The organism is Deinococcus arboris (genome assembly GCF_009755355.1).
In the GTDB taxonomy this organism is placed as follows: domain Bacteria; phylum Deinococcota; class Deinococci; order Deinococcales; family Deinococcaceae; genus Deinococcus; species Deinococcus betulae.
The window spans coordinates 227229-282622 of the sequence record NZ_WQLB01000003.1; the positions used below are offsets into that span (position 1 = coordinate 227229).

54 protein-coding genes (2 of these 54 cut by a window edge) are annotated in these 55394 nt (G+C 67.2%); 35 read left to right on the plus strand and 19 right to left on the minus strand.

Going from position 1 to position 55394, the window contains the following annotated elements:
- The 6 genes from GO986_RS03860 to GO986_RS23195 all read right to left on the minus strand — a co-directional run.
- Nucleotides 1-1877 carry the 5' portion of a phenylalanine--tRNA ligase subunit beta gene (locus GO986_RS03860; RefSeq protein WP_157457940.1) on the minus strand. It extends 580 nt beyond the left edge of the window, so 1877 of the gene's 2457 nt are visible here — the first part of the coding sequence; the start codon lies at nt 1875-1877; its stop codon lies beyond the left edge, outside the window.
- Nucleotides 1878-1950: 73 nt separating this feature from the next.
- Complete coding sequence (locus tag GO986_RS03865) at nt 1951-2172, minus strand: endonuclease domain-containing protein (RefSeq protein ID WP_232337385.1); 222 nt, start codon at nt 2170-2172, stop codon at nt 1951-1953.
- A 221-nt stretch (nt 2173-2393) separates the two neighbouring features.
- The gene (locus tag GO986_RS03870) at nt 2394-2792 is read right to left on the minus strand and encodes an NUDIX hydrolase (RefSeq protein WP_369409124.1); all 399 of its coding nucleotides are present in this window, start codon (nt 2790-2792) and stop codon (nt 2394-2396) included.
- Complete coding sequence (locus GO986_RS03875; RefSeq protein WP_369409125.1) at nt 2789-3499, minus strand: aspartate/glutamate racemase family protein; 711 nt, start codon at nt 3497-3499, stop codon at nt 2789-2791. The genes GO986_RS03870 and GO986_RS03875 overlap by 4 nt, the downstream gene beginning before the upstream one ends.
- Entirely contained in the window at nt 3496-4515 is a 1020-nt protein-coding gene (pheS, locus tag GO986_RS03880) for a phenylalanine--tRNA ligase subunit alpha (RefSeq protein ID WP_157457942.1), read from the minus strand. The genes GO986_RS03875 and pheS overlap by 4 nt, the downstream gene beginning before the upstream one ends.
- A 73-nt stretch (nt 4516-4588) precedes the next feature.
- Nucleotides 4589-4723, minus strand: coding sequence for a hypothetical protein (locus GO986_RS23195; RefSeq protein ID WP_255449197.1), 135 nt, complete (start codon nt 4721-4723; stop codon nt 4589-4591).
- Between the two features lie 27 nt (nt 4724-4750).
- On the opposite strand from GO986_RS23195, the gene GO986_RS03885 reads away from it, so the two are divergent.
- Nucleotides 4751-6079 carry a motility-associated ABC transporter substrate-binding family protein gene (locus GO986_RS03885; protein ID WP_157457943.1) on the plus strand — a complete coding sequence of 443 codons (1329 nt, stop codon included), beginning with the start codon at nt 4751-4753 and terminating at the stop codon, nt 6077-6079.
- A gap of 126 nt (nt 6080-6205) precedes the next feature.
- Nucleotides 6206-7669 carry a potassium/proton antiporter gene (locus GO986_RS03890; RefSeq protein WP_157457944.1) on the plus strand — a complete coding sequence of 488 codons (1464 nt, stop codon included), beginning with the start codon at nt 6206-6208 and terminating at the stop codon, nt 7667-7669.
- Nucleotides 7670-7831: 162 nt separating this feature from the next.
- On the opposite strand, the gene GO986_RS03895 is transcribed toward GO986_RS03890, so the two are convergent.
- Nucleotides 7832-8269: a DUF6210 family protein gene (locus GO986_RS03895; protein ID WP_369409126.1), complete on the minus strand. Its 438-nt coding sequence runs from the start codon at nt 8267-8269 to the stop codon at nt 7832-7834.
- 111 nt (nt 8270-8380) lie between these two features.
- Between GO986_RS03895 and glyA the strand changes: the two genes are divergently transcribed.
- The 4 genes from glyA to GO986_RS03915 all read left to right on the plus strand — a co-directional run bounded on the left by glyA (nt 8381) and on the right by GO986_RS03915 (nt 13258).
- Entirely contained in the window at nt 8381-9610 is a 1230-nt protein-coding gene (gene glyA / locus GO986_RS03900) for a serine hydroxymethyltransferase (protein WP_198170384.1), read from the plus strand.
- An 87-nt stretch (nt 9611-9697) separates the two neighbouring features.
- A complete protein-coding gene (locus GO986_RS03905) occupies nt 9698-10777 on the plus strand; it encodes an HD domain-containing phosphohydrolase (RefSeq protein ID WP_157457947.1) in 1080 nt (359 codons plus the stop codon).
- Nucleotides 10778-10989: 212 nt separating this feature from the next.
- On the plus strand, nt 10990-11937 hold the full coding sequence (locus tag GO986_RS03910; RefSeq protein WP_157457948.1) for an ABC transporter substrate-binding protein: 948 nt from the start codon (nt 10990-10992) through the stop codon (nt 11935-11937).
- A 436-nt stretch (nt 11938-12373) separates the two neighbouring features.
- Nucleotides 12374-13258: a serine protein kinase RIO gene (locus GO986_RS03915; protein ID WP_157457949.1), complete on the plus strand. Its 885-nt coding sequence runs from the start codon at nt 12374-12376 to the stop codon at nt 13256-13258.
- A gap of 135 nt (nt 13259-13393) precedes the next feature.
- On the opposite strand, the gene GO986_RS03920 is transcribed toward GO986_RS03915, so the two are convergent.
- Nucleotides 13394-14758 (minus strand): glycoside hydrolase family 32 protein, encoded by a 1365-nt coding sequence (locus GO986_RS03920; protein WP_157457950.1) that lies wholly within the window; start codon nt 14756-14758, stop codon nt 13394-13396.
- A 109-nt stretch (nt 14759-14867) separates the two neighbouring features.
- Here GO986_RS03920 and GO986_RS03925 point away from each other — a divergent pair, with 109 nt between their 5' ends.
- Nucleotides 14868-15680 carry an HpcH/HpaI aldolase/citrate lyase family protein gene (locus tag GO986_RS03925; RefSeq protein WP_369409127.1) on the plus strand — a complete coding sequence of 271 codons (813 nt, stop codon included), beginning with the start codon at nt 14868-14870 and terminating at the stop codon, nt 15678-15680.
- Between the two features lie 386 nt (nt 15681-16066).
- Here GO986_RS03925 and GO986_RS03930 read toward each other — a convergent pair whose 3' ends face one another.
- A complete protein-coding gene (locus GO986_RS03930; RefSeq protein ID WP_157457952.1) occupies nt 16067-16435 on the minus strand; it encodes a hypothetical protein in 369 nt (122 codons plus the stop codon).
- A gap of 166 nt (nt 16436-16601) precedes the next feature.
- Here GO986_RS03930 and ilvA point away from each other — a divergent pair, with 166 nt between their 5' ends.
- The 8 genes from ilvA (at nt 16602) to recA (ending at nt 23943) form a co-directional block, all read left to right on the plus strand.
- Entirely contained in the window at nt 16602-18167 is a 1566-nt protein-coding gene (gene ilvA / locus GO986_RS03935) for a threonine ammonia-lyase, biosynthetic (protein WP_157457953.1), read from the plus strand.
- 85 nt (nt 18168-18252) lie between these two features.
- Nucleotides 18253-18591, plus strand: coding sequence for a hypothetical protein (locus tag GO986_RS03940; protein WP_157457954.1), 339 nt, complete (start codon nt 18253-18255; stop codon nt 18589-18591).
- Nucleotides 18592-18628: 37 nt separating this feature from the next.
- Entirely contained in the window at nt 18629-19102 is a 474-nt protein-coding gene (locus GO986_RS03945) for a GNAT family N-acetyltransferase (protein ID WP_232337386.1), read from the plus strand.
- 215 nt (nt 19103-19317) lie between these two features.
- On the plus strand, nt 19318-19653 hold the full coding sequence (locus GO986_RS03950; RefSeq protein WP_157457955.1) for a four-helix bundle copper-binding protein: 336 nt from the start codon (nt 19318-19320) through the stop codon (nt 19651-19653).
- A gap of 41 nt (nt 19654-19694) precedes the next feature.
- The gene (locus GO986_RS03955; RefSeq protein ID WP_157457956.1) at nt 19695-20720 is read left to right on the plus strand and encodes an SRPBCC family protein; all 1026 of its coding nucleotides are present in this window, start codon (nt 19695-19697) and stop codon (nt 20718-20720) included.
- A 234-nt stretch (nt 20721-20954) separates the two neighbouring features.
- Entirely contained in the window at nt 20955-22160 is a 1206-nt protein-coding gene (locus GO986_RS03960; RefSeq protein ID WP_157457957.1) for a CinA family nicotinamide mononucleotide deamidase-related protein, read from the plus strand.
- Nucleotides 22148-22882, plus strand: coding sequence for an RNA 2',3'-cyclic phosphodiesterase (thpR, locus tag GO986_RS03965; protein ID WP_157457958.1), 735 nt, complete (start codon nt 22148-22150; stop codon nt 22880-22882). Before GO986_RS03960 ends, thpR begins: the two co-directional genes overlap by 13 nt.
- Entirely contained in the window at nt 22879-23943 is a 1065-nt protein-coding gene (recA, locus tag GO986_RS03970) for a recombinase RecA (RefSeq protein WP_157457959.1), read from the plus strand. Before thpR ends, recA begins: the two co-directional genes overlap by 4 nt.
- Nucleotides 23944-24013: 70 nt before the next feature.
- Here the strand turns inward: recA and GO986_RS03975 are convergent, their stop codons facing one another.
- The 3 genes from GO986_RS03975 to GO986_RS03985 all read right to left on the minus strand — a co-directional run bounded on the left by GO986_RS03975 (nt 24014) and on the right by GO986_RS03985 (nt 26573).
- A complete protein-coding gene (locus GO986_RS03975) occupies nt 24014-24616 on the minus strand; it encodes a hypothetical protein (RefSeq protein ID WP_157457960.1) in 603 nt (200 codons plus the stop codon).
- 381 nt (nt 24617-24997) lie between these two features.
- Nucleotides 24998-25582 (minus strand): biotin transporter BioY, encoded by a 585-nt coding sequence (locus tag GO986_RS03980; RefSeq protein WP_157457961.1) that lies wholly within the window; start codon nt 25580-25582, stop codon nt 24998-25000.
- Nucleotides 25583-25640: 58 nt separating this feature from the next.
- Nucleotides 25641-26573, minus strand: coding sequence for a biotin--[acetyl-CoA-carboxylase] ligase (locus GO986_RS03985; protein ID WP_157457962.1), 933 nt, complete (start codon nt 26571-26573; stop codon nt 25641-25643).
- 121 nt (nt 26574-26694) lie between these two features.
- Here GO986_RS03985 and GO986_RS03990 point away from each other — a divergent pair, with 121 nt between their 5' ends.
- The 7 genes from GO986_RS03990 to GO986_RS22515 all read left to right on the plus strand — a co-directional run bounded on the left by GO986_RS03990 (nt 26695) and on the right by GO986_RS22515 (nt 34137).
- Nucleotides 26695-27084, plus strand: coding sequence for a Fur family transcriptional regulator (locus tag GO986_RS03990; protein WP_157457963.1), 390 nt, complete (start codon nt 26695-26697; stop codon nt 27082-27084).
- Nucleotides 27085-27280: 196 nt separating this feature from the next.
- The gene (locus tag GO986_RS22510; RefSeq protein WP_198170385.1) at nt 27281-30016 is read left to right on the plus strand and encodes a hypothetical protein; all 2736 of its coding nucleotides are present in this window, start codon (nt 27281-27283) and stop codon (nt 30014-30016) included.
- A 318-nt stretch (nt 30017-30334) separates the two neighbouring features.
- On the plus strand, nt 30335-31045 hold the full coding sequence (locus tag GO986_RS04000) for a lipocalin/fatty acid-binding family protein (protein ID WP_157457964.1): 711 nt from the start codon (nt 30335-30337) through the stop codon (nt 31043-31045).
- 88 nt (nt 31046-31133) lie between these two features.
- Nucleotides 31134-31814 (plus strand): MarC family protein, encoded by a 681-nt coding sequence (locus GO986_RS04005; RefSeq protein ID WP_157457965.1) that lies wholly within the window; start codon nt 31134-31136, stop codon nt 31812-31814.
- A gap of 285 nt (nt 31815-32099) precedes the next feature.
- Nucleotides 32100-32657, plus strand: a complete 558-nt coding sequence (locus GO986_RS04010; RefSeq protein WP_157457966.1) for an HNH endonuclease — start codon at nt 32100-32102, stop codon at nt 32655-32657.
- Between the two features lie 213 nt (nt 32658-32870).
- On the plus strand, nt 32871-33428 hold the full coding sequence (locus GO986_RS04015) for an HD domain-containing protein (protein WP_157457967.1): 558 nt from the start codon (nt 32871-32873) through the stop codon (nt 33426-33428).
- A 118-nt stretch (nt 33429-33546) separates the two neighbouring features.
- Complete coding sequence (locus GO986_RS22515) at nt 33547-34137, plus strand: hypothetical protein (protein ID WP_198170386.1); 591 nt, start codon at nt 33547-33549, stop codon at nt 34135-34137.
- 65 nt (nt 34138-34202) lie between these two features.
- On the opposite strand, the gene GO986_RS22520 is transcribed toward GO986_RS22515, so the two are convergent.
- Nucleotides 34203-35027, minus strand: a complete 825-nt coding sequence (locus GO986_RS22520; RefSeq protein WP_198170387.1) for a peptidylprolyl isomerase — start codon at nt 35025-35027, stop codon at nt 34203-34205.
- A gap of 114 nt (nt 35028-35141) precedes the next feature.
- Here GO986_RS22520 and cmk point away from each other — a divergent pair, with 114 nt between their 5' ends.
- From cmk to GO986_RS04045, 3 genes are all read left to right on the plus strand, one after another.
- The gene (cmk, locus tag GO986_RS04035) at nt 35142-35765 is read left to right on the plus strand and encodes a (d)CMP kinase (RefSeq protein WP_157457968.1); all 624 of its coding nucleotides are present in this window, start codon (nt 35142-35144) and stop codon (nt 35763-35765) included.
- 55 nt (nt 35766-35820) lie between these two features.
- A complete protein-coding gene (locus tag GO986_RS04040; RefSeq protein ID WP_157457969.1) occupies nt 35821-36357 on the plus strand; it encodes a hypothetical protein in 537 nt (178 codons plus the stop codon).
- Nucleotides 36358-36455: 98 nt separating this feature from the next.
- Entirely contained in the window at nt 36456-37421 is a 966-nt protein-coding gene (locus tag GO986_RS04045) for an alpha/beta hydrolase family protein (protein ID WP_157457970.1), read from the plus strand.
- A gap of 45 nt (nt 37422-37466) precedes the next feature.
- On the opposite strand, the gene GO986_RS04050 is transcribed toward GO986_RS04045, so the two are convergent.
- Nucleotides 37467-38243 carry a TatD family hydrolase gene (locus GO986_RS04050; RefSeq protein WP_157457971.1) on the minus strand — a complete coding sequence of 259 codons (777 nt, stop codon included), beginning with the start codon at nt 38241-38243 and terminating at the stop codon, nt 37467-37469.
- Nucleotides 38244-38323: 80 nt separating this feature from the next.
- Between GO986_RS04050 and GO986_RS04055 the strand changes: the two genes are divergently transcribed.
- The 3 genes from GO986_RS04055 to GO986_RS04065 are packed head-to-tail and all read left to right on the plus strand — an operon-like array spanning nt 38324 to nt 40878.
- Nucleotides 38324-38932 carry a hypothetical protein gene (locus GO986_RS04055; RefSeq protein ID WP_369409128.1) on the plus strand — a complete coding sequence of 203 codons (609 nt, stop codon included), beginning with the start codon at nt 38324-38326 and terminating at the stop codon, nt 38930-38932.
- A 17-nt stretch (nt 38933-38949) separates the two neighbouring features.
- Nucleotides 38950-39840 (plus strand): LptA/OstA family protein, encoded by an 891-nt coding sequence (locus GO986_RS04060; protein WP_157457972.1) that lies wholly within the window; start codon nt 38950-38952, stop codon nt 39838-39840.
- 9 nt (nt 39841-39849) lie between these two features.
- Nucleotides 39850-40878, plus strand: coding sequence for an LptA/OstA family protein (locus GO986_RS04065; RefSeq protein ID WP_157457973.1), 1029 nt, complete (start codon nt 39850-39852; stop codon nt 40876-40878).
- Nucleotides 40879-41056: 178 nt separating this feature from the next.
- Here the strand turns inward: GO986_RS04065 and GO986_RS04070 are convergent, their stop codons facing one another.
- Nucleotides 41057-41521: a universal stress protein gene (locus tag GO986_RS04070; RefSeq protein WP_157457974.1), complete on the minus strand. Its 465-nt coding sequence runs from the start codon at nt 41519-41521 to the stop codon at nt 41057-41059.
- A gap of 91 nt (nt 41522-41612) precedes the next feature.
- Between GO986_RS04070 and GO986_RS04075 the strand changes: the two genes are divergently transcribed.
- Together GO986_RS04075 and GO986_RS04080 are read left to right on the plus strand one after the other, a co-directional pair.
- Nucleotides 41613-43076 carry an MBL fold metallo-hydrolase gene (locus tag GO986_RS04075; RefSeq protein ID WP_157457975.1) on the plus strand — a complete coding sequence of 488 codons (1464 nt, stop codon included), beginning with the start codon at nt 41613-41615 and terminating at the stop codon, nt 43074-43076.
- Between the two features lie 190 nt (nt 43077-43266).
- Nucleotides 43267-43767 carry a thioredoxin-like domain-containing protein gene (locus tag GO986_RS04080; RefSeq protein WP_157457976.1) on the plus strand — a complete coding sequence of 167 codons (501 nt, stop codon included), beginning with the start codon at nt 43267-43269 and terminating at the stop codon, nt 43765-43767.
- A 57-nt stretch (nt 43768-43824) separates the two neighbouring features.
- On the opposite strand, the gene lon is transcribed toward GO986_RS04080, so the two are convergent.
- From lon to clpP, 3 genes are all read right to left on the minus strand, one after another.
- On the minus strand, nt 43825-46260 hold the full coding sequence (gene lon / locus GO986_RS04085; RefSeq protein WP_157457977.1) for an endopeptidase La: 2436 nt from the start codon (nt 46258-46260) through the stop codon (nt 43825-43827).
- A 141-nt stretch (nt 46261-46401) separates the two neighbouring features.
- A complete protein-coding gene (gene clpX, locus GO986_RS04090) occupies nt 46402-47610 on the minus strand; it encodes an ATP-dependent Clp protease ATP-binding subunit ClpX (protein WP_157457978.1) in 1209 nt (402 codons plus the stop codon).
- A complete protein-coding gene (clpP, locus tag GO986_RS04095) occupies nt 47607-48218 on the minus strand; it encodes an ATP-dependent Clp protease proteolytic subunit (RefSeq protein ID WP_439648697.1) in 612 nt (203 codons plus the stop codon). Before clpP ends, clpX begins: the two co-directional genes overlap by 4 nt.
- Before the next feature lie 250 nt (nt 48219-48468).
- Here clpP and GO986_RS04100 point away from each other — a divergent pair, with 250 nt between their 5' ends.
- Nucleotides 48469-48885, plus strand: a complete 417-nt coding sequence (locus tag GO986_RS04100) for a hypothetical protein (RefSeq protein WP_157457980.1) — start codon at nt 48469-48471, stop codon at nt 48883-48885.
- 61 nt (nt 48886-48946) lie between these two features.
- Nucleotides 48947-49990 carry an aldo/keto reductase gene (locus GO986_RS04105; protein WP_157457981.1) on the plus strand — a complete coding sequence of 348 codons (1044 nt, stop codon included), beginning with the start codon at nt 48947-48949 and terminating at the stop codon, nt 49988-49990.
- A gap of 97 nt (nt 49991-50087) precedes the next feature.
- Here the strand turns inward: GO986_RS04105 and GO986_RS04110 are convergent, their stop codons facing one another.
- Nucleotides 50088-51761 (minus strand): ribonuclease J, encoded by a 1674-nt coding sequence (locus GO986_RS04110; protein ID WP_157457982.1) that lies wholly within the window; start codon nt 51759-51761, stop codon nt 50088-50090.
- A 295-nt stretch (nt 51762-52056) separates the two neighbouring features.
- Between GO986_RS04110 and GO986_RS04115 the strand changes: the two genes are divergently transcribed.
- The 3 genes in view from GO986_RS04115 to GO986_RS04125 are tightly spaced (at most 12 nt apart) and all read left to right on the plus strand, a layout consistent with a single transcriptional unit that may run on beyond the window.
- Entirely contained in the window at nt 52057-52722 is a 666-nt protein-coding gene (locus GO986_RS04115; protein WP_224572524.1) for a response regulator transcription factor, read from the plus strand.
- 12 nt (nt 52723-52734) lie between these two features.
- Entirely contained in the window at nt 52735-55029 is a 2295-nt protein-coding gene (locus GO986_RS04120) for a PAS domain-containing sensor histidine kinase (RefSeq protein WP_157457983.1), read from the plus strand.
- Nucleotides 55026-55394 carry the 5' portion of a response regulator gene (locus GO986_RS04125; protein ID WP_157457984.1) on the plus strand. Its footprint extends 75 nt past the window's final position, so the window shows 369 of its 444 coding nt (coding positions 1-369); it begins with the start codon at nt 55026-55028; its stop codon lies off the right edge, out of view. Before GO986_RS04120 ends, GO986_RS04125 begins: the two co-directional genes overlap by 4 nt.

Genomic DNA, 55394 nt, shown 5'->3' on the forward strand with positions numbered 1-55394 from the left:
GCCAGCGGGCCGCGCATCAGCAGGCCAAGACGCTCGGTTTCGCCGCTGGCCGGGAAAATGCGGCCGATTTCGAACAGCAGCGTGCGCTCGCCACCGGTCTGCATGGCCGCCGCCTTCAGCAGGCTGGGGTACAGCGCGGTGCGCATGCCGGTGCGGTCAGCGGTCAGGGGGTTGCGCAGGCGCACACCAGGCTGCTCGGCGCGGGCCTTCCCAGCTTCCTCGTCGCTGGTGAAGGTGTAGGTCACGACCTCCTGAAAGCCCAGTCCGGCCAGCGTGCGGCGCAGCCCTGCGCGGGCCACCCCTTCGCGCTCTGCCCCCACATTGCTTTCGTGGACGCGCAGGGTGGGCAGCTGTTCGGGCAGATGGGCGTAGCCGTGCAGCCGCGCCACCTCCTCGGCCAGGTCCTGCCAGATGGCCATGTCAATGCGCCACGACGGCGGCACCACGCTGAGCTGGTCGCCCTCCCCCTCGACCGCGCAGCCCAGGCGAGTCAGGATGTCCCGCATTTCAGCAGTGCTCACATCCATGCCCAGCAGGGCGCGAATCTGGGTGCCCGTGGCCTCAATGCGGCCCGGCACCTCTGGCTGGCCCACCACCGTGGCGCCGGGGTGGACGGTGCCGCCGGCCTCGCCCAGCAGGCCCACCAGGCGCGCGGCGGCGCGGGTCGGCAGCAGGGGGTCCACGCCGCGCTCGTAGCGGTAGACGGCGTCGGTTTTCAGGCTCAGGCGGGTGCTCGTGCGGCGCAGCAGCACCGGGTCAAAGTGAGCGACCTCAACGACGACGTTGGTGGTATCGGCGCGCACGTGGCCGTGATCGCCCCCCATGATGCCCGCGATACCCAGCACGCCCTGACCGGGCTGCGGCTGGCTGGCGTTCTCAAAGGCTTCAGCCACCGTGGAAATGGGCCGTTCCTGGCCGTCCAGAATGAGGAGGTCCTCGGGTCCTACAGTTTGCTCGTGGCCCATCAGGTCGTGCACCGTCTCGCCTTGACGGCGGCCAAACGCCACCAGAATCTGATCGCCTGCCACGTCGCGGCGGTCGTACAGCGCGGTGGGCTGACCCAGTTCCAGCATCACGTAATTGCTGGTGTCCACAATCAGGTCAATCGAGCGCATCCCCGAGAGGGTCACGCGGCGCTGCATCCACAGGGGCGCGGGGCCGTTGCGCAAGCCGCTGACCGTCCGGGCCACGAAATGGTCGCAGCCGAAGCGTAGCTTCTGGGTCGGGTCGCGCTCAATGACGCGGCCTTTGTCGGGCAGCGACACGCGAATCTCGCCTTCACCCTTGGCAGCGGGGCCAGAGGGCGGCTCGTTCAGGTCCAGCTTCAGGAACGCGGCCAGGTCGCGGGCCAGGCCCAGGGCGCTCAGCACATCGGCGCGGTTGGGCGTAACTTCTACGTCCAGCACCTGGTCGGCGGCCCACAGCTCCTGCATAGGGGTACCAGGCTTGGCCGTGCCCGCCGGGAACAGCATGAGGCCCGCGCTGCTTTCGCCCACGCCCAACTCTTTAGCGCTAGCAGCCATGCCCCAGGACTCCACGCCTTGCAGGGCACGCACGCCGTAGGTCATGCCGCCCAGCGTGGTGCCGGGCGACACCAGGGCCACCATCGTGCCGGCGGGCAGTCCTACGGCGTTGGGGGCGCCGCTGGCAATCACGCGCTCGCCGTGGGGGCCAGCGTCCAGGGTGAGCTTGGTCAGCTGAGTGCCTTCTATCTGCTCAGCGGCCGTGACGGTCACCAGCAGCACACCTTCGGGCGGCGCCGGCACGTCTTCGACGCCTTCTAGCGGCAGGCCCAGCTGGGCAAACACAGGTTCCAGTTCAGTCAGGGGCGGCAGGGCGGGAACAAGTTCTTTGAGCCAGGAGTAGGGGATGTTCATAGAGGGGACCTCGGTGGGATTGCCCCCACCCCGGCCCTCCCCCCTGAAGGGGGAGGGAGAAGGGCGGCGGGCCTTAGCTTGGTGTGCGGTCGTTCAGAGCCGTCTGAATTCGTTCCAGTACGCCGGGCAGGTTGGTGCGAACCTCGTTGTTCCAGAAGCGCAGGGGCAGAAAGCCGTGGGCCAGCATGTCGGCATCTCTGGCCTGATCTTCAGGGCTGTTCAGGTGCTGGCTGCCGTCCAGTTCAATCACCAACCGGCGTTCATAGCAGACGAAATCGGCGACGTACCGGCCCATTGGTTCCTACCGACGGAAACTGACGCCTAATGCTTTGCGGCGCAGCTGTTGCCAGAACAAGAGTTCTTCGGGCGTCATCCGTTTACGCAGGGCGCGGGCAATTTCCGTAAAGGGACTGGTACGTTCCCAAGAACCGCCGCCAGATCTTTTGACTCCCTCCCCCTTCAGGGGGGACTCAGAGAGCTGCGCAGCAGAGGGTTGGGGAGGGGGCGCCCGCCGCGTCACCCCGCCAATCCCCGCACCAGCCCCCGCGCCTGTTCGGGTACCAGATTCACGGCGTCCAGCTGCTCCACACTGACCCAGGCAGGTTCATACGAGTTGGCTTCGCTGTGACGTACACCCTCGGGGCCATCGCCCAGGCGCATCTCGCCGCCCTGCCACGTCACCAGAAAGTAGTGTTCGCGGTTGCCCAGATTCTCTAGAACCAGCACTTCGCGCTCCACCTGAACCGTCAGATTCACTTCCTCTAACATCTCGCGGACGCAGGCTTCGGCAGGGGTCTCTTCACCCTCGATGCCGCCGCCGGGCAGGGTGGCGTAGGCGCGGCCTTCTTTGCGGCGAAGCATCAGCAGCACTTGCCCCTGGTCGTTGAAGAGGATGCCCACGGAACGGGGCCTCACGCCGCACCTCCCAGCAGCCACTCCACCGCCGCCTGAGCATGCAGGGCGGTGGTGTCAAAGGTGGGCACAGGTGAGTCTTCTGGGCCCACCAGTAACGGAATCTCGGTGCAGCCCAGGATGATGCCCTGCGCCCCCTGAGCGGCCAGGTCGGCCATCACCGCGCGGTAGCGCTCGCGGGAATCGGCGCGGATGTCGTTGCGGCACAGCTCGTCGAAGATGACGCGGTGAACCTCGGCGCGCTGGGGGGCCTCTGGCACCAGCGTTTCTATGCCGAACCGCTCACGCAAGCGCTCCTTGTAAAAAGGCTGTTCCATCGTGAAGGCCGTCGCCAGCAGCCCCACCCGCTCAATGCCCGCCGCTTTCAGAGCCGCGCCGGTACTGTCCACGATGTGCAGCAGCGGTATCTCCAGCCAGGCCTCCAGTTGCGGCGCCACCAGATGCATGGTGTTCGTGGCAATGAGCAGAGCGCCCGCGCCGGCCGCCTGCAAGCCCTGGGCGGCGTTACCCAGGAGCTCGGCGGCCTCATCCCAGGCGGCGGCCTGTTGCAGGGCCACCACCTGGGCGAAGTCAAAGGAATGAATCAGCAGGGGCGCCGAATGCAGGCCACCCCGGCGCCCGGCATACGCGGCGTTGATCTGGCGGTAATACTCGGCGGTGCTGGTCCAGCTCATGCCGCCCAGGACACCCAAGAGGCGCTCGGCACTCACCCCAATTCCCCCCGGAACTGCCCAATCACCCTCGGGTCGTTGGCATAGAAATACCGAATATCGGGAATCTTGTACTTCAGCATGGCAATGCGCTCGGGGCCCAGGCCAAAGGCGAAGCCGGTCTTGCCCTCGTACACGCGCGGCTTGCCCGCCGCCTCGCGCAGATCATCCACGGCTTTAAACACGTTGGGGTGAACCATGCCGCAGCCGCCCAGTTCCAGCCATTTGCTCTCGCCGCGCGGGTTGTCCCAGTACACGGCAAAGTCGGCGCCCGGCTCCACGAAGGGGTAATAGCTGGGCTGAAAGCGCACTTTGGCGCCCGCGCCGTAGAGGCCGCGCGCCATCTCGGCAATGGTGCCTTTCAGGTCGGCCATGCTGATGTTGTCCCCAACCACCAACCCTTCAAGCTGATGAAACATGCTCTCGTGGGTGGCGTCGGTGGCCTCGTAGCGGTAGACCTTCCCGCGCACCACGATTTTCAGGTCCGGCTCGTGGTCCACCATGTAGCGAATCTGCATGGGGCTGGTGTGGGTGCGCAGCAGGCGGCCGTCTTCCAGCCAGAAGGTGTCTTGCAGGTCGCGCGCGGGGTGATACCAGGGCACATTCAGCGCCTCGAAGTTGTGGTGCTCGTCTTCCACTTCCGGGCCTTCGACCACCGTGTACCCCAGCCGCTCGTAGATGTTCACGAGGTCGTCGTACACGCGGTTAATCGGATGCAGGCCACCTGCTGGCAGCGGCAGACCCGGCAGGGTCACGTCAATGGCCTCGCTGGCCAGCTTGGCGTCCAGCGCCTCGCGCTTCAGGGTCGCCTCGCGCTCATCCAGCGCGGCCTGAATCGCCTGGCGCACCGCATTGATTTCGGCCCCACGGGCCTTGCGCTCCTCGGGGGGCAATTTGCCCAGGGTGCCCAGTTCCTTCGTGACCAGACCACTTTTGCCCACGTACTTCGTCTTGACCGCCTGCAAAACGTCCAGGCTGGCGGCGGCGGCAATCTCACTCACGGCTTCGTGCTGCATGTGTCCTCCTGCGGACCAAAGAAAAACCCCGCCTCGCAAGGGTGCGGGCGGGGCGACGCGCTGGACCTGGGGCTCAGGTCAGCACCACCCCAGGGCCGAAAAACGGCGAACGTGGACCGGCCAGGGGTGTCATGCCGCCCAGGGTAGCAGATAGGGCGTGCATGAAGAAACCGCTGGGCTGACCCAACCCGCCAAATGACACACTCATTACATTCACCCTGAGAATAGAGGTCCGATGCAATCCAATCTGCCTTTTCGGCGCGGCCTTGTGCTGCTGGCGTCCCTATCTATGGTCCTGTCGGCGTGTGGCCGCGCCCCCACCGGGCCGGCCCTGGCCCCGCTGGCGGCGGCCGGCGAACCTGTCCTCAACGAGGTCTATTTCGACGCACCGGGTACCGATACGGGCACCTTCATCGAACTGAAAGGGCCTGCGGGCAAGAGCCTGAGCGGCTACAGCCTGGCGGCTTTCGACACAGCGGGCACGCAGTACCGGACCATCACCCTCTCGGGCAACATTCCGGCCAGCGGGTATTACGTGCTGGCGCAGGACAGCACGGTGCCGGGCCGCACGATGATAGCTGCAGGCGCCGACCTCAACAATGGCAGCGGCAGCCTGCGCCTGCTCAGGAGCGGCGCCGTGGTGGACGCCCTGGCTTACGGCAGCCCCAGCGCAGGCCGGGGCGAGGGCAGCCCGGCCCCCACCACCGGGGCCGGCAAGGCGCTGGCCCGCGTGCCGGACGGCCAGGACACCGGGGCGAACAGCGCCGACTTCAAGGTGCAGGCGGCCACGCCCGGCACGGCGAACGGCGGGGGCACCGGGGGCGGCACCGGCAAGAAGGTCCTGTTTGACCTCACCAAGGCCGAGGATGCAGGCAACGCCGACTGGCGCATTGACGGGGCCTACAGCGACTATGCGGGCGCCCTGCGGGGCCTGGGGTACACCGTGGCCTCGGTCACTGGAAGCGCCATCACCTCCACGAATCTCTCCGGCGCTTCGGTGCTGGTCATTCCCGAACCGCAAAATCCCTTCAGCGACAGCGAACGCGCGGCCATTCAGGCGTTCGTGCAGGGCGGCGGTGGGCTGTTCCTGATTACCGACCACCGCACCAGCGACCGCAACAATAACGGCTGGGACAGCCCAGAAGTCTTTAACGGGTGGGACGGCAGCACGCCCGCCAGCGTAGGCAGCACCTTTCAGAAGAGCCTGGACACCGACACCCTGTTTGGCCTGGGCGCGTCGTTCAACTCCAGCTTCAGCGATCCGGTGTACACCGCCACGCCGGCCACCTCGCACCCCATCCTGAACGGGGTGAGCAGCGCGGGCGTCTACGTGGGGACCAGCGTAGACGTGCGGGCAGGCACCGCGCTGATGGGTGCAGGCGGCAAAACCTACCTGGCCGTGAACAGCGTCGGCGTGGGGCGGGTCGCCATGTGGGGCGACAGCAGCACCTTTGGCGACAACACCTACTCCGATGGCAGCACTGGCCAGTACAACAACTGGCCCAACCTGAGCAACGCGGCGCTCGGCAAGAACGTGGTGCGCTGGCTGGCCGGCGACCTTTAAGAAACCTTAAACTTTCTGGGTGGCCCTCTGTCCTGGGGGTCCGCGTTCTTTTTGAGCGCCCAGACGCATGCCACCATGCCGCTATGACTGTGTTCACGATCCTGCCTACCCGTCCGGGTCACCCGCATGGGTGAGGTTCACGCCGAAGCCTACCTGCTGGCCGCCGGGGTGCTGCTCATCATCAGCCTGGTGGTCAGCCGCCTGGGGGGCCGCCTGGGCATTCCGGGGCTGCTGCTGTTTCTGGGCGTGGGCATGCTGTTTGGCAACGACGGCCTGGGCATCCAGTTTCAGGATTACGGGCTGGCGCAGGCGGTGGGCACGGTGGCGCTGTGTTTCATCCTGTTTCAGGGCGGCCTGGACACCAACTGGGCCAAAACCAAGCCGGTGGTCAAGCGCGGCCTGAGTCTCGCCACGGTGGGCGTGCTGGTGACGGCCGGGGTCATGGCGGCCTTTACCCACTACGCCTTCGGCTTTTCCTGGCTGACCGCGTGGCTGCTGGGCGCCATCGTCAGCAGCACGGACGCCAGCGCCGTCTTTTCAGTCCTCAAGGAACGCAACCTGGGCCTCAAGGGCGACATTGACCCCCTGCTGGAATTCGAGTCGGGCGGCAATGACCCGATGGCCGTCTTTCTGACGGTGGGCATTCTGGAACTCATCGCCCACCCCGAGCGCGGCGTCCTGAGCATCGCACCTCTGTTTTTAGAAGAGATGGTGCTGGGCGCCGTCTTCGGGTTGGTGCTGGGGCGCGGCGCCCTGTGGCTGCTCAACCGCGTGCAGCTGCAGTTTGAAGGCCTGTACTCGGTCCTGACCCTGGCGCTGGCGCTCACCATCTTTGCGGGCACAGCGGTGGCGGGCGGCAGCGGCTTTCTGGCCATCTACATCGCAGGCGTCATTCTGGGCAACGCCGACTTTATTCACAAGCGCTCGCTGATTAACTTTCACGACGGCCTCTCGTGGCTGATGCAGGTGGGCATGTTCCTGACCCTGGGCCTGCTCGTCAGCCCCAGCGAACTGCTGCCCACCGCCGGGCTGGCACTGGCCTGCGCGCTGGTGCTGGTCTTCGTGGCGCGGCCAGTCAGCGTCTATCTGGGGCTGGCCAACGCCAGGATGCCGCTGAACGAGAAAAGCATGGTGGCCTGGGTGGGCCTGCGCGGCGCGGTGCCGATTGTGCTGGCCACTTTTCCGCTGCTGGCCGAGGTGCCGCAGGCGCAGACCCTCTTTAACATCGTGTTTTTTATCGTGCTGACCAGCGTGTTGCTTCAGGGCACGACCCTGACCCTAGTGGCGCGCTGGCTGCGGGTGCGCGAGGAGATTCCGGCGCGCGCTACCTATCCGATTTCCTACACCCCCACCGGCCACAATAAAAACGAGATGGTCGAGGTGGAGGTGATGCACGGCAGCCGCGCCGACGGCGCGCGCATCGTGGACCTGCACCTGCCGCCCGAGGCCCTGGTGATTCTGATTCACCGCGCGGGCGAATTCCTGATTCCCAAGGGGGCCACCGAACTGCTGGCTGGCGACAGCGTGCTGGTGCTGGCGGGTGATGAGGAATTGCAGGAGGTGCGGGGGACGCTGGGCACGTCAACGTAAATCCTGGGCCTTTTCCCCCTCGCGTATCATACGGATTCCGTCTATTCCGCCGACAAATCGCAAAAGAGCCGATTTGTCGGCTCCACGCCCGGAACCCGTTTCGCTCCTGCTCGCTCCGCTCGGATTGAACCGCTTTTGCAAGCGTTTCAATCGGAACCTGTATCAGTCACAGTTCTCGTGAATCAGAATGCCTGGGCCGTAAGCGGTCAGCACTGGCATCCAGGCTTCGGTCAGCTCATCCAGGCGGGTTCGGTCGAAGGCCAGGAATGCCCGCTCATCGCTAGCCCTGGTGGTGCGCCAGAGCGGAATCTGGGCCACGATGTCGGAGAGGTCATTTAAATCTTTTTCCGTCCACCCGTTGAAGGGCGTACCCGGATAAGGCGGATTGCCGTGGTAGCGCCCAAACATTCGCACCAGCGCCTGCACATGCTGAGGAGTGAAGACCGGGACAGCGAAGCCCTCAACGCTTCGTGCCTCATTGGCATGACCACCGACCTGACTGGCGTACGTCACGCCTGTCGGCGCCTGCACCACAACGGCGGCGCCAGAACCCTCAGCGCCGTCTGGGTCAAGAAAGATATAGGCCAGTTCGTTCTTCACGCTCAGTCATGCTGTCCAGGCAGTTCTGCTTTTTCAATCCGCCCCCGCCCACGTCTGCCCTGCAAAGACACGCCGCCCGGCCCGCACATGCGGCGGTGTTACCGTGACCCTATGACCAGCACCGCCCAGCCCCCTGCCCAGCCGCGCGACACGGCCGTCTTCGACCTGATTGCCCAGGAAGCCGAGCGTCAGCGGCTGGGCCTGGAACTGATTGCCAGTGAGAACTTCACCTCGGCGGCGGTGCGTGAGGCCCAGGGCAGCATCGTGACCAACAAGTACGCCGAGGGCTACCCCGGCAAGCGCTGGTACGGCGGCTGCGAGGTCGTGGACCGCATTGAGCAGCTGGCGATTGACCGCGTCAAGGAACTGTTCGGCGCCGCGTGGGCCAACGTGCAGCCGCACTCGGGCAGCAGCGCCAACCTAGCGGTCTACAACGCCCTGATTGAACCGGGCAGCACCGTGCTGGGCATGGACCTGTCGCACGGCGGTCACCTGACCCACGGCAACCCCGTGAACTTTTCGGGCCTGCGCTACAAGATTGTGGGCTACAAGGTCAACCCCGAGACCGAGCTGATTGATCTGGAAGAAGTGCGCCGCCTGGCCCACGAGCACCAGCCCAAGATGATCATTGCCGGGGCCAGCGCCTACAGCCGCACCATCGACTTTGCTGCCTTCCGAGACATCGCCGACGAAGTGGGCGCCATTCTGTTTGCCGACGTGGCCCACATTGCGGGCCTGATTGCAGCGGGGTTGCATCCCAACGCGCTGCCCCACGCCCACGTGGTTGCCAGCACCACCCACAAGACCCTGCGCGGGCCACGCGGCGGCATCATCCTCAGCAACGACCCCGAGCTGGGCGCCAAGATTGACCGCGCCGTCTTTCCGGGCTACCAGGGCGGCCCGCTGGAGCACGTTATCGCCGCCAAGGCAGTGGCCTTCGGCGAGGCGCTGACGCTCGAATTCAAGACCTACGCCGCGCAGATCATCAAGAACGCGCAGGCACTCGCCGCCGCCTTTCAGGACCTCGGCTACCGCGTGGTCTCGGGCGGCACCGACAATCACCTGCTGGTGCTGGACCTGCGTCCTCAGGGGCTGAACGGCACCAAGGCCACCAAGCGGCTGGACGCCAACCACATCACGATTTCCAAGTCCACCCTGCCGTACGACACCGAGAAAATCCTGCACGGCGGCGGCATCCGCATCGGCACGCCAGCTGTGACCACGCGCGGCATGACCGAAGGGCACATGCCGGTCGTGGCGGACCTGATTCACCGCGCCCTGGCCGGCGAGGACGTGCAGGCCGAGGTTCACGCTTTCGCTGGCGGCTTTCCTCTGCCCTGAGCGGCGCCGACTAGAGAGGGGGTGGGGTCTCAGGGCCCCGCCCCCTTTTTGTGAAGTTTTCTTCAATGTGTCATAGTGAACAGCACCATGACTGCGGCCGACGTCACCGGCGACTTCGCGGAGCTGACCTTACGGCTCACGCGGTTGGGGCTGACGGCGCCGGACCTGGGCAGCGCCATGCAGCCGGTGCTGGACGCCCTGGTCACGCACACTGGCGCCCAGGGGGCCGGTTACTACCAGTGGTGGGCGCCGGACAACGTGTACCGCGCCCGCACCGCCAGTGGCCGCCTGCCACCGGGCCTGCACCCACGGGGGCTGTCGCCGCAGTTGCCGCTGCTGGGCGCCCTGCGGCGCTCGCCCGAACCTGTCTTTATTTCCGACGTGCGCAGTCACCCGGCGGCGCGCACCTTCGCTTTTCCCGGCGTGTGCTCGCTGATTGCCGCGCCCATTCATGACCGGAGCGGGGGGCTGATCGGCGCGCTGCTGCTGCTGGCCTCTACCCCGCAACACTGGCGCCCCCCCGAGCAGGCGCTGGTGCGCAGCGTCACGGGCGTCATGGCCCTGCTGGCGGCCCGCTTGGACGCCGAAGAACGCGAGCGCGAAGCCCATGAACACGCCCTGCGGGCCCTGGGCCTGTGCCTAGAAGCCCGCAGCGCCGAGACCCACGGCCACACCGACCGCGTGACCCGCCTGGCTGTAGAAGTGGGTCAGGCGCTATCCCTGGCCGAGGGCGACCTGTGCGCCCTGCGCTGGGGCGCCTACCTGCATGACATCGGCAAGCTGAGCCTGCCCGACGAGATCCTGCACTGCCCCGGCCCCCTGACCGGTGACATGCGCGACCGCATGCGCACCCATGTAGAAGAAGGCGTCAATCTGGCCCGGCAGCTGCCCTTCCTCCCCGGCGAGGCCCTGAATGTCATTGCGGCGCACCATGAACGCTGGGACGGCACCGGCTACCCCCAGGGCGTGCGCGGCGAGGCGATTCCGCTGACGGCGCGCATTTTTGCCGTATGCGACGTGTTTGACGCCCTGACCAGCGCGCGCACCTACAAGGCTGCCTGGACCGCCAACGACGCCCTGAACTTTGTGCAGGCCGCCAGTGGCACCCACTTTGACCCGCATGTGGTCCGCGCCCTGACCGGCGTCCTGCACCGTGTCCAGGCTTAAAGAGCCTGACCACACACCCCCAGGAAGGGCTGGAGAGGATGTTCTTTGCCGCTCTGCGGGCTCGGCACGGGGAGAACTTCGCCTTCTCTCCCGGTCGCCTCGCAGAGAAGGCGGCGCCTGCCTGGCCGCACCCCCGCTTTTCCCACTCCCCACAACCCACTTCCCCCCTCCAAGTCACAGACGCGTCACCCGGCCCGCCTATACTCGCCCTCATGAAACGCGCCGCCTTCCTGCTGCTGGGCCTGCTGGCCACCACCGCCGCCGCGCAGCGCACGGTGACCATTGGCCTGGGCTACAACCCTGACGTACAGTTCACGCCCTTTTACGTGGCCGACAAGCTGGGCTATTTCGGCGCCGAGGGCCTGAAGGTCACCTACCAGCACGGGTACGTCTCGCAGCTGCTGCCCCTGCTGCTCCAGGGCAAACTGGATTTCGTGGTGGGCGACCCCGAGGACGCCATTTTTGCGCGCAACCAGGGCGCCGACGTGCGGTACATCATGACCATGTACCAGAAGAATCCGGTCACCGTCTTCAGCCTCTCGCCGCTGAACAGCGCCGCCGACCTGAAGGGCAAGGCCGTGGGGCTGCCTGGGCCTTTTGGCAGCTCGTACCACGCGCTTCAGGCCCTCCTTGACAGTGCCAATCTGACCGAAGGCCGGGACGTGCGCCTGGCCAACATTGGCTTTACGCAGGTGGACGCCGTGCGCGCTGGGCGGGTAGACGCGGCGGTGGGCTACGCCAACAACGACGTGTTGCAACTGGCCCGCACCAGCGGCAAGCGCGTGTATACCCTGGATATTTCGGGGGCCTACCCGATGGTCGGTGTGGGGCTGATGGGCAGCGGCAAGAGCCTGCAAGGCGACCTGGCCAAAAAGGTGGTGCGCGCCGCCCAGCGCGGCCTGAAGTTCACGGTGGCGGACCCTGCGCGCGCCTTCAAACTGGCCCAGCCTGTGTTTGGTGCCAGCGGCAGCCTGGACGTGCTGCGGGCCAGCACGCCGCTGATGACCGGGCCGTATACCCAGACGGCGGGCCTGGGCGCCATGAATCCGGCCGCCTGGACCAAGGCGGTGGCGGCGCTGGTCAAGCAGGGCAAACTGCCAGCGGGGGCAAAGGCCAGCGACTACTACACCAACGCCTTTATCAGCAAAACGCTGAAATAAGTGCCTTGTTCGGAGGCCGCGTCCTGCTGGGCGCGGCTTCTGTTTGGCTGTTCTGGCCGCACCTGCCCGGTCCACTGCGGGGCAAACAACCACCTCAAGTTCGTTGGCGCCCCCGCCCATTCCAAAGACTCACCGCGTTCGCTCCAGAGCGGGTGGGTGAGTGGTCTTCACCCACTCTGGGGTCCGTTTTGACATCGGCCAGGCGTGCTAGGCGTGATGGCCTAGCTGCCCAGTTCTTCGTGACAGGGGCCGCTTTTGCCTGCTACGCTACCGCCATCACCGAAAGGAGGTGCTGCCTATGACCAACATCACTGACATCAAGACCGCCCGCGCACACGGAGTCTTTGTTCCTGCCAACAGGAGTGATTTTGAACAACCACGTCTGGCCACCTCTGCCTTCGGGCGGCCCACACGACCATAACCGCAGCAGGCGCCCATGAGCGCCCAGTGGCACCACGCCTCAGAAGACTTCTGGGATGACCACCCTGAAGCCCCGCGCCGCCGGAGCAAAAAGAAGCCGCTCGGGCGCCGCCAACTGGCCCACCTGACCAGCACCGACGACATCGACGTTCAGGACGACATCATTCGCCGCCTGCAAGACCTCGGGCACATCACCGAAGTCGTTGCCGAGCTCAAGAGCGGTAAGGAAGCCACAGCCTACGTGGCGCGTGGTCCCAGAGGCAGCGTTCTCCTGAAGCTCTACCGCGACCTCGAAGCCCGCTCATTCAAGGACGACAGCGTATACCGCGCGGGCCAGGTAATTCTGGACGTGCGCGCCAAGCGGGCCATGGAAGGCCGCACCCGCAAGGGTCTGGAGATGCTCCAGCACGACTGGGTCAACGCTGAATACGCCCGTCTATGGCAACTGTGGCAGGCTGGTCTGCCCGTCCCCGAACCCCTGGTGGGGCCTCATCCCTACGACTACGCCCAGACCGTTCCCGCCGTCCTGATGCGCCTCGTGGGCACCGAAGACGACGTCGCCCCGCGCCTGAGTGACGCCCCGCTGACCCCCGAACAGGCCCAGAGCGCCTGGCGGCAGAGTGTTCAGGGCATGGCCGATCTGCTGCGGCTGGGTTACGCGCATGGCGATTACAGCACCTACAACCTTCTCTGGTGGGAGGACACCGTGACCATCATCGACTTTCCGCAACTGACCACGCGCCAGAATCCGCACTTCCGCGACCTGCTGGCCAGAGACGCCCAGAGCCTCGTCACCAGCTTCCGCAAACACGGCATTCAGGCCGACGCCGACGCAACGCTCCGCGAGGTGCAGCGCCGCGCCCTGGGCCCAGCCCCCACCCCCCGCTTGCTGCTGCCGTGACCAGCACCTCCCGCCGGGCACCCCAGAGATGGCGGTGCCCGGCGTGTTCTGTGGTTGCTGTTTAGAACGCCTGGCACCCGGTAGGCTCCTGCCAGCTCTACTCAGAGCCACCTGCCAGTCTCGGCGTCCGTGTTCCTAGGCCGGCAGGGTGGCCCGGAGCCGCCACACCTGCCCCCAGGCACCCCGGAGCGTCAGGCGCGTGATGGGCTGGGCCGGCAGCAGCAGACTGGTGAAACTCACCTGACCGCCCGCCGCAAACACCTCCAGCGAGCAGGTGTCGAGCATGACCCGCACCTCCTCCTCTGCCCCGGCAGGCAGCGGGGCCATAAAGGTGCCAGCAAAGCCGGCCAGCCCAGCGGGGGCCGGCCGGGTCAGGCGCAAGTGACCGGCCCGAACACTCAGGGTCGCTTCCTGGCCCGCGTCGGACCCGAAGTGCACCTCGGCGCCCTCGGGCAGGGTCAGCGCCAGGTCGAGGGCCTGCCCGGCAGAGAAGGAGAACGTCTGCCCGCTGTCCAGGCGCTGGCCCTGGTCACGCAGGGCTGTCAATTCCCGCAGAGGCTGCTGGGTCAGCGCCCACTGCCCGGCGCTGCGCACCAACCCCAGCTCTCGCGGCAGGGTCAGGGCGCCGCGCCAGGGGTGGGTGGGCAGGTCGTTGGCGTAATCCCAGGCGTTCATCCAGGCCAGCCAGACCGCGCGCGCTGGCCCCTGCGGCAGGTCGCTGTAGGTGATGGCCGCGTAGAAATCCTTGCCCCAGTCGGCCCAGCGCGCCGGCTGCGAGGGCGTGAACACCGCGCCGTCAAAGGTGCCGACCCAGTACTGCGCGCCTGTGCCGCCCTGTGGGCCACCGGCAAACACGTCCACTTTCATGACCCAGAGGAGGTCGCCGTCCTCACCAGGCAAGGCGAACAGGTCCGGCACTTCCCAGATGCCGGCCACCGCGCCGGCCGGGCCAAACAGGCTGAGGCGTGTCCAGCGGCGCAAGTCAGGCGAGCCGTACACGCCAATCTGGCGCTCGTTAGGGTGGGCGACCACACTGATCCACTGCGCGGTGGCGGCGTGCCAGAAGGTCTTGGGGTCACGGAAATCTTGTTTGTGTTCGTCCAGCACCGCTGCCGGCCCCACGAAGGCCCAGTGCGCCCCACCGTCGCGGCTGAGCGCCAGATACTGCGCCTGATGGTGGTCGCCGTTCCCCGTGTACATGGCCACCACCGGCGGGTGCGGGTCGCCGGGCTGGCCCAGCCCACTGGTGTTGTGCCTGTCCACCACCGCACTGCCTGAATACACGTCGTGCCCTTGGCGCCAGGGCAGGGCGACCTCATGCTCTTGCCAGTGCAGCAGGTCCGGGCTGGTGGCGTGGCCCCAGCTGAGATAGCCGTGATGGTTGGCGCGGGGATTGTGCTGGTAAAAGAGGTGGTAGCGCCCGCCCGCGTACACCAGACCGTTGGGGTCGTTCAGCCAGTGCTGCCGGGCGGTGAAGTGCAGAGCGGGGCGCAGAACCATGCCCTACTGTGCCGCGCCCCCGATACTGGGCGCATGCCCCGCCCTCTGAAGTTCCTGCTCATGCTGCTGCCGTTTGTGCTGGGCAGCAGCGCCGCCCGCCGGACGCCCCGTGACCGCTAAGCCCCGCCACCTGCGCTCGGTGCTGTATGTGCCCGGCGACAACCCCCGCGCCCTGGACAAGGCCCGCACCCTGGGGGCCGACGCCGTGATTCTGGACCTGGAAGACGCCGTGGCCCCCGAACACAAGGCCGCCGCGCGGGAAGGCGTGCGGGCCGCCCTGGCCAGTCCCTGGCCCATCCCGGTTCTTCTGCGCGTGAACGCCCCCGGCACCCCCTGGCATGCCGACGACCTGGCACTGGCCCGGACGCTTCTGCTGGCCGGCGTGGTGCTGCCCAAGGGAGAAGCGCCGCCCAGCCTTGACCTCCCCTTGCCGGTCTGGACCATGATTGAAACGCCTCTGGGGGTCCTGAATGCCCCGGCTATTGCGGCCGCACCCGCAGTGGCGGGTCTGATTGCGGGCACCAACGACCTGGCCCGCGCCCTGCGCACCCGCCCCCACCCGTCGCGTGAGGGCCTGCTGCACGCCCTGAGTGCCGTGGTGCTGGCCGCCCGCGCCCACGGCAAGGTGCCTCTGGATGCGGTGTTCAACAACGTGCGCGACCCCGACGGCTTTGCCCAGGAGTGCGAGCAGGGCCGCACCCTGGGCTTTGCCGGCAAGACCGTGATTCATCCCAGCCAGATTGACCCCGCCAACGCCGCCTACGGTGTGCGCCCCGAAGCCGCCCAGCGCGCCCGCGCCCTGCTGGCCACCTGGGACGCCGCCCGCGCCGCTGGGCAGAGCATTGCCACCTTCGAGGGCGCCCTGATCGAGCAGATGCATGTGGATGAAGCGCGGGAATTGGCGGAGGAGGACGGCGGTTAGTAAAGATGGCGCGCGGGAGGGGCAAGGTTGTGGGGAGTGGGCAGTAGGAAATGAGGAAGGCGCGGAATGAGCGGAGACGGAGGCTCGGACGCTCTCCTCCACCCACACAAACGGGCCAGGAGAAGCTCCCCTTCATCTGTTCAAAGTAGACCATCTGGGCCGCACCAAGGCTTCCTGCCCCAGTCCCGCCCAGGTCCAGGCGAGGCCATTGTGCGCGCAGCGCGCAGGCCCTTACGCGGGGCAGCGGATGGCGTCGAGGCCAGACACGTAAACGAACAGAGCAAGTTGGCCGACACCAGTAGCAACTCTTGCCGAGCGCAGCGATTGCTCCCCCTGCCCCTCTGGGGGAGGGGGCTGGGGGGTGGGGAAGCAGAAGAAATCGCCCCCTAGCTCTCTAAAGCCACCGCCCTCACCTTCCCCCCATTCCCGCCCAACCACACCCGAAACGCCCCCAACCCCTCTTCACTCAGCTCCCCTCTCACCACGCCGTCTGCCCCCACTATCCACGGCCGCCGGTTCGCGTCTTCCGGCAGGCCCTCCAGCCGGTAGCGCCCCGCCCCCACCCCCCCCAGCCGCGCCGTCACCACATGCGGGTAATACTCCTGCTCAAAGCGCCGCTGCAGCCGAGCCTCACGCCCGTGATCCACACCAGAAATCCCGAAAAACAGGAACACCGGCCCAAAGTCCACAAACGGCCGCAGCCGGCGCCGCCGAACCGAGAGGACCTGAAGGGCAGACACCACAGGCTCTGTCATGCGTCTTGTCTACCCCTGAGCCGGCCGGGCATTCCAGCCCTGTCCTATGCTCGCTCTATGGACACGGCGCGAATTCTTTGGCTGTCAGGGGCACCCACCTGACCGCCCGCGCGTGGTCTGTCGCCCCCGAACAGGTGTTCGGGGGTTCTTGTTTGGAGGCGCCCGCATGACTGAATCCTCTGGCCTGACCTGGCCGACCCACCACCCCGGCGACCTGAGGGCAGGCGACGTGCTGCGCCTGGCCCTGACGAGCAAGGTCTACGGCGCGGCCATCGAAACCCCCATCAGTGAAACGCCGCGCCTGAGCGCCAGAACCGGCAACCGCGTGCTGCTTAAACGCGAAGACCAGCAGCCCATCTTTTCCTTCAAATTGCGCGGGGCCTACAACAAGATGGCCCAGCTTTCGGCCAAAGAGCGCGGCCAGGGGGTCATCTGCGCCTCGGCGGGCAATCACGCGCAGGGCGTGGCCTACGCCGCCCAGCGCCTGGGGCTGCGGGCGGTGATTGTCATGCCCGAAACCACCCCCGACATCAAGGTGGCCGCCTGCCGCGCGCGCGGGGCCGAGGTGGTGCTGCGGGGGGATTCATTCAGTGACGCCGAAGCCTATGCCTACACCCTGCAGGCGCAGCTGGGCCTCACCTTCGTTCACCCCTACGACGACCCCCTGGTGCTGGCGGGGCAGGGCACGGTGGCCCTGGAACTGCTGCGCCAGGTCGAGACCGACGGCCCGCTCACCGTGTTCGTGCCAGTGGGCGGCGGCGGCCTGATTGCCGGGGTGGCCGGCGTCCTGAAGGCCCTGCGCCCAGACATCCGCGTGGTGGGCGTGGAACCCGAGGACAGTGACGCCATGTTTCAGTCAGTGCAGGCCGGCGAGCGGGTCAGGCTGGAGCAGGTGGGCATTTTCGTGGACGGCGTGGCCGTCAAGCAGGTGGGCGCCTATACCTTTGACCTGGCCCGGCGCTATGTGGACGACTGGGTGCGCGTGACCACCGACGAGGTCTGCGCAGCCATCAAGGACGTGTTTGACGACACGCGGGCCGTTATGGAACCCGCCGGGGCCCTGGCCGTGGCCGGGCTCAAGCGCTACGCCGCCGAGCAGGAACTGCGGAACGAAACCCTGGTGGCCCTGACCTGCGGCGCCAACGTCAACTTTGACCGCCTGCGCCACGTGGCCGAGCGCGCCGAGATCGGCGAGCAGCGCGAAGCGATTTTCGCTGTGACCATCCCCGAGCACCCCGGCGCCTTCCGCGCCTTTATCGAGGTGGTGGGGGCGCGGGCCGTCACCGAATTCAATTACCGCTTTGCGCCGCGCGCCCAGGCCCAGATTTTTGTGGGCGTGCAGCTGGCCCAGCCCGGCGAACGCGCCGCCCTGCACGCCGAGCTGACCGCACAGGGCTACCCGGTCCTCGACCTGACCGACGACGAACTGGCCAAAGTCCATGTGCGGCATATGGTGGGCGGCCGCGCCCCCGAGGCGGCCCATGAGCGGGTGTACTCGTTTACCTTCCCCGAGCGGCCTGGCGCGCTGCTGGCCTTCCTGACCCACCTGCACGGCCGCTGGAACATCAGTCTGTTTCACTACCGCAACCACGGCAGCGCGCACGGCCGGGTGCTGGCCGGCCTTCAGGTGCCCCCCGGCGATGAGGCGGCCTTTGCGGCGTTTCTGGCCGGCGTGGGGTATCCGGCTACCGACATGACCGCCAACCCCGCGTACCGCCTCTTTTTGACCTGAGGCGGCCAGAGCCCAGGGCCGCACATAAAGGGCACCTGGGGCCGTCCTCATCCTGCGCGCTTCTGGACATGGCCAGATGGAGGACATGGCAGAGTCTGCGACCACTTCCAACGCGGTGTTGCGCCTCAGTGGGGCGTGGCAGGGCGAGGCCACCGACCCAGGGCGTCAGTTTCAGGGCCAGGTGCTAGTCTCCAGCCTGGAAGCGCTTCCGGAGGGCACGGCTGTCGAGGTGAGTTTTCAGGACAGCGGCCGCCGGGTCAGTGGGCCAGGCGACCACGGCGCCTATGTGCTGCGCGCGCTGGGGCAGTCGTGGCCCGTGCTCCGCCTGACCCAGCACCCCAGCGCCGTGGGCCAGAACCGCGATGACCGGGTGCCGTCGTCCGAGTGGGTGGCGGAGCTGGTGGTGGGCCGGTCAGGCACCTGAGCTTGCGCCGCGCCGGACCGGCTGCTTAGGCTAACCCATGTCGCCTTACCGCCTGCTGGACGTGCCCCCCACCGACCCGCGTGTGCAGGCCCTGATGAACGCCCAGCAGCGCGAACTGCGGGCGCTCTATCAGGACACCGATGAGCGCACTGAACCCTTTGACCCCATGACCCTGACGGGCGAGGGCTGCGTGCTGCTGGCCGCCGAGGAAGAAGGCGAACTGGTGGCCTGCGGCGCCCTGAAGCGCTGGGACACCGAATCGGCCGAGGTCAAGCGGATGTACACCGTTCCTGACGCCCGTGGGCGGGGCATTGGCCGGGCGCTGCTGGAAGAACTGCAGGCGCGCGGCCAGGCCGAGGGGTACGCCCGCCTGGTGCTTGAAACAGGTGACCAGCAGGCGGCAGCCCTGGCACTGTACGAACGCGCGGGCTTCCGGCGCATTCCCAACTTCGGGTATTATGAGGGCATAGAGAACAGCCTCTGCTTTGCCTTGCCGCTGAAACCCGCCTGAAGCGTTGTCGCATCCGGCTTTGCCGCGAGGGAGAAGTTCGACTATGGGGAAGGGACTCAATTCACTTCTCTGCACGTTGACCACACCCTCGAAGAAGGCTCGGTGCGGCCACTCCTTCACCCCGCTGGGCAGCCCAGCGCTGTGGGTGGATAAAGCCTCAATAGCGCTGGGGGCTGTGATCAGCCTTGCCTACCCGGAATCTGTCACGGTGGGCCATGGCCTTCCCTAGTCCCGACCTTCAGGCCTGTATTGACGCCTGCCTGACCTGTCTGAGCGCCTGCGAAACCTGCGCCGCCGCCTGCCTGAATGAGCCGGACCTGGAGATGATGCGGGCCTGCATTCGTCTGGACCGCGACTGCGCCGACCTGTGTGCCCTGACAGCCCGGCTGCTGCTGCGGGGCAGCACCCTGCACGCGCAGGCCTACGCCCTGTGTGCCGCTGCATGTGACGCCTGCGCCGCCGAGTGCGCCCAGCATCACCATGACCACTGCCAGCGCTGCGCCGAAGCCTGCCGCCAATGTGCCCAGGCGTGCCGGGTTCTGGCGGCGTAAAAGTCGCCTGTGGTTTCCTGGTAACCCGGTAGTCTGGGGCTGTGAATGCCAACTGGGCGGGGGTGGTGCTGGGGGCGGTGGCCGGGGCGCTGTATGGCCTGGGCGTGTACCTGTGGCTGCATGTGTTACAGCGCAGCAGCGAGGGAGCTGCCGGCGTCATGGTGGCGTCTTATCTGTTTCTGGTGCCGTTCGTGCTGGGCCTGCTGTCTGCGGCGCTGGCGTTTCGTCCCCGGCCCACCTTGCCCCCGCCAGAGCCCGACGCTTTTGGCGAGGTCCGTGCCGCCGCCCAGGCTCCCGGTCTGCTGGCCGCCCTGGGGGTGGCGGCGCTCTCCACCACCGTCTTTCTGGTCACGGCCCTGGTGCTGGGGTTCGAGGGCGTGCTGTGCGCCTTTCTGGCTGCTCCGGTGATGTATGTCATGGCGGGCCTGGGGGCCGCGCTGGCATACGGCCTGCGGCGCTGGTGGGGACGGAGCCAGGCCAGCGCCCTGCTGCTGACCGCCGCGCTCCCCGCCCTGCTGGGGCCACTGGAAGGGCGGCTGGCCCCGCCAGTCATCTACCGCGTCGTCACCAACGACGTGCTGATTCAGGCGCCCCCTGCACTCGTGTGGACCCAGATTCGCAGCGTGCCGCGCATTGAAGACCGCGAGATTCGGGCCGGCTGGGCGCACGCGGCCGGGCTCCCGCGCCCGCGCGAGGCCGTGATGAGCCGCAGTGGTGTGGGGGCCGTCCGCACCGCCACCTTTGACGGCGGGCTGAGCTTCACCGAAACCGTGACCGACTGGCAGCCGGGGCGCCTGCTGTCCTTCCGCATTCAGGCCAGCGACCCCGGCCAGCTGGACCCTCATGTGCGGGTGGGCGGCCAGTTTTTCGATGTGATCAGCGGCACTTACCGCCTGGAAGAACTCTCGCCCGGCGTGACCCTGCTGCACCTGAGCAGCACCCAGCGGGTCAGCACCCATTTCAACAGTTACGCCGCCTACTGGACCCAGGCCATCATGCGCGACCTGCAGCGCACCATTCTGGAGGTGGTGCGTGACCGCGCCGAAGCCCAGGCGGGCCGAATCTGAGGGCCGCTTTCCACTGCCTTGTTGAGGGGACCTCACCCCTCTCCCGTCCACGAAAGCCCCTGAGAGCAGAGAGCCACTCAACAAATCTGCACGCCCCAGGCGGCATCAAAGGACCGTTCATGGGTGATTTTGGGGCCTGCCTTGAAGGCCCCAAGCATGTCCCGCCGCCCCTGACTGCACGCCCTCACACTGGACGCCCGGTTTCGCTTTGGCCTATACTGACGTGAGGTTGTTATGCTTAGAGCAGAAATCATCAGTGTAGGGACGGAACTGCTGTTCGGAGAGATTGTGGACAGCAACGCCGCGTTTCTGGCCAGAGAGCTGGCCAAGCGCGGCGTGACCCTGCACCGCACAACTGTGCTGGGCGACAACCTGCCCCGCCTCACCGAAGCCATTCAGACGGCCCTGGGCCGCGCCGACCTGCTGATTCTGGGCGGCGGCCTAGGACCGACCGACGACGACCTGACCCGCGAGGCGATTGCCGCCGCGCTGGGTGAACCCCCACACGAAGACCCCGACCTGCTGGCGTGGCTGCGCGGCCTGTACGAGTCGCGCGGGCGCACCATGCCGGACCTGAACCGCAAACAGGCCTGGCTGATTCCCTCGGCCCAGGCGCTGCCCAACCCTGTTGGCACCGCGCCGGGCTGGTGGGTGCAGGCGGGCGGCCAGCACATTGTGGCCCTGCCCGGCCCCCCGCGCGAAATGCAGCGGATGTGGCGCGAGCAGGTGCTGCCCCGGCTGCCGGCGCCAGCGGCGGCGCTGCGCCACACCACCCTGCACACCTCTGGGATTGGCGAGAGCAACCTGGCCGAACGGCTGGGCGACCTGACGCGCGGGGCCAACCCGAGCGTGGCGACCTACGCCCGCCTGACCGGCGTGGACGTGCGCGTGGCCGCCAGTGCCCCCACCGAGGCCGAGGCCCTGGCCCTGCTGGGTCCCGTGCGCGAGCAGGTGCGCGCGGCCCTGGCCCGCTGGACCTGGGGCGAGGACGACCAGACCCTGGCCGGCGCCGTGGGCGAGGCCCTGACTGGTCGCACCCTGGGCGTCATAGAAGCCGGCAGCGCGGGCGTGCTGTGTACCCTGCTGGCCGACCAGCCAGGCTTTCTGGACGCCGCCGTGACCCAGGATCACCGCCGCCTGATTACCCTGGGCCTGACCCCGGTGACCCTGCACGACCAGGGCCTGGTCAGCGAGCAGGCCGCCCGCGAACTGGCGGCGGGCGCCCGTGAACACCTGGGCGCCGAGGTGGGGCTGGCCGTGGTCACCTGCACCGCAGGTGAGCGTGCTGGCCAGGCCTACGCCGCGCTGGACACGGGCCAGAATGTGCAGGTCGCCCAGGTGGACTGGCCCGGCGAAGCCGCCCAGATCCGTGAACGCGCCGCCGTCTCGGCACTGGCCCTTGCGCTGCGGGGTCTCCAGGCAGAAGGATGGCCGGCGTGAAGCTCAAGAAGACCTCCGCCCGTCCACCGCAGGCACCCGCCCCCAAGGGCGCGGCGCCCCGGACGGCGGCGCGCCCCAAGTCCGAAGCAGCGCGTCCCCAGGCCGTGCTTACGCCCACCCCCAACGCCGAACCGCACGTTCCCGGCACGCAGCGGCTGTTCTATGCCTTCAAGGTGCCGGCCAATCTGGTGGGGCCGCTGCGCGAGGGCCAGCGCAAGCTCAGGGGCAACTGGCGCATCGTGCAGGGTGACCAGTTACATGTCACGCTGGCCTACCTGCCCGCCGTGCCGCCCGACCGCGTGGACGACCTGAAGCGCCTGGGCACCCGCCTGATGCAGGACCTGGCGCCGCTAACCCTGCATCTGCGCGGCACCGGGTACTTTCCCAACGAGGGCAGCCCGCGCGTGTGGTTTGTCAAGGTCGAAGGCGAGGGGCTGGCCGAACTGGCCGCCGCCCTGCGCGACGGCATTCACGCGCTGGGCCTGGCCACCGATGACCTGCCGTTTAAAGCCCACGTCACGCTGGCGCGCAAGAAAGGCCCGGCGCCGCGCGTGCCGCCGCTGGTGTTTACCCAGCAGTGGCCCGCAACCAGCGTCACCTTGCAGCGCAGCATTCTGCGCAAAACTGGCCCCATCTACGAAACCGTGAGTTCCTTTCGCCTGCGCGGCGAAACGCCCCCACCCCCCGAACCCGCCCTCACCCCTGTTCAGGAGACGCCATGAGCAAAGAAAAAGAAATCGCCGCTACCCCCACCGACGCCAAGGAACGCACCAAGGCCATCGAAACGGCCATGAGCCAGATTGAAAAGGCGTTCGGCAAGGGCAGCATCATGAAGCTGGGTGCCGAAAGCAAACTGGACGTGCAGGCCGTGTCCACCGGCAGCCTGAGCCTGGACCTGGCGCTGGGAATTGGCGGCGTGCCCAAGGGCCGCATCACTGAGATTTACGGCCCAGAGTCCGGCGGCAAGACCACGCTGGCCCTGAGCATCCTGGCCCAGTCGCAGCGGGCCGGCGGCACCTGCGCCTTTATTGACGCCGAACACGCCCTGGACCCCGTGTATGCCCGCGCGCTGGGGGTCAACACCGACGAACTGCTGGTGTCGCAGCCCGACAACGGCGAGCAGGCGCTCGAAATCATGGAGCTGCTGGTGCGCAGCGGCGCCGTGGACGTGGTGGTCGTGGACTCGGTGGCCGCGCTGACCCCCCGCGCCGAAATTGAAGGCGAGATGGGCGACAGCCTGCCGGGCCTGCAGGCCCGCCTGATGAGCCAGGCGCTGCGCAAGCTGACGGCCATCCTGAGCAAGACGGGCACCGCCGCCATCTTCATCAACCAGGTGCGCGAGAAGATTGGCGTGATGTACGGCAACCCCGAAACCACCACCGGCGGGCGCGCGCTGAAGTTCTACGCCTCGGTGCGGTTGGACGTGCGCAAGATTGGCCAGCCGATCAAGGTCGGCAACGACGCCGTGGCCAACACCGTGAAGGTCAAGACCGTCAAAAACAAGGTCGCCCCGCCCTTCAAGGAAGTCGAACTCACCCTGGCCTACGGCAAGGGCTTTGACCAGCTCTCGGACCTCGTGGGCCTGGCAAGCGACATGGACATCATCAAGAAGGCGGGCTCGTTCTACTCCTACGGCGACGAGCGTATCGGCCAGGGCAAGGAAAAGGCGATTGCCTACATCGCCGAGCGCCCCGAGATGGAGCAGGAAATCCGCACCCGTGTACTGGGCGCCATCAAGGATGGCCGCGACCCGCTGGCGGCCGTGCCCACCGTGGCTGAGTAAGGGGGAAGCAAGCAACGCCGCGCGGACTGAATGCCGCGCGGCGTTGTGCTGCCTCTTGAAAGCCTGCGAATCAGTCCGAGGAGCCGTCCTCTGATGGGGAATTATCTGTCGCCTCCGTGCCTGTGTCCTGCGAATTTTTGCCGTCACCGGTCACCCGAGCCAGGGCAAAGGTCACGAGGTCCCAGGCGTTGCGAATCCCCATCACCAGCAGCACCAGGGCGGTCAGTCCGGTGAGATTCAGGGCCGCGTGCGAGTGCCTGGAGAGGGTCAAGGTGCCCGACCACAGCAGGAGCACGCACGCTCCTATAGGCGCGGCGGCGTACCACAGCCAGTCGGCCAGGTCCCAGCCGCGCATCTGCACGCGGCGGTGCAGGTGGCGCAGCACCACCGTCAGGTACACCAGGCCCAGACCTCCGGCACTGAGCAGCAGGGTGCCCAACCACCCGCGCGTCAGGCTGGGAATCAGCAGGGCGGCGCTGAGAACCAGATTCAGCACGAAGGCCAGCAGGGCGGGGTCACTGTGCATACGCAAAATGGGCAACCGCTGCCGGTCGGTGGCGCGTTCACCTACAGTCACCGCCACGAACATCAGGCCTGCCAGTGTGGCGCCGGCGGTCCCGGTCAGCAGATAAAACGTCTCCCATTCCCGCACCAGCGTCTGAAATTCCTGCATCTGGCCCCCCTGCCTTGCTCCCCCATTGTGCCTATCTTCCACTGCACCTTTCGGCGGATGCCTGCGCCGCCCCTATGCGGGCACACTGTAGACACGCTTGGGGCCGGGGTTTCCGCACGGGAGACATTGACAACCCTGCCCACAGCAAAGCCCCCACTCGAGTGAAGGTGGGGGCTTTACCGTGTAGCCGACGGACTGCCGTTGATTTCTGGAACAACCGGGCAGGAGAGTGGCTGCTGCCGCTTCAACGCTGGTGCCATGCCTCTTCTTTTTCTGCTTTCCGGCGGACTCGCAGCGCTGGGTCACGCTGCTCTACAGCTCGGCGGGTGCCATCAGGCGAGTCAAACCCGAAGCATGTTTCGAAGTGGACCAGACCTCGGCTTACTTCCGAATCAGGGCCCAGACGCCGGGCAGCAGCAGCGCGGCCAGCACCAGTTTCAGGGTGTCGCCCAGCAGGAAGGGCGTCAGGCCAGCGGTCAGCAGGGCGCCGCCTTTCAGGCCAGTCAGCGCCGCCAGCACCGGCAGGCCAAAGGCGTAAATCACAGCGCTGCCCGCCAGCATGGCCAGGCAGGTGCCCAGGAACTTGCGGTCCAGCGCAAAGCGTTCCACCAGAAAGCCCACCAGCGCGGCGGCCAGCGGGTAGCTGACCAGGTAGCCCAGGCTGGCGCGCAGGCCACCTGTCGTGGGGGAATACAGGCCAGCGCTGCCGCCCGACAGGATAGGCAGCCCCGCCGCGCCGGCCGCCACATAGACCGCCAGGGCCGCAAAAGCGCGCTTCCAGCCCAGGGCCGCGCCCACCAACAGCACGCCCAGGGTTTGCAGGGTCAGGGGCACGGGCTTGAGGGGAATCTCGGCCTGGGCCAGCACCGCAACGAAAGCGGCGCCGCCCAGCACCAGCGCGATATCGCGGGCCAGGCTGCGGGAAGGAACGAGGGTGCGGGCCAGGGTAGGGTGCAGAACAGTCATGGGAAACTCCTTTGAACAGAGAGGCAGAAAAAGAAGGCGGTAGGCGGTCAGGCGTGAGCTAGGGCGCTGGCCCGTCCAGGGTGCCCACCAGCTGCACGTCGCCGGCGCTGATGGTGCGCAGGCCGCCGGCCGTCTGCACGAGCAGGCTGCCCTGGGGGTCAAGGTCGGTGGCCAGGCCCTCCAGCAGGCCCGCCGGGGTCTGTACGCGCACGGCGCGGCCCAGGGTGAGGTTGTGGGCACGCCAGGCCGCCAGAATCTCGGCGGCCGGGGCGGTCAGCCAGGTGTGCAGTTCGCGCAGCAGCCCCGACAGCAGCGCCGCGCGGGTCAGGTCAGGGCGGAACTCGCGCAGGTGGGCCGCTTCTGGCGGCGCCGCCGAAACATTGATGCCGATGCCCAGCACCGCCCGCCGCGCTTCCTCGCCGCGCAGGTCGGCCTCCAGCAGAATGCCAGCCAGCTTGCGGCCGTCTTCGGTCAGGAGGTCGTTGGGCCACTTCAGGCGGCCAGTTCCGGCGGCGCGCGCGGTGGCCACGCCCGCCGCCAGCGGCAGCAGGGCCAGCTCAGGCAGCGTCAGCGGCGCGCCGCTGGCCCCCTGCCGCAGCAGCACCGAAAAGACCAGCGTGCCGTGGGTGGTGTCCCAGGCCCGGCCCCGCCGCCCGCGCCCGGCGGTCTGGCGCTCGGCCACCACCACGGCCCCGTGGGGCGCGCCGCCCGGCGCCTCATCGGCCCAGGCGCGCGCCTCATCCTGGGTGCTGGTCACCGTGCCCCGGTAGCGCAGGGCGGCGCCCAACGGGCCGCCAGCGCGAACGAACTGCGGCGCGGGTGTGCCGGGCGCCAGCGCGTACCCCGCGCGCGAGACCTCCACCGGCACACCGCTCTCTTGCAGGCGGCGGGCCAGGGTGTTGACCGTCACGCGGCCCACGCCCAGCGCCTGCCCCAGCGCGTCCCCGGTCTGGGGCGCGGCAGTCAGCAGAGGCAGAAGGCGGTCGGGCATGGCCGTTCAGGGTTTTACGCGCTTTGCTGAACGAAGGCAATGAACCGGGTACAGAGTTGTGAGCTTGAGGGGCGCCGGGGCGGTCATCCGCCCGTCACACTGGCTCTGGTAAACTGGCCCCATGATGATGGTGCGGCAGACCAAGCAGCGCTCGGCCGTGGTGGAGGTACTGCGCGCCGCCCGCTCACACCCGGACGCCGCGTGGATTCATGCTCAGGTGCGCGTGCAGCTGCCCAGCGTGAGCCTGGGGACCGTGTACCGCACGCTGGACGCCCTGGTGCGCGACGGCGTAGTGGTCACGCTGGAGCGCGCCGGTCAGGCCACCCGCTACGACTACAAGCACGAGGGCCGCCCCCACCACCACGCCGTCTGCCGGACCTGCGGCGCCATTTTCGATGTGGACGCGGGCGACGTGCCGGCGCTGCCCGCTTCGGCCCTGCCGGCCGGGTTTCAGGTGACCGACGTGCGCCTGGAATTCATGGGCGTGTGCTCCGACTGCCAGCGCGGCTGAGAAGCGGTTCCACCCCGCCTGGAAGAGAGATGCTTTCGCTCCTGTGAACACAGCCCCCAAAGGCTACGCGCTGCAAAACAGTGGAGGGCGACTCTCCACCCCTCTGAAGGCCACTTCAACACCACGCCACCGGCCGCCCCACTGAACGGCGTTCAGACCCGAACGACGCCCAGACCTGGACCGTTTAGGGTGGGGCATGGAAGAACTGGTTTCGCTGGGCCTCTTTGTGCTGCTGGCCCTGCTGGTGCTGCCGGTGGTGGCCTTTGCGTATGCCCGCGCGGCGCGGCGGCAGGTGCGCGACCTGGCCGCCGAGTTGGACGCCCTGCGGGAGCGCCAGCACCAGCTAGAAGCTCAGGTGCGGCGGCTGGGCCGTCCCGGAGCCCTGGCACCAGAGGCCCCGCAGGCGGCGGCCGTCACACCAGTTCCACTGCCCGCGCATGAGACTCTGCCGCCGGCCAGCCCGGCAGCGCCAGAACCGCCGCGCTGGCCGGAGGACGACCGGCCTCAGGCTGCGCCGCCCAGGCCGCCGCGCGGACCCTCGGTGTGGGGGCCGGAATTCAGCCAGGCGCGCATCAGCATTATCGGCAGCCTGCTGGTGCTGGGGGGCCTGGCGTTTACCCTGCGGGCCCTGGGCGCCCCGGCGTGGACCCTGCTGCTGCTGGTCTTTACGTTCGGGGGCGTGCTGTACGGAACGGCGCGGCGGGTGCCGTGGCCAGTGTCGGGGGCGCTGCGGGGCCTGGGGTACGGCGTGGCGGCCCTGGGCCTGGGCAGCGCCGCCCAGAGTCTGCCTGACGCCTGGGGGCCGGGGGCGGTGCTGCTGGGCCTGCTGCTGCTGAGCGGCGCCCTGGTGTGGGACAGCCTGCGGCGGCGTGAACCGCTGCTGGGCGCCGTGGCCGTGGGCGGCGCCGCCCTGAGCACCTGGATGCTGACCGACGACCTGGGCTGGGCCTCCATTCCGGCGGCCGGCGCCGCGCTGCTGCTGGGGGCCGTGGCGGTGTGGCCGGGCCGCGTGGCGGGCGTGACCGACCTGCCAGCGCCTGCCAATCCGCCGCCGGGTACCGCCCACCCAGGCGCGCGTCCCCTGACCCTGCTGGCCACGGCGGCGGTGCCGGTGGGCTGGCTGGTGGCCGCCCTGAGCCATGCCGAGGCCGTCACGTTTGCCGGCTGGCTACAGCAGGGCCTGAAGGTGGAGGCACCACTGGGCCTGTGGCCCTGGCTGGCCTTCACCCTCCTGGCCCTCACCGTGCCAGCGGCGCTGCGCGGCGGCCCTGCGGGCACCCCACCGCGCCCAGCCGAGCGCCTGACAGCGGCCGGGGCCACCCTGCTGCCTCTGACCCTGGTGGCACTGGCGGTGGGAACGGCCCTGAACGGCGCCCCTGTGCTATCAGCCAAGGCGGCGCTGGGCCTGGGGCTGGCCCTGCTGCCCGCCGCACTGGCCTGGCCCGGCTGGCAGGCGCGGCGGCAAGCCAGGCCCAGTGAAGGCGCAGAGCCTGGCCTGGCATCCACCCTGACCAGCAGCCTGACAGCTGGGGCCACCAGTGTGCTGGGCGCGGCGGCACTGGCCCTGCTGGGCGGCGGCGCCCAGTGGACGGCCCTGTCGGGCATCGGGGCGGCGCTGCTGGCGCTGGGCCTGGCTGGGCACTCGCGCACCTGGGGCCGCGTGGGGGCGGGGGTGCTGGCCTTCAGCGCCCTGTGCGCTGCGGGGCCCTCGGCTGAAGTCCTTAGCGGCGCCGTAGCCAGCTGGCCCCTGAACGGACTGGACACGGCGCTGCTGACTGCTCCGGCCCTGGTGGCGGTGCTGGGGGCGCTGCGGCTGGGCGGCAGCAGGTGGTGGGCGGCACCCCGCCCGGTTATCCCAGCGCCCAGACCAGAGGTCACCCCCCTGCCGCCGCTGCCGCGCCTGACTGGACCGCTGCTGGGCCTGGTCGGCGCGGCGGCCGGCACTCTGACCCTGGCCGCCGTGGGGGCCTGGCCACTGGCCCTCTGGGGCGCGCTGGCGGCGGGGGCGGCCCTGCTCCTCCGCCGGACGGCGCCCGGTGGGGTGGCCCTTGTGGCCCTGACGCCCGCTGCTGCCGCCAGTGGGGCGTGGCTGCTGAGCCAGGACAGCGGGGCAGAAGTGGCGCTGGGCGTGGCCGTGACCCTACTGGCAGCGGCAGCGGTGCAGGGGGGCTTGGCCTTGGCGCGCGTGCCTACGGAGCGTGCCCCTGTGTGGGCCTGGGCTGTACCGGCGCTGCTGGCCCTGGCGCTGGGGCGAGCCGCCGCCCTGTGGTGGCCCGCCCTGGGGGTGCCGGGTGGCCTGGCCCTGGCCACCCTGATGAGTGCCCTGCTGCCGTCGCCTCTGGGTCACCGCCGGCTGGATCTGCTTCTCGGGGCCGGGGTGCTGGCTGCGCTGCCCTGGATGCAGGCCGATGGCCGCCCTGTCAGCGCGGCGCCTGTGCTGGGCAGTGCCCTCCTGCTGCTGGTCTGGGGCGCCTTGCGGACCCCGGTGGGAACAGCGCGACTGGGCCAGCTCGGCTGGGGGCGGCCAGTTGACCCGCAGGGCCCCGCCGAGGCGATGCTCTGGGGTGCGGTTCTCCTAAGCCTGCTGCCCATGCTGGCCGGCGCGGCGCTGGGCACCACGCTGATGACCCTGGGCGGCTGGTGGCTGCTGGGCAGCGCGGCGGTGCTGGCCGTGGGTCTGCTGGCCTGCTGGACGGGACACCGCCGCACCCAGCGGACGGTGTGGGACGCCGGACTGGCCCTGCTGCTGGTCGCCGGGCTCAAGGCAGCCTTGCTGGACGCGCAGCTCCTGCCCAACCCCAGCCCCGTGATGGGTCTGGCCGCGCTGACGACCGGCCTGGCCCTGCTGGGGGTGGCAGTTTTTGCGCCGCGCCCACCAGGGGCCACGGCCCCAAGCCCCAGTGCCGCAGCCACCGAAGACGGCCCCGCCTGACGCCGCTGAACCAGGCCTGAGGCGACAATGGGGAACCCTCAGAAGGAACCTTTCTTCTCCCGCTTCATACCCACCATTCACCGCGTTGTGAGCCGCCTGGCGTGGCCGTCATAGCTCGCTTCTACGCCACACTGGCCACAGAGAAACCCACGCTTGGCCGCACTTCTGATGATCTCAGAAGGGGTCTGAGCAACGAGCTTGAGACGGTCTTCCCCCCGGCATGAACCGCGTCGCGCGGCTGCTCAGCGCCCTCCCTTCTGGCATTTCTGCTCTCTGACCGGGACGCGCGCCCTGGGGAAGCCGCGTTAGGCTGCGGGGATGACGGCGCCGGCTCCCTCTTCCCTGCCCGGCGACCCGCCGGCTTTTCCCACCTACCGCCTCCAGACCTTTTTGCCCGCGTTTCTGCTGGGCTGGGGCCTGGGGGCCGCCCTGACGTTTGCGGTGCGGGGCGCCGGCGCGGCGCTGCTGGCCGGTCCCTGTGAAGGCCGCACCCTGCTGGCGCTGCTGGTGCCGCTGCTGCTGGGGCCAGGGGGGCTGGCCTTTACGGCGGCCAATTGGCGCCGGCCCCGCCGCGCAGCGCTGGGGCTGGGGCTGGTGGTGGCCTCGCTGCTGCCCGCCCTGTTTGTGGGAGCCCAGGACATCGGCGGGTTGCGGCGAAGTGGCTGCGCGGGTGGTTACGTGGTCCTGGCAACGCTACAAGGCGGGCAGCCCGGCGACAGCATCAGCACCCTCAGCCTGCCTGCAGGCGGCACGCGCACCCTCAGCGCACGCATCGGCGGCTTTACCGCGCAGACCCATCCGGGGGTCTTCACGCTCACTGGGGCCAGCAGCGCGCCGGGGCTTCAGGTGAGCCTGCCCCGCACCCAGGTTCGGGCGGGCGAACTGTTCACCCTGACGGTGAAGGCCCGCCCAGAGACCCCCGTGAACTCATACACGGTGGGCGTGCGCGCCGTGACCACCCAGCAGGGCCACAAGGCCGAAGCCACGGCCACTTTGGAAGTTAACGTGCGCCCGGCGCCCGCACCATGACCCGGCGCCGCCTCTGGGGACGTGAATGGTACGCTCGGGGCGTGACGCTGGCGGCCCCCGGTCTGGACCCTGAGCAGAGGGCCAGCCTATGAATCTCGCAGAGCTGCTGAGCCTCAGCCTGCAAACCTTCCTGACCATGCTGGTCGTGATGGACCCAATAGGCCTGGCGCCGCTGTTTATCGGCCTGGCCGGCAACCGGCCCAGTTTCGAGCGTCGGCGGGTGGCCCTGAAAGCCTGCGTGGTGGCGGGCATCATCATCCTGCTGTTCGGGCTGTTTGGGCGGGGCCTACTGGACCACCTCGGCATCAGCCTGAGTGCCTTCCGCATTGCCGGGGGCATCCTGCTCTTTCTGATCGCTCTGGACATGGTGTTTGCACGCCCCAGCGGCAGCAAGGAAACCGCTGAGGAAGAGCAGGAAGCCCACGAACGCCAAGACATCAGCGTCTTTCCGCTGGCCATTCCGCTGATTGCCGGCCCTGGCACGCTGGCCAGCATCATGATTCTGGCCGGGGACGCCCACGGCTCGCCGCTGCTGCTGCTGGCGGTGTTCGTGGTGACGGCCGCTGTCCTGCTGCTGTGTTACTTGGCCCTGCGCCTGTCCGGGCAAATTGCGCGCGTCATTGGCCTGACGGGCGTGCATGTGGTCACGCGCGTGCTGGGTGTGCTGCTGGGCGCGCTGGCCGTGCAGTATGTGGCCGACGGCACCCTGGAACTGCTGCGCGGCGGCCTGAGAACAGGGTTTGTCTGGCCCTGGGCCAGCCTGGTCTGAGGGTCAGGGCATCCTCAGGCAGGGTCAGGTGTTCCAGCCGCTTCAAAGCGGGCCGACTTACACGGCAATGAACGGCTCTACGGCCACCTAAGGATTTGGGCTGCTTGAAGTGGCTCTCGCTGCTCGCCTTACTCCACTTCTCTGCTTCTCACCTCACCCGAAGAGGCGCGGTGTTGCCAACCACACACTTGGCCTTTCTCTAAGCCATTGTCTCAAGCGGCCTGGGGGGTCTCTAAGCGTCTCAGCGCAACATTTGCTTGACGGCGCCGCTTTAGAATGCCGGGCATGATTTCCAGAAAGGACGTGCAACCCGAGCCACGACGACCGGCCGCCCCGGCTGACCTCAACGCGCCGCGTGTGCTGGTGCTCAACGCGTCCTACGAACCGCTGCATGTCACGAGTGCCAAGCGGGCCATCACGCTGATTCAATACGGCGTGGCGGAGATTCTGGAAAACAGTGAGGACGTGGTGCGCTCGCCCAGCACCGTCATGCCCGTGCCCAGCGTCATTCGGCTGCGGCGCTACGTTCGCCGGCCGCGCGTACATCCGGTGCCGTTTAACCGGCGCAATGTGCTGCGGCGCGACACCTTCACCTGCCAGTACTGCGGGGCTGCCGAGGAACTGACGCTGGACCATGTCCTGCCCCGCTCGCGCGGTGGACGCCACACCTGGGACAACGTGGTGACCGCCTGCCGAACCTGCAACCAGCGCAAGGGCAACCGCACCCCCGAGGAAGCCGCCATGCCGCTGCGGTCGCGGCCCCGCGCGCCCAGCTTTGGCGTGTATGCCCACGGGCAATTTGCCCACTGGCAGCCGCAGTGGACGCGCTACCTGGGTGTCTAAGACGGTCTGCCGCTTCATGACGGCACCGCAAAGAAAAGCACCGGCTGCGCCTCCGTCTCACCCTTCGGCGAAGCTCTTTGAGTTTGCTGCGCTGCTTTCCCGAGCAGCCCGAGCCAATCGAAGTCCATCTGACTTTCGTCGGCTGCCCGCGCCCGCCTCCACGTCTGGGGCGGGCTGTTTTGTAGGGCGCCGTCTGCACCTAGACTGCCGGGCATGAACCGCGACCAGGCGTATGCCCTGATGGTGCAGCACACCCCCTCGGCCTCGTTGCAGCGCCACATGCTGAATGTGGAAGCCGCCATGCGCACCTATGCCCGCCACTGGGGCGAAGATGAAGAACTGTATGCCGTCACTGGCCTGCTGCACGATTTTGACTACGAGGCCCACCCCGACGAGCATCCGGTCTGGGGGGTGACTTACCTGCGTGACCACACCGATACGCCGCCCGAGGTGCTGGACGCCATTCTGGGTCATGCCGCTTTCACAGGCACGCCACGCACCACCCGGCTGGCCCAGACCCTCTTTGCCGTGGATGAACTGACTGGTCTGGTACAGGCCGCCGCCCTGATTCGGCCTGACAAGGATGTGCGGCAGGTCGAACTGCCCAGCCTGAAGAAGCGGTTTAAAAACCGGGCGTTTGCTGCGGGCGTCAACCGTGACGAGGTGGAGCAGGGCGCCCACGAGCTGGGCGTGTCCCTGGACGACCACATGGCGCGGGTGCTGGCCGCCCTGCAGGCCATGCCCCCTGTCGGGACCCTCTCCATTCCATAAGAACTGCTGAGCGTGGTGTCAAGAACAGCTTTACGCACGGGTCTGCAGCAAGAATCACAATGCAGAGGTCAAGTGCCGACGCCCGCCGCCCCTGGGCCGGCCTCTCAAGGAGACCCCCATGAACAAAATCCTGCTGATCACCGCGCTGTTGTTTGCCGCCCCCGCCGCTCTGGCCACCGCGCCGCAGCCCACACTGATTCAGGTGCAGGACACCGACACCAACGACGGCGCCGCCGAGCAGGCAGGCGAGGCTGTGGACAACGCCGCTGCCGCCACGGGTGAGGCCCTGAACAACGCAGGCGAGGCTGTGAACGACGCTGCGCAAGCCACGGGTGAAGCCGTCAATGATGCGGCGGCAGCCACTGGCGAGGCCCTGGACAGTGCGGGTGAAGCCGTCAACGACGCCGCCCAGGCCACTGGCGAGGCAGTAAACGACGCCGCGCAGGCGACCGGCGAAGCCGTCAACGACGCGGCCCAGGCCACGGGTGAAGCGGTCAACAACGCCGAGGAAGCCGTCAACAATGCTGTTGACCCCAACGGCGACGGCGTGGTGGACACCAACAATGACGGCGTGGCCGACACCCGCCAGTTCCCCTGGGGCCTGCTGGGTCTGCTGGGCCTGTTCGGGCTGCTGGGTCGCAACCGCCCGGCCAGCACCACGACCTACAACCCCACCACCGGCACGACGACCACCACCGACCGCCGCTAACCACGGCAGAGCACGCGCCCGGAAGGCCCTTATGTGGCCTTCCGGGCGCGTTTGCTGGTTCCGGTTTAGCCCTTGGTCAGAATTCGGACGCTCAGGACCTGATCGGCCACGGCGCCCTCCACTGGGGTTTCCTGGCCGCTGCTGGTGTCGCTGGTGCGGGTCAGCTTGGGCAGCACGTCGTCGCCCGTGACCACCTTGCCGAAGATGGTGTGTTTGCCGTTCAGGCCGTCGGTGGGCCCAAAGGTAATGAAAAACTGGCTGCCGTTAGTGGCCGGGCCGCTGTTGGCCATCGCCAGAATGCCGGCGCTGTCAAAAGTCAGGCGGGTGCGGAATTCGTCGGCAAACTGGTAGCCGGGGCCGCCCGTGCCCCATTCGGCCTTCTTGGCTTCGTCCACGCTCTTGGGGTCACCCGACTGCGCCATAAAGCCGTCAATCACCCGGTGAAAGCGGATGCCGTCAAAGTAATGGTTGCGGGCCAGGAACACGAAGTTGTTCACGGTGACGGGCGTTTCCTGCTCGTACAGGTCGGCCAGCAGTTGGCCCCGGTTGGTGTCAATCAGGGCGTAGTAGTCCTTGCCGTCTTCCAGGGTCAGTTCGGGTTCGCTGGTGAATTCGCGCACCGGCTGTTCGCTCAGGGCGGCCACCTGCGTGTAGCCGGTCGGGACAGCGCCCGGCTTGGTGACCGCAGCGGCGGGGGTTTCGGTGCTGGCGGCGTCGGTCCCAGTGTCAGCAGTAGTGGTCTCGGGGGTGTCGGTGCCCGTCTCGCTGCCGGTGGCCGGCGTGGTATCTGCCGTCTCGGTGGTCGTCTCGGTGCCCGTGGTCGCCTCGTTCCGGTTCTGGCAGGCGGTCAGGGCAAGCAGGGCAGTCAGAATCAGCGCAGCGTGTTTCATGGTCTGCCCCAGTGTAGCGGGCCGGGCCAGGGGCCGGGCATCCATCAGAAGGTGCAGCGGCCGTGCGGGAGCGACCTCTTCTGTTTCGCCTGCAGGCGCTAAACTGCACAGTTGATGATTGTGACGATAGACGGCGTGGCAGCCAGCGGAAAATCCAGTGTCTCGGCTGGGGTGGCGCAGGCGCTGGGGGTGCCGTATGTCAGCAGCGGCCTGCTGTACCGCGCCGCGACCCTGCTGGGCCTGGAGGCCGGAACGGATCTGGGCGACGCCAGGGCGCTGCTGACCTGTCTGGAGGCGGCCCCGCCTCGCCTGGAGCCGCTGGCCAGCGGCAACCGCGTGTGGCAGGGCGGGCGCGACCTGACCCCCGACCTCCATTCCAGCCGCGTGGACAGCGGTGTAAGTGTGGTTGCGGCGCTGCCGGGCGTAAGGGCCTGGGTGGACGCCCAGCTGCGCGCCCTGCCGCAGCCGTTTGTGGCCGAGGGCCGCGATATGGGCACCGCCGTTTTTCCGCAGGCCGGAGCCAAGTTCTACCTGACCGCCAGCCCCCGCGTGCGGGCCGAGCGCCGCGCCTCTGAGCGCCCCGAAGAGGTTGACGCCATTGAGGCGGCGCTGGTCGAGCGTGACCGCCTGGATACCTTGCAAAGCGTGCCTGCCGAGGATGCTCAGGTCATTGACACGGGTGGGCTGAGCCTGCAAGGGGTCATTGACGCCGTCTTGGCCGGGCTGCCACGTGCCTGATAGGAGGGTGAGGGCCGCCCACCTGCCTCATCCCAAAACCCGGTACGGTGGTCCCATGCGCGCTGCCCTCCCCGCCTTGCTCCTGCTGTCCTTGCTCTCGGCCTGCCGCCCGCAGGAGGTGCGTCCGCCCGACGCCTACGCCCTGAGTGGCACCATTGCTGGCGACTGGGGCGCCGCGCCCCGCCTGCGCCTGGCGCTGGTGGGCACAGGCGTACCGGTGGCCGTGACCAACACCAGCGCCATTGGCCAGAACGTCGTGAGCAGCGGCCCGAACACCTGGCAGTTCGGCTTTGATCTGCCGGGCATTCCGGCGGTGACGGGCGTGTATCAGGTCATCGCCTTCGACGACGCCAACAACAACGCCCGGTATGACGTGGGCGAGACCTTTGCGCGCAACCGGCAGTGGCTGGTGTACAGCCCAGTTTCAGGGACAGTGGACACGGTAGAGATTCCAGAATTCCTGGGGGGCGGCGAGCTGCTGCCGGCCATGACCGTGACGCGCGGCTGGAATCTGTATGACCGCAGTGTGGCGCTGGGCGCCGGTAATCCCAGCCCCTTTACGCGGCTGACCAGCTACACCCTGAGCCGCTGAGCCGCCGCTGCGGCATGAGGGCTGGCCCAGTGAAGCCTCAAGACGGGAACGGTGGCCAGGCCGCAGTCTCGCCTCTTGCCGCCCCCTAGCCTGACGCCATGCGCCGCCTGTTGCCACTGACCCTGCTGCTGACGCCCCTGGCCCTGGCCCAGTCCGACGCGGCGCTGGCGGCGGTGGACGCCGCGCAGATGAGCATTCCCGCTGCCCGGCAAAAGGCCTATCCCGGCAGCGCCCTGACGGTGAGGCAGACCCTGGCGGCAGGCAGCACCTACACCCGCCAGGTGGTGAGCTACCAGTCGGACGGCCTGCGCATCAACGCGCTGCTGACGGTGCCGCGCGGGACGCCGCCCAAAGGTGGCTGGCCCGCCATCGTCTTCAACCACGGCTATATCCCGCCCAACGTCTACCGCACCACTGAGCGCTACGTGGCCTATCAGGACGCCTTTGCGCGGGCAGGCTTCGTCACCCTGAAAAGTGACTACCGGGGTCACGACAGCAGCCAGGGCGAGGCGCTGGGCGGCTACTATGCGCCGGGCTACACCACCGATGTCATGAACGCGCTGAGCAGCCTGAAACGAGATGGCCGGGTCAACGCCGCACGTATCGGCATGTGGGGGCACTCGATGGGCGGGTTTCTGACCCTGCGGGCGATGGTCATTGACCGGCAAGTGAAGGCTGGGGTCATCTGGGCGGGCGTGGTGGGCGATTACCACCAGCTCCTCAACGAATGGAACAACCCTGTGCCGGCCTCCATTCCGGCCCGCATCCTGAACCTGCGCAAACAGGCCGTGGCAAAGTACAGCACCCCGCGCCAGAACCCGCAGTTCTGGAACCAGCTCAGTGCCACCTCCTACCTGCGCGATCTGGGCGGCCCCGTGCAGCTGCACATAGGTACGGCAGACAAGGAGGTGCCGGTGGCCTTTCACACTTCGCTGGCCACCCGCCTGAAGGCCCTGGGCAAGCCGGTGCAGAATTACGTCTACCCCGGCGACAACCACGACCTGAGCCGCAACCTGCGCGTGGCCCTTGACCGCAGCGTCAAGTTCTTTCAGCAGCACCTGTAACGGCGCGCCCTGACCTTGCGGCCGCGCGTGCTGGGCCGGCCACCTTTACTCTGAGGATCTTGGCAGTCCGTAGACCCGCTGGGCGTTTTCGTCTGTCAAACGCTCCAGTTCAGCGGGGGTCAGGCCGCGCAGCGCCGCAATGAACTCCAGCGTGTAGCGCACGTAACCGGGCCGGTTGGGCTTACCCCGCTTGGGGACTGGGGCCAGGAAAGGCGCGTCGGTTTCCACCAACAACTGGGAGAGGGGCACCTCACGCGCCGCCGCATGAATCTCGGCGGCGTTCTTGTAGGTCGTGTTGCCGGCAAACCCGAAATAGGTGTGGTCACTGCGCTCCAGCCCAAAGCGCAGCAGGTCCGCGTGTCCACTGAAACAGTGCAGGATGACCGGCACCTCTGGCCAGGCCCGCAAGACCTCCATGACCCCCTGGTGGGCGCTGTCCTGGCCAGCCTTGTCGCGGGTGTGAATGACCAGCGGCTTGCCCGCGCGGCTGGCCAGGTCCAGCTGCCACTCGAAGGCGGCGCGCTGCACTGAGCGCTGGTCCGCGTTCCAGTAGTCGTCCAGGCCGCTTTCGCCAATGCCCACCACGCGCGGGTGCCGGGCCAGGGCTTCCAGTTCGGCGCGGGTGTCAGGGCTGTCCTGGTCGGCGTCGGTGGGGTGCAGGCCCACGGTGGCATACACGTCAGAGAACTGCTCGGCCAGGGCCACTGCATTTCGGGCATGCTGAACGCTGGCGCCAATGCAAACCATGGCGCTCAGGCCCAGCTCAGAGCGCGCGCTCGCCGGGTCGTCCAGGTAATCCAGATGGGTGTGCGTGTCGATCATGCCTGCAGGCTAGCGCTGTCCAGCCCCGTCCCATGCAGTCCCCACCACTCTCATGAGAGGCCCGCGCTAGAGTGCGAGCCGTGCAGAAAACTGGCCTCTACGCCCTGGCGGGCATCACCCTCTTTGCGCTGACGTTTGCGTTGTTGCCGACAGGCGGCCACGTGGCCGATACCGGCGCGACCCTCTCGGGCGTGGAGCTCAAGCTCTATCCCTCGCGTGACCCGGACGCGGTCTGGAGCTTCCGCGCGGCCAATGTAGAAAGCGACCCCGAGCAGAACCGCACCTACCTGAGCGGCCTCTCGGGTGGACAGCGGGTGGTGAAGGAACGTGATGATCAGAACCGGCTGACCGGACGTGAGGTGCTGGACGCGCGCCTAACGGCACCAGACCTGACGATTGACGGCCAGGACAACATGACCACCCGTCAGGCCCGCATCACGCTGGTGCGCGAGTGTGCCGACATTGACCTGACTGGTACGGATAAGACACCCGTGAAGATTGAACAGGGCCGAGGATTCGCCGCTCCGGTGGCAGAAGTGGAGTCACCCTTTTTTGACGCACACTACGAGAAATTGCAGATGACCTTCGACTTCAATATTGAAGACGTGGACAACAGCCGCTCTACGACCACTTCCGACCTTGACACCACCGAGCGCTGTGTGGACGGCAAGCGCGTCCCAGGCGCCTGAATATCCCAGGAGACCCCATGAAAAAGACTGTTTCTCTGCTGACTCTGCTCGCTGTTGCCGCTCCAGTGCTGGCCCAGACGGGCGACGCCAACAAACGCCTAATCACCATCCAGGGCGGGCCGCGTGGCGACGTGCGAAACGGCCCTCTGACCTTTACCGGCAATCCAGTAAAGGCGAAGGTCAGCACCCTCAATATTGAAGCCAATCAAGCGGTGATGGCCGCCCCCAAAGGCACGCCTCTGATTGAAGCCAAGGGCAAGCGCACCGCCGCCTTTACCGGCGACGTGAAGGTCACGCGCGGCCGCCTGACCGCCACTGGCAGCGGCCTGAACTACGACGAGGCCACCGGCCAGGGCGTCCTGGACGGCAACGCCAGCGCCACCTTTGTGCCAGAAAAGAAGGAAGACGGCGACACCGTGACCATCAAGGCGCCTAAGATGAGCCTAGACGTGGATAACAATGTCTCGACCAGCACGGGCGGTGTGACGCTCTCGACCGGCACCCAGAGCGGCAAGGCCGACAAACTGGTCTTTGACGAGGACCGCGAACTGGCGCAGCTGACCGGCACCCCCAGCCTGACCCGCGCCGCCAAGGGCACCCAAAAGGAACTGGTGATCACGGGCCAGGAAGTGCGCGCCCTGACCAAAACCAAGACGCTGTACGTGCGCGGCGGCGTGAAGCTGGTGCAAGGCACCACCACGACCACGGGCGACGCCGTGTACTACGACGACAAGAAGAATGTGGCCTATGTGGTGGGCAACGCGGTGAGCGTTGATAGTAAGAGCAAGGTCACCGTCAAGGCCCCAGCCAGTGGCTACTTGGAACAGCGCACCGACCTGGCCCGCGTGCGCGCCCTGAACTCGGCGTACAAGATTCCCACCGAACAGTTTGAGCTGAGCAAGAAGTAAACTGCCGTGATGACAGGGCAGCGTTGGACAGGGGCCGCCGGGCGCGTGACGGTGGCCCTGCTGCTGGGGCTGGGCGGCGTCGTCTGGGGGCAGACGCAGCCGGTGCCTTCTGCCCCAGCCCGAACCACGACTCCCCAGGTGCCCCCGGAAGACCTGGCACCAGCGCCAGAGCAGGCGGGCGCCGAGCAGTCCAGCCTGGAACTGGTGCGCCGCAGCGAAAAAGACGGCAAGAGCCGACGCATCCTGATTGTCAAAACCGGCACCCAGGATGACAGCGGCGTCTTCGTGCTGTGCCAGCCCACCGAGGACGACCCTGAAGACGCCCCCACCCTGGCGGTGTTTAGCGAGACCGGGGCGGGCGGCGTGCGCCTGACCATTGACAAGAACGTCATCACCGTCCCGCTGGCGGTGGTCACGCAGTTGCCCCCCAAAGACGGCCAGGAGGGCAGTGACGGCCGGGTCGAAGCCAGCGCCGGCACCGCCCGCTTTCTGGATGAGCCGCCGCCTGGCAAGACCGACCGCCTGAGCCGCTGTGCCGTCGAGGCCGCGCCCAAACCGGCCGCCGATACAGTGCTGGTCACGCAGGGCCGCACGGAACTCAGAGGCCAGAAGCTGGTCTATGACAGCGCCGACGGCATCGCCCGCATTGACGGCCCCATCACCTTCAAGCGCAGCAGCGACAAAGACGCCCTCAGCGGCACCAGCCAGCGCATTGAGGTCAGCGTGGACGATGAAAAGACGACGCTGGTCGGCAACGTGGTCCTGAATTCCGAGGGGGGCCGGGTCAGCAAGGCCGCGCGGGTGGAATACGACGACGCGAGCAATATTGCCCGTCTGTACGGCACCCCTGAGCAGCCTGCCCAGAGCGTGAAGGGCGGCGACACCCTGAGCGCCGGCACCATCCTGTACGACCTGGACCGCAACGAGGTGCGGGCGGTCAAGCCCGAAGGCGGCACGATTACCGGCGAGTTTGTCGAAGGCGAGGCAGCGGGGACTCCCTCTACCGCACCTCCACCTGCTACCCCTCCTAACCCTTGACAAGAGCTACCCGAGAAGTGGCCCCGTTCAGGACAGGGCCACTTGTTTTCATTTGGGCTTCTCAACTCGGACGCCTTGCTGCCCCGCTTTACCGCTCACAGCGGCTGCCAGCTCCATTGAGAGGTCGAAACATACCCCTCAACCATTCTGGGTTCTGCTGTCAGGACCAGGCCAGCCCTCACCGGCGCTCAGCTCTCACCGTCAGCACCGGCACCGGGCTTCGGGCCACGATTTTCTCGGCGGTGCTGCCCAGGAAGAAATGTTCCAGGGCGCCCTGGGCGTGGGTGCCCACCACGATCAGGTCTGCCCCCCAGCGGGCGGCCGCATCCAGCAGGCCCGTCACCGGGTCGCCCACCAGCAGCTCAACCTCCTCGCCGCCCTGCATCAGACTCTGGAGACGCCCAGCGTCGGCGTGTTCCAGGGTATTCAAGAGGGCCGGGTCTGGCAGGGCGGGGGTCACGCCACCCATTAGGTCGGGGGTCGCCGTCACGCGGGCGTCGGTAACGTGCGCCAGGCACAGCTGCGCGCCGGCAAATCGGGTGCGGGCCAGGGTGAGGGCCGCCTGCGAGGATGCCGAGAAATCCACACCCACCAGAATCCGGGCGAAGCCACCAGAAGCAGAGGGGTCAGCAAGCTGGGTCATGCCCTGACCGTACACCGCGCCACGGTGAGGGCCGCTGGAGGGTAAAGGGCCGGTAAAGCGGCCGGTCTGTGGTGGCCCCCTAGACTGTCGTATGAACCTCCAGAGTTTTGGGGCGGCGCAGACGGTGACCGGCAGCATGCACCTGCTGACGCTGGGCGGGCGTCAGCTGCTCGTGGACTGCGGGCTGTTTCAGGGCGGCGACGACTTAGAGGCCCGCAACCGCGAGGCCTTTTCCTTCGAGCCGGCCGGGCTGGACGCCGTCCTCCTGACCCACGCGCACCTGGATCATGTGGGGCGGCTGCCGCTGCTGGTCAAACGGGGTTTTCGCGGCGCGGTGTACTGCACGGCCCCCACGGCCGCGCTGGCCGAAACGGTCCTGCTGGACAGCGCACGCCTTCAGGTGGAGGGCTACCGCCACGACCTGCGCCGCGCCCGGAGGCAGGGGGTGCCCGACGAGCAGGTACCCCCGCCGCTATACGAAGAGGAGGACGTTCACCGCGCTCTGGCTCTGCTGCGCCCAGTGCTGACCTTCGGCGAGACCACGGTGGTCGCGGGTGTGCGCGTGACCCCGCAGCGCGCCGGGCACATTCTGGGCAGCGCCTATCTGGTGCTGGACACCCCGGACGGCCGCCTCATCATGAGCGGCGACCTGGGCAACCGCGAGAGTGGGCTACAACTGGACTTCACGCCGCCGCCGCCGGCTGACGCCATCGTGCTGGAATCCACCTATGCCAACCGCACCCACCGCGCCTGGCCAGACACCCTGGCCGAATTCAGCGCGGCGCTGCGGGCCAGCATGCGCCAGGGCGGCAAAATCCTGATTCCCAGCTTCGCCATCGAGCGCACCCAGACTATCCTCCATACCCTGAAAGAACTGATGGACAGCGGGGAGGTGCCGCGCCTGCCCGTCTTTCTGGATTCCCCGATGGCGGCGCGCGCCACCCACGAGTATTTCGAGTTCGGGGATGAGCTGGTGCCGCCGGTCAGAGACGCCCTGCAAGCGGGCGAGGACCCCTTCCGGCCAGGCACGCTGCATGTGGTCAACACCAGCGCCGAGTCCCAGCGCATCAACCGCTACGACGGCCCGGCCATCATTCTGGCGGGCAACGGCATGATGACCGGCGGGCGCATCCAGCACCACCTCAAGCACCACCTCTGGAAACCGGGGACCAGCCTGATTATCGTGTCGTACCAGTCGCCCAGCAGCCTCGGCGGGCGCATTGTGGGCGGGGCCGACACGGTGCGCATTCTGGGCGAGGAGGTGGCGGTGCGCGCGCAGGTGCACACCATCGGGGGCTTTTCCGCCCACGCCGATCAGGACGACCTGCTGGCCTTTCTGGAGGCGGCCGGGCAGCCACACGTCTGGCTCGTGCACGGCGAGAACGAGGTCATGGCCGAATTTCTGCCGGTGCTGGCCGCGCGTGGCCTGAAGGGCGACATCGTGCCAGACCGGCAGGTGGTGGACCTGACTGGCACCGGCTTTCCGAACGGCACACCTCCGGGATTTCACATCGAGACCCGTGACCGCGCGGCCCAGACCGCCGGGGGCGAGTAAGACGGGTTTTGAATCAGTCCCTAACACCTTTTAGGCTCAACTCGACTGGAAGGTCCGCAGAATTGCGGAATGAGAAGACATCCTGGCACCTGGAGAAGCAGCCGGTCTTGCCCTCGGCTGTGTTGCCGAGCTGGACGGGCGCCGCAACACCTCCACACGCCCTCATGCCCAGCCGCTACTCTAGAGGTCCATGAAACGCGCGTTGCCCCTGGCTTCCCTGTTCCTGTTTGCCCTGACAGCTTGCGGCTCTAAAGCCATTGATGGCGTGCAGACCTTCAAGTACGACGGCGGCGACCACCGCACCGGCTCGCTGCTGTACGCCGAAAACCCGCCGGCTGGCGGCGCCCACAACGCCAGCTGGCAGAACTGCGGCGTCTATGACCGGCCGCTGTACAACGAGTACGCCGTGCACAGCATGGAACACGGGGCGGTGTGGATCACCTACCGCCCGGACCTCGACAAAGCCCAGGTGGACCAGCTGAAAGGGCTGGTGGAAGGCCGGCCCTACACGCTGCTCAGTCCCTACGAAGGCCTGGACAAGCCGGTCGCGGCCAGTGCCTGGGGCGCCCAGATCAAGGTTGACAGCGCAGGCGACGAACGCCTCAAAGCGTTCCTGGACAAGTACGAGCAAGGTGCCACTGCCCCCGAGCGCGGCGCCTCGTGCAGCGGCGCCTACAGCGAAACGCGCTGAGCACGAAGGATAGAAAGAGCCCCCGGCCAATCACCGGGGGCTTTGTTCTTGGGTCTCTCAGGCGCCGGGCTGGGTCACGCCCTTGCTCATGGGGACGGGCATGTTCGGCTCGCTCGCCTCGGGCTTGGGCAGCAGCAGCAGGTCGAGCACTTGGCCCACGCGCTCCAGGGTATGAATACGCAGGTCGCCGCGAATGCTGTCCGGCACGTCCTGCAGATGCGGCTCGTTGTCCTTGGGAATGATGACCTCGCGGATGCCGCCCTGATGGGCCGCCAGCAGCTTCTCCTTGACGCCGCCGATAGGCAGCACCCGGCCGCGCAGGCTGATCTCGCCGGTCATGGCCACATCTAGGCGCACTGGGCGCCCAGTGATCGCGCTAATGACGGCTGTAGCAATCGTGATGCCGGCGCTGGGGCCGTCCTTGGGCGTGGCGCCGTCGGGGAAGTGCACATGCAGGTCCAGATTCTTGTGGAAGTCAGGATCCGCGCCGTATTCCGCCGCATGGGCCCGCAGGTAAGCGATAGCCGCCGCCACGCTTTCCTTCATCACGTCGCCCAACGAACCGGTCATGACGATCTTGCCCGTGCCAGGGGTCGCCAGGGCTTCGACCAACAGCATGGTGCCGCCCACACTCGTCCAGGCCAGACCCTGTGCCACGCCCACCTGAGGCTCTTTTTCCATCTTGTCGGGGCGGTGCATGGGCACGCCCAGGTAATCCGGCACCTGCGGCGCGTCGATGACCTTCACGCTGTCCCAGGCCTTTTCCAGCAGCTCACGGGCGGCCTTGCGGGCCAGCTTGCTGACCTGGCGGTCAAGGTTACGTACGCCGCTCTCGGCGGTGTACTCCTCCACAATGCGGTTGAGGGCCGCGTCGGTGATTTCCAGTTTGCCGGTCAGACCGTGCGACTTGACCTGCCGGGGGACGCGGTAGCGCTTGGCGATCTCCACCTTCTCGGGCTGGGTGTAGCCGGGAATCTGGATGATTTCCATGCGGTCCAGCAGGGGCCGGGGGATGGTCTGGAGGCTGTTGGCCGTCGTGATGAACATGACCTGCGACAGGTCGTAGGGGACTTCCAGGTAGTGGTCCTGGAAGGTGTGGTTCTGCTCAGGGTCCAGCACCTCCAGCATGGCGCTGCTGGGGTCACCGCGCCAGTCGCTGCTCATCTTGTCGATTTCGTCGAGCAGGATGACCGGGTTGGTCACGCCCGCCGTCTTCATGGCCTGGATGATGCGGCCCGGCATGCTGCCGATGTAGGTGCGGCGGTGACCGCGAATCTCGGCCTCGTCACGCACGCCGCCCAGCGCCATCCGCACGAACTTGCGGTTGAGGCTGCGGGCAATGCTCTTGCCCAGGCTGGTTTTGCCCACGCCGGGAGGGCCCACCAGCACCAGAATCGGCGCGCGCAGTTCGGCGTCGTCGGTGCGTTCTTCGGCGCTGCGCTCCTGGCGCTGCTCCTCGGTTTCGCCGGGCTTGTGGGTCAGCTGACGCACGGCCAGGAATTCCAGGATGCGGTCTTTGACGTCGCCCAGCGCGTAGTGGTCAGCGTCCAGGATTTCGCGCGTGCGGCTGATGTCAAGGATTTCCTCGTCGCGCTTGTTCCAGGGCACGTCCACCAGCCAGTCAATGTAGTTGCGCACGACGGTGCTTTCAGGACTGCCGCCAGGGGTGCGCTCTAAACGCTGGAGTTCCTTGAGGGCCTTTTCCTTCACGCTGTCGGGCATGCCGGCGCCTTCAATCTTCTCGCGCAGGGCCTCGACCTCGGCGGGGCCGTCTTCGCCGCCGCCCAGTTCCTTGCCAATGGCCTTCATCTGCTCGCGCAGGTAGTACTCGCGCTGGTTGGCGTCCATCTGCTCTTTGACGCGCCCGGCGATCTTCTTGTCCATGTTGAAGCGTTCGGTGTCGCGCGACAGCAGCTTCAGCACGCCTTCTAAGCGGGGGCGTAGCTCCACGGCCGTCAGAATCTCCTGCTTTTCCTCAGGCGTCCAGGTGGCGTGGTGGGTCACCTGATCGGCCAGGGCGCCCACGTCAGTCAGGGCTTTCAGGCCTTCCAACTGGTAGTTGTCCAGGCGCAGGTTCTTGTTCTGGCGCTGGTACTCCTCAAAGGCACTCTTGACCTCGCCGGCCAGCACGGCCACTTCGCGGCTGGGGTCGGCGGCGGTGGGCTGGGTCTCGGCGCGCACACGCATATACGCGCTGGGCACCTCGTCCAGCACGGCGGCGCGCTCCTGCGCTTCCACCAGCACCTGATAGGTGTTGTCGGGCATGCGGACCACCTGCTTGATGACTGCCAGCACGCCCATGTCGTACAGCTCGGCGCGGGTGGGGTCATCGGTGCGGGCGTCGCGTTGGGTCAGCAGCAGCACGCGGCGGTCGCTGGCCTGCGCCTCGTCCACGGCGCGCTTGCTCTTGGGGCGCCCCACGTCCACGTTCATGGTGACGCCGGGCAGGATCACAATGTTTCTCAGGGCGACGACGGGTAATTCCCAAATCATGCTTGCTCCTTGGGTCGCGCTGCGCTGGGCCGCGCGTGAATGGGTCAGTGTATCGCAGGGAAGAACAACGAAAAATACCCCCGCACGGTGTCCCCAGAGTCTAGGGACGGGCGCGGGGGAATGCTGTAAGCTCTGTTGCGTTTACGCAGACTTCTTGAGTCCCTTTGACTCAAGCAGCGTCATAGGGTCATCAATGTGGTCAGCGTCAAAGCGCAGTTCGCGTAGGCCGTCCACCGGCAACTCGAACAGCAGGTCCGTCATCGCTTTTTCCAGCACCGCACGCAGGCCACGGGCACCCGTCTTGCGGTCGCGGGCGCGGTGGGCCACCTCGCGCAGCGCCTCGTCGGTAAAGCTCAGGTCCACGTCCTGAAACCCGAAGAGGGCCTGGTACTGGGTGGCAATGGCGCCCTGCGGCTCGGTCAGGATGCGTACCAGGGCGTCCTCGTCGAGGTCCTGCAACTGCACGACTAGCGGCAAGCGGCCCACGAACTCGGGAATCAGGCCGAACTTCACGAGGTCTTCGGGCAGGAACCGCAGTTCGGCCTTCTCGTCGCCCTTGTGCTCGGCGCCGAAGCCCACAGCACGGACGTTCGTGCGGGTGCGGCCGATGTCGGCGATGCCGTCAAAGGCCCCGCCCACGATAAACAGGATGTTCTTGGTGTTGACCTGCACCAGTTCCTGCTGCGGGTGCTTGCGGCCCCCCTGCGGCGGGACCTGGGCGACGGTCCCTTCAATGATCTTCAGCAGGGCCTGCTGCACACCTTCGCCCGACACGTCACGGGTAATCGAGGTGCCTTCGGACTTGCGGGCGATCTTGTCAATTTCGTCAATGTAGATGATGCCGCGCTCAGCCGCTGCCACGTCGTATTCGGCGGCTTGCAGCAGGCGCACGATCACGTTTTCCACGTCGTCGCCCACGTAACCAGCTTCGGTCAGGGTGGTGGCGTCGGCGATAGCAAAAGGCACTTCCAGCATCTCCGCCAGACTGGAGGCCAGCAGGGTCTTGCCGGTGCCCGTCGGCCCGATGAGCAGGATGTTGCTCTTTTGCAGGTTCACGTCGGGGTGGGCAAGGCGCTGGTAGTGACTGACGACGGCGACCGCCAGGGCCTTTTTCGCCTCGTCCTGCCCAATCACGAACTCGTCGAGGTACGCCTTGATCTCTTTGGGCGTGGGCAGTTCGGTCAGGCTGAAGTCGCCGCCTGCCTTCTTGTTCTGCTTGACCAGTTCGTGCGCGCGGTCGGTGCACTCGTTGCAAATGAAAGCGGCGCGGCCCGGCGCCTCAATCAGCTGGGCAATCTGCGGATGCTGCCGCCCACAGAACGAACAGCGGTCTCCCCCCGTCTTGGTCATTGCGCGCCTCCCAGTTCCCGGGTGTTTTCGATGACAGAGTCAATCAGGCCGTACTTCAGCGCTTCCTCGGGCGACATAAAGTAGTCGCGTTCCATGTCGCGCAGCAGCTTGTCGTGCGGCAGGTCGGTATGCCGGTGGTAAATGCTCACCAGCTTGTCGCGCAGGTGCAGCACTTCCTTGGCCTGCACTTCCAGGTCGGGCGTGTTGCCCCGGAAACCCGCCGAGCCCTGGTGAATCATGATGCGGCTGTTGGGCAGGGCCATGCGCTTGCCCTTGTCGCCGGCCATCAGCAGCACGCTGCCCATGCTCATGGCGATGCCCACGCAGATGGTGCTAACAGGCGCTTTGATGTAGCGCATGGTGTCGTAAATCGCCAGGCCCGCATAGACTTCGCCGCCGGGGCAGTTGATGTACATCTGAATTTCCTGCTCGGGGTTTTGGGAGTCCAGCAGCAGCAGCTGCGCCACGATGGTGTTGGCCATCTGGGACTCGATTGGCGTGCCCACGAAAATAATCCGGTCTTTGAGGAGGCGCGAGTAGATGTCGTACATCCGCTCGCCGCGTCCAGTCTGCTCAATGACGTAGGGAATCACGCTCATAAGGGCGATTATCGCACGGGACGGAAAACGTAAAGTGTCAAAGGTGGGGAGTCAAGGCGGGCAGCAGCCAGAAGACACGCGCGCCAGGGACGCGCTGCTCGCCTTGCTGGCGGCGCAAGCAGAGGGCTGGGGGCTTACCGAGGAAAAAGAAAGTGTGCGGGGAACAGAGTTCCGACGGAGGCTCACTCACAGCACGCAGTCACTTGAGTGCGGCATAACTTGGCGCAGGCGAAGTTGGCGCGTTCGCCTCTCAGGCCGGGTGACTTATCAAGTGCTCGCTCAAGGCCAGGAGACGAGGGTCGCGTTTCCCAGTAGCCCAGACTGGCTCGATGCAACTCAGCCACATGAATGGCTGCTCGTTCCCCATGCCAAAGAGGAAGGTATCCACCTAATAGCGGCAGAAGTAGAAGCGAGTTGTACCCAAACGCTGCTGCCCTTTCTAAATCAGGTTTCGGCTCCTGAAGGCTTACTGGCGTTCATGGTGGACATCAACCAGCCACTCAAGCTGCTGATCGCTGGTCCCTGGCCATCTGGCCCTTTCCGCCGCGCGGCGGCCGTTCTCGAAGCTCTGCTGTCTCCAGACGAATTAGCCCCTGCTCTGGCACAACTCAGCGCAGCCGAATTGGCCTTTCGCACCCGCTGGGAAGCGCGGCAAAACGCCGTCCAGCCTTCCTAACCACCTTCCCTCCGTACCACCCCCTACAGTCCCCCCACCTTCCTCTCCCCCACCCTGAGGCATGAACCTTTCTTCTTACCGCACGTTAGGCCGCTCGGGCCTGGTGGTCAGCCCACTGGCGCTGGGCACCATGACCTTCGGCACCGCTCGCTGGGGCGCCTCCGACGACGAATCTCAGGCGATTTTTAACGCTTACGTGGAAGCCGGCGGCAATTTCATTGACACCGCCGACGTGTATGCCGGAGGCCGCAGCGAGGAATGGGTGGGGCGCTTCGTTGCCCAGGGGAAGCTTCGTGAGCGCCTCGTTCTGGCCACCAAGGCCGCCTTCTCCACCGAAAAGGGCAATCCTCACGCCAGCGGCAACGGGCGCAAGCACCTGCACGCGGCGCTGGACGCCTCGCTGCGCCGCCTGAACACCGACTACATTGACCTGTATTGGCTGCACATCTGGGACATGGTGACGCCCGCCGAAGAAGTGCTGCAGACCCTGGGCAACTTCGTGCGCGAGGGGCGCATTCAGTACTTCGGATTTTCGAACGTGCCCGCCTGGTACGCCGCCAAGGCCGCCACGTTGGCCCAGGTGCACGGCGTCCCCGGCCCCATCGCCCTGCAACTGGAATATTCACTGGTGGGCCGCGACCTGGAACGCGAACATGCCCCTGCGGCGCGCGAGTTGGGGCTGGGCCTGACCCCCTGGAGTCCCCTGGCCGCCGGCTTTCTCACTGGGAAATACACCCGCGAGGACGGTTTGAAGGGCACGGCCCAGGGCGAGGGCCGCCTGAACGGTCCCAATCCATTTGGCGACAGCAAATTCACCGAACGCAACTGGCGCACCCTGGACGCGCTGAAGGCCGTGGCAGCCGAGGTGGACCGCCCACTGGCGCAGGTGGCGCTGGCCTGGGTCGTGGCTCAGCCAGGTGTGACTTCAACGATCATCGGGGCCAGCAGCGCACAGCAGCTGACCGATAATCTGGCCTCGCTGGACGTTCGGCTGAGTGCCGAGCAGCTGAAGACCCTCAGCCAGGCGAGCGCCCCGGACACCCTCAACTTCTTCTCAGACGGTCTGCGCTCCATGATTTTTGGTGGCAGTGACGTGCAAGGCTGAACACCGTAAGCCCGCACTGAATCAGAGAAGGCCGCCCCAACTCTGGGCGGCCTTCTTGGTGAGGGATACAGAGCGCCACGACCGACGCCCCTACTGCTCAATCCACAATCAGGGGAATCAGCACCGGGTTGCGGCCCGTCACCTTGCGGACAAAGCGCCGTACGGCCCCGTACATGTCGTCGCGCACGTCTTCTAAGCGCTTTTTCTCGCGGGTGCCCTGTTCCACGGCGTCCAGGGCCACCTTGCGAATCTGGGCGTCCAGTTCACGGTTGGCGCGCACAAACCCGCGCGAAACGATCTCGACATGTGGTGTGGGGTGCAGCACCGCCGTCATGATCATGATGCCTTCCTGGCTCATGTTCACGCGGTCCAGCAGCACATCGTCGCCAATATCGCCTACGCCGAGGCCGTCCACATAGACGGCACCGGCCGGCACCGTGCCCGTTACCTTGAAGTCGTCCTGGCTCAGGCGCACAACGTCGCCGTTCTTGGCAATCAGGGTGCGCTTGGGGGGTCGGGGCAGGGTCTGGGCCAGTTTGGCGTGGTTAATCTGGTGACGGGGTTCGCCGTGCCAGGGCAGGAAGAACTTGGGCCGGGCTAAGTTCAGCACGGTGGCCAGTTCTTCCTGGCTGCCGTGGCCCGAGGCATGCACCTTGTACGCCGGAGGGTAGTACACGTCCACGCCGATTTCGTACAGGCGGTTGACCACGAGGTTCACCGCTTCCTCGTTGCCGGGAATGGGGTTGCTGCTCAGAATCACACTGTCGCCCCGGCGCAGCGCGATCTTGGCGTGGTTGCCAAAGGCCAGGCGGGGCAACACGCTCATGGGTTGGCCCTGCGAGCCGGTGCAGATGTACAGCACCTGTTGGTCCTGCAGAGTGCCCACCTCGTCATTGCTCAGGAACGGCTCGGGCAGTTCCATGTAGCCCACACTCTGGGCCACCTGGGCATACTTCAGAATGCTGCGGCCTTCGAGCACCACGCGGCGGCCCAGGCGGTGGGCAATCTGCACGATGTTCTGCATGCGGTGCACGTTGGACGCGAAGGTGGACAGGAACACGCGGCCCTTGCAGCTGGCAATCAGCTGTTCCAGGTTGCGCGCCACCTCGGCCTCGCTGACGCTGCGGCCCGGACGCTCGGCATTGGTAGAGTCTGAAATCAGCAGCAGCACGCCGTCCTTGCCCGCCTGCTCAATGCGTGCCAGGTCGCTGGGGCGCCCGTCGCTGGGTTCTTCGTCCAGCTTGAAGTCCCCGGTGTGCAGCACCACCCCGGCCGGCGTGGACAGGATGTACCCGGCGTTGTCAGGAATCGAGTGGGTCATGCGCAGGAACTCAACCTGAAACTGGGTGCCGATGCGCACCTTGTCGCCCATCTGCACCTCGCGCAGGTCGGTGTCCACGTCGCGGATACCAAATTCGGACAGCTTCTCGCGCACCAGCCCCAGGGTCAGGCCCGCGCCGTAAACCGGCACCTTGGGCAACCGGGGCAGGATGTACGGCAGGCCGCCAATGTGGTCCTCGTGGCCGTGGGTCAGAATCCAGCCTTTAATCAGGTCGGCGTTCTGCTGCAGGTAATCAATACGCGGAATGATGAGGTCAATGCCCATCTGGTGGCTGTCGGGAAAGGCCAGGCCGGCGTCCACGACCATAATTTCGTCGCCAGAGCGGTAAACGGTGATGTTCTTGCCGATCTCGCCCATGCCGCCCAGCGGAATGACTTCAAGGTGCGGGGCGGCCCCCTGGGCGGGTGTGGCCTTGTTGGGCTGGGTCATGAGGATCTCCGGTGGGCTGGATGCGGCCCCTGGGCGGGGATGCACAGCAGATTGTGAGAGAAGGCGGGGCCACCAGGGGCAGCCGGGGTGGGGACTGAGTTGTGTCGCTCTGCGCTGGGGCCAGGGGCCGGCAGACATAGAGGCGCGGTCTCACCAACCTAGCACACCCCCGGCGGGGGACAGCCCGGCAGGCCGCCACCAGCCCCACAAGGGCCGCGAAGTTCAGGAGCGCAAGACCCTGGCGGTCAAGAAACCATCATGAAGGCGCCCCTCATGAGGGGGTATCATCGGCCACGTGACCACGCAACGCATTCTTGTCATCGAGGACGACCTGGACATTGCCAACGTCCTACGGATGGACCTAACCGACGCCGGCTTCGAAGTCGACCACGCCGACAGCGCCATGAACGGCCTCATCAAGGCCCGCGAGGACCAGCCCACCCTCATTCTGCTGGACCTGGGCCTGCCTGACTTTGACGGCGGCGACGTAGTGCAGCGCCTGCGCAAAAACAGCGCGGTGCCGATTATCGTGCTGACCGCCCGCGACACCGTGGACGAAAAGGTGCGCCTGCTGGGTCTGGGCGCCGACGACTACCTGATCAAGCCCTTTCACCCCGACGAACTGCTGGCCCGCGTCAAGGTGCAACTGCGCCAGCGCACCACCGAGAGCCTGACGATGGGCGACCTGACGCTGGACCCGCAAAAGCGCCTGGTGACCTACAAGGGCGACGAACTGCGCCTCTCGCCCAAGGAATTTGACATCCTGGCGCTGCTGATTCGTCAGCCAGGGCGCGTGTACTCGCGCCAGGAAATCGGCCAGGACATCTGGCAAGGCCGCCTCCCCGAGGGCAGCAACGTCGTGGACGTGCATATGGCCAACCTGCGCGCCAAACTGCGCGACCTGGACGGCTACGGGCTGCTGCGAACCGTGCGCGGCGTCGGGTACGCCCTGCGCGGCTAAGGGCCAGGACACATGACGGACGCCCAGCCTGGTCTGGGCCAGCCAGATGGGTCGGGCGCCGGGTTTGCCGGGGTGGACGCCAGCGCGCTGCTGGCCGCTCTGCCGGACCCGGTGGCGCTGCTGCACCCCGGCGGCGAGGTCACGCTGAACGCGGCGGCGCAGGAGCGCATCACGCGCGCCTCGCCGCAGGGCGACTGGCAGGCGCTATTTCAAGCAGAGAGTGCCGACGCGGTGCGTGCGGCGGTGATGGGCGCCCTGGAAGGCCGGACCTCGCGCGTCACGGCGCGGGCCGTGGACACGGTGGCGCCGGCCCTGGTAACGGTCTCGCCGGCAGGGGGTGGCGTCCTGATTCACCTGCATGTGGCGCGCGATCCCCTGGAAGTGGCCTTGGAACTGATGGACAGCCTGCGCCTGGGCATGACCGTGCAGGCCCCCGACAGCCGCATTTTGCACGCCAACCGCGCCGCCGAGCAGATTCTGGGCCTCAGCCTGGACCAGCTGACCGGGCGCGATTCGATGGACCCCCGCTGGCAGGCCATTCATCCGGACGGCTCGGCGTTTCCCGGTGACACCCACCCGTCTGTGCAGGCGCTGCGCAGCGGCGAGGCGGTGTACCACGTCCCAATGGGCATCTTTCACCCGCCCAGCGGCGAGCAGCGCTGGCTGGACGTGACGGCCCTGCCCCGGCGCGCCCCCGGCAGCGCTCAGCCCAAGCAGGTCACGACCGTCTTTAACGACGTCACAGACCTGTACACCACCCAGAAGGCGCTGCGGGGCAGCGAGCAGCGCTTTCGCTCGTTGGTTGAGGCCACCGCCCAGATCGTGTGGACCACGCAGCCTGACGGCGCTTTTTTGCCGCCGCAGCTCGACTGGGAAGCCTTCACGGGCCAGACCCCGGAAGAGTACAGCCAGGCCGGCTGGCTGGGCGCCCTGCATCCAGAAGACCGCGCCCACGCCATCGCCGCCTGGGAAGGAGCGGTGGCGGCCCGCAGGCCCTACATCACGGCCTACCGCGTGCGCCGCGCCGACGGGGTCTATGTGGCGATGGACGCGCGTGGCGTGCCGGTGCTGGACGAGCGGGGCGCCGTGAGCGAATGGGTGGGCACCAACACGGACGTTACCGAGCTGCGCGCCGCCCAGCAGGAACTGATGGACGCCAACGCCGACTTAGAGGCGCGGGTGCAGACCCGCACGGCCGAACTGGCGCAGGTCACGCGCTTCAGTACCCTGCTGCTGACAGCGGTGGGCGAGGGCATCTTTGGGCTGGACCCGCGCGGCGTGACCACCTTTGCCAATCCGGCGGCGGCCCGCATCTTTGGCCACAGCGTTGAAAGCATGATTGGCCAGAGCCAGCACGACCTTATTCACCACCACCATGAGGACGGGCGGCCCTACCCGGTTTCAGAGTGCCCCATTCACCAGACGCTGCGCGACGGCCAGACCCGCCGCATCGAGCGCGACGTGATGTGGCACGCCTCGGGCCGGGCGGTGCCGGTGGCCTACGTCGTGACGTCCACGCAGGACGCTTCCGGGCAGGTGGGCGGCGCGGTGGTGATGGTGCAGGACATCACCGAGCGTGAGCAGGCCAGGCAGCAACTCCACGAGATGATTGAAAATCTGGAGCGCAGCAACCAGGACCTCGAACAGTTTGCTTATGTGGCTTCTCACGACCTGCAAGAGCCGCTGCGCACCATCGGCAGCTACACCGAACTGCTCGCCCGGCGCTACGGCGGCCAGCTGGACGAGCGGGCCGGGCAGTACCTGACCTACACACAGGGCGCCGTTGAGCGGATGCGCAGCCTTATTCAGGACCTGCTGGCCTTCGCCCGCACCGGCCGGCAAGACACTCCCCTGACGCCGCTGGCGCTGAATGACCTGATGGCGGCGGCAGCCAGTAACGTTCAGGGGACCTTGCAGGGGGGCGGCACCCTCACCTGGCACACGCCCCATTCGGTGCTGGGCCAGGCCTCGCTGCTGACCCAACTGCTGACCAACCTGGTAAGCAACGGCCTGAAGTTCTGCGCGCCGGGCCAGCCGCCGCAGGTGCACGTAACCTCGCGCCTGGAGGGAGCCTTTGTGCATCTGAGCGTGCAGGACAACGGCATTGGCATTGCGCCGGAGTATCACACCCGCGTGTTTGACATCTTTCAGCGGCTGCATCACCGGGACTCCTTTGCCGGCAACGGCATGGGGCTGGCCATCTGCCGTAAGATTGCCGAACACCACGGCGGCCAGATCTGGATCGAGTCCAGCCCAGGGCGGGGCAGCACGTTCCAGGTGAGCCTGCCGGCGGTGCCGACCCCATGACCGCGCCTTCTACACCCATTGAAATCCTGCTGGTCGAGGACAACGAACCCGATGTTCTGCTGACCCTGGAAGCCTTCGAGGAATCCCGCGTGCCCAACCGCATGCATGTGGCCCGCGACGGTGTGGACGCCCTGCGGTTTCTGCGCCGCGAGGGTGAACATGCCGGTTCGCCGCGCCCCGACGTGATTCTGATGGACATCAACATGCCGCGCAAAACGGGACTGGAGGTGCTGGAAGAACTCAAGGCCGATCCCCTGCTGCGCAGCATTCCTGTCGTGATGCTGACCACCAGCCAGGCCGACGACGACGTGCGGTCCTGCTACGAGCGTCACGCCAGTGGGTACGTGGTCAAGCCGGTGGGCTTC

What these genes read in the sequence shown, in the direction of transcription:
- GO986_RS03865 (WP_232337385.1), bottom strand. Translation starts at nt 2,172, where the DNA reads ATGGGCCGGTACGTCGCCGATTTCGTCTGCTATGAACGCCGGTTGGTG.
- pheS (WP_157457942.1), bottom strand. Translation starts at nt 4,515, where the DNA reads ATGCAGCACGAAGCCGTGAGTGAGATTGCCGCCGCCGCCAGCCTGGAC.
- GO986_RS23195 (WP_255449197.1), bottom strand. Translation starts at nt 4,723, where the DNA reads ATGAGTGTGTCATTTGGCGGGTTGGGTCAGCCCAGCGGTTTCTTCATG.
- GO986_RS03885 (WP_157457943.1), top strand. Translation starts at nt 4,751, where the DNA reads ATGCAATCCAATCTGCCTTTTCGGCGCGGCCTTGTGCTGCTGGCGTCC.
- GO986_RS03890 (WP_157457944.1), top strand. Translation starts at nt 6,206, where the DNA reads ATGGGTGAGGTTCACGCCGAAGCCTACCTGCTGGCCGCCGGGGTGCTG.
- glyA (WP_198170384.1), top strand. Translation starts at nt 8,381, where the DNA reads ATGACCAGCACCGCCCAGCCCCCTGCCCAGCCGCGCGACACGGCCGTC.
- GO986_RS03905 (WP_157457947.1), top strand. Translation starts at nt 9,698, where the DNA reads ATGACTGCGGCCGACGTCACCGGCGACTTCGCGGAGCTGACCTTACGG.
- GO986_RS03910 (WP_157457948.1), top strand. Translation starts at nt 10,990, where the DNA reads ATGAAACGCGCCGCCTTCCTGCTGCTGGGCCTGCTGGCCACCACCGCC.
- GO986_RS03915 (WP_157457949.1), top strand. Translation starts at nt 12,374, where the DNA reads ATGAGCGCCCAGTGGCACCACGCCTCAGAAGACTTCTGGGATGACCAC.
- GO986_RS03920 (WP_157457950.1), bottom strand. Translation starts at nt 14,758, where the DNA reads ATGGTTCTGCGCCCCGCTCTGCACTTCACCGCCCGGCAGCACTGGCTG.
- GO986_RS03930 (WP_157457952.1), bottom strand. Translation starts at nt 16,435, where the DNA reads ATGACAGAGCCTGTGGTGTCTGCCCTTCAGGTCCTCTCGGTTCGGCGG.
- ilvA (WP_157457953.1), top strand. Translation starts at nt 16,602, where the DNA reads ATGACTGAATCCTCTGGCCTGACCTGGCCGACCCACCACCCCGGCGAC.
- GO986_RS03940 (WP_157457954.1), top strand. Translation starts at nt 18,253, where the DNA reads ATGGCAGAGTCTGCGACCACTTCCAACGCGGTGTTGCGCCTCAGTGGG.
- GO986_RS03945 (WP_232337386.1), top strand. Translation starts at nt 18,629, where the DNA reads ATGTCGCCTTACCGCCTGCTGGACGTGCCCCCCACCGACCCGCGTGTG.
- GO986_RS03950 (WP_157457955.1), top strand. Translation starts at nt 19,318, where the DNA reads ATGGCCTTCCCTAGTCCCGACCTTCAGGCCTGTATTGACGCCTGCCTG.
- GO986_RS03960 (WP_157457957.1), top strand. Translation starts at nt 20,955, where the DNA reads ATGCTTAGAGCAGAAATCATCAGTGTAGGGACGGAACTGCTGTTCGGA.
- thpR (WP_157457958.1), top strand. Translation starts at nt 22,148, where the DNA reads ATGGCCGGCGTGAAGCTCAAGAAGACCTCCGCCCGTCCACCGCAGGCA.
- recA (WP_157457959.1), top strand. Translation starts at nt 22,879, where the DNA reads ATGAGCAAAGAAAAAGAAATCGCCGCTACCCCCACCGACGCCAAGGAA.
- GO986_RS03975 (WP_157457960.1), bottom strand. Translation starts at nt 24,616, where the DNA reads ATGCAGGAATTTCAGACGCTGGTGCGGGAATGGGAGACGTTTTATCTG.
- GO986_RS03980 (WP_157457961.1), bottom strand. Translation starts at nt 25,582, where the DNA reads ATGACTGTTCTGCACCCTACCCTGGCCCGCACCCTCGTTCCTTCCCGC.
- GO986_RS03985 (WP_157457962.1), bottom strand. Translation starts at nt 26,573, where the DNA reads ATGCCCGACCGCCTTCTGCCTCTGCTGACTGCCGCGCCCCAGACCGGG.
- GO986_RS03990 (WP_157457963.1), top strand. Translation starts at nt 26,695, where the DNA reads ATGATGATGGTGCGGCAGACCAAGCAGCGCTCGGCCGTGGTGGAGGTA.
- GO986_RS22510 (WP_198170385.1), top strand. Translation starts at nt 27,281, where the DNA reads ATGGAAGAACTGGTTTCGCTGGGCCTCTTTGTGCTGCTGGCCCTGCTG.
- GO986_RS04000 (WP_157457964.1), top strand. Translation starts at nt 30,335, where the DNA reads ATGACGGCGCCGGCTCCCTCTTCCCTGCCCGGCGACCCGCCGGCTTTT.
- GO986_RS04005 (WP_157457965.1), top strand. Translation starts at nt 31,134, where the DNA reads ATGAATCTCGCAGAGCTGCTGAGCCTCAGCCTGCAAACCTTCCTGACC.
- GO986_RS04010 (WP_157457966.1), top strand. Translation starts at nt 32,100, where the DNA reads ATGATTTCCAGAAAGGACGTGCAACCCGAGCCACGACGACCGGCCGCC.
- GO986_RS04015 (WP_157457967.1), top strand. Translation starts at nt 32,871, where the DNA reads ATGAACCGCGACCAGGCGTATGCCCTGATGGTGCAGCACACCCCCTCG.
- GO986_RS22515 (WP_198170386.1), top strand. Translation starts at nt 33,547, where the DNA reads ATGAACAAAATCCTGCTGATCACCGCGCTGTTGTTTGCCGCCCCCGCC.
- GO986_RS22520 (WP_198170387.1), bottom strand. Translation starts at nt 35,027, where the DNA reads ATGAAACACGCTGCGCTGATTCTGACTGCCCTGCTTGCCCTGACCGCC.
- cmk (WP_157457968.1), top strand. Translation starts at nt 35,142, where the DNA reads ATGATTGTGACGATAGACGGCGTGGCAGCCAGCGGAAAATCCAGTGTC.
- GO986_RS04040 (WP_157457969.1), top strand. Translation starts at nt 35,821, where the DNA reads ATGCGCGCTGCCCTCCCCGCCTTGCTCCTGCTGTCCTTGCTCTCGGCC.
- GO986_RS04045 (WP_157457970.1), top strand. Translation starts at nt 36,456, where the DNA reads ATGCGCCGCCTGTTGCCACTGACCCTGCTGCTGACGCCCCTGGCCCTG.
- GO986_RS04050 (WP_157457971.1), bottom strand. Translation starts at nt 38,243, where the DNA reads ATGATCGACACGCACACCCATCTGGATTACCTGGACGACCCGGCGAGC.
- GO986_RS04060 (WP_157457972.1), top strand. Translation starts at nt 38,950, where the DNA reads ATGAAAAAGACTGTTTCTCTGCTGACTCTGCTCGCTGTTGCCGCTCCA.
- GO986_RS04065 (WP_157457973.1), top strand. Translation starts at nt 39,850, where the DNA reads ATGACAGGGCAGCGTTGGACAGGGGCCGCCGGGCGCGTGACGGTGGCC.
- GO986_RS04070 (WP_157457974.1), bottom strand. Translation starts at nt 41,521, where the DNA reads ATGACCCAGCTTGCTGACCCCTCTGCTTCTGGTGGCTTCGCCCGGATT.
- GO986_RS04075 (WP_157457975.1), top strand. Translation starts at nt 41,613, where the DNA reads ATGAACCTCCAGAGTTTTGGGGCGGCGCAGACGGTGACCGGCAGCATG.
- GO986_RS04080 (WP_157457976.1), top strand. Translation starts at nt 43,267, where the DNA reads ATGAAACGCGCGTTGCCCCTGGCTTCCCTGTTCCTGTTTGCCCTGACA.
- lon (WP_157457977.1), bottom strand. Translation starts at nt 46,260, where the DNA reads ATGATTTGGGAATTACCCGTCGTCGCCCTGAGAAACATTGTGATCCTG.
- clpX (WP_157457978.1), bottom strand. Translation starts at nt 47,610, where the DNA reads ATGACCAAGACGGGGGGAGACCGCTGTTCGTTCTGTGGGCGGCAGCAT.
- GO986_RS04105 (WP_157457981.1), top strand. Translation starts at nt 48,947, where the DNA reads ATGAACCTTTCTTCTTACCGCACGTTAGGCCGCTCGGGCCTGGTGGTC.
- GO986_RS04110 (WP_157457982.1), bottom strand. Translation starts at nt 51,761, where the DNA reads ATGACCCAGCCCAACAAGGCCACACCCGCCCAGGGGGCCGCCCCGCAC.
- GO986_RS04120 (WP_157457983.1), top strand. Translation starts at nt 52,735, where the DNA reads ATGACGGACGCCCAGCCTGGTCTGGGCCAGCCAGATGGGTCGGGCGCC.